Source organism: Pseudomonas sp. Z1-29, assembly GCF_051131995.1.
Classification (GTDB): domain Bacteria; phylum Pseudomonadota; class Gammaproteobacteria; order Pseudomonadales; family Pseudomonadaceae; genus Aquipseudomonas.
Map to the genome: position 1 here is coordinate 1,656,609 of NZ_CP071645.1, position 57,444 is coordinate 1,714,052.

At 62.1% G+C, this 57,444-nt stretch carries 51 protein-coding genes (2 of these 51 running past the window's edge); 19 read left to right on the plus strand and 32 right to left on the minus strand.

Annotated features, from left to right (window positions below; all coding sequences use genetic code 11):
• The 3 genes in view from J3P84_RS07740 to J3P84_RS07750 are tightly spaced (each overlapping or abutting the next) and all read left to right on the plus strand, a layout consistent with a single transcriptional unit that may run on beyond the window.
• Positions 1–76: the 3' portion of a helix-turn-helix domain-containing protein gene (locus J3P84_RS07740; RefSeq protein ID WP_305499486.1), read on the plus strand. Its footprint begins 263 nt before the window's first position; 76 of the gene's 339 nt are visible here — the last part of the coding sequence; its start codon lies beyond the left edge, outside the window; the stop codon is at positions 74–76.
• Entirely contained in the window at positions 73–444 is a 372-nt protein-coding gene (locus J3P84_RS07745) for a hypothetical protein (RefSeq protein WP_003179080.1), read from the plus strand. The genes J3P84_RS07740 and J3P84_RS07745 overlap by 4 nt, the downstream gene beginning before the upstream one ends.
• Positions 445–846, plus strand: a complete 402-nt coding sequence (locus J3P84_RS07750; RefSeq protein WP_434629108.1) for a sel1 repeat family protein — start codon at positions 445–447, stop codon at positions 844–846.
• 198 nt (positions 847–1,044) lie between these two features.
• Here J3P84_RS07750 and J3P84_RS07755 read toward each other — a convergent pair whose 3' ends face one another.
• Positions 1,045–2,832, minus strand: coding sequence for a bifunctional diguanylate cyclase/phosphodiesterase (locus J3P84_RS07755; RefSeq protein ID WP_434629110.1), 1,788 nt, complete (start codon positions 2,830–2,832; stop codon positions 1,045–1,047).
• A 130-nt stretch (positions 2,833–2,962) separates the two neighbouring features.
• Complete coding sequence (locus J3P84_RS07760; protein WP_434605186.1) at positions 2,963–5,041, minus strand: carboxy terminal-processing peptidase; 2,079 nt, start codon at positions 5,039–5,041, stop codon at positions 2,963–2,965.
• A 142-nt stretch (positions 5,042–5,183) separates the two neighbouring features.
• Here J3P84_RS07760 and J3P84_RS07765 point away from each other — a divergent pair, with 142 nt between their 5' ends.
• The gene (locus J3P84_RS07765) at positions 5,184–6,146 is read left to right on the plus strand and encodes a zinc-binding dehydrogenase (RefSeq protein ID WP_434629112.1); all 963 of its coding nucleotides are present in this window, start codon (positions 5,184–5,186) and stop codon (positions 6,144–6,146) included.
• Positions 6,147–6,257: 111 nt separating this feature from the next.
• Here J3P84_RS07765 and J3P84_RS07770 read toward each other — a convergent pair whose 3' ends face one another.
• From J3P84_RS07770 to J3P84_RS07795, 6 genes are all read right to left on the minus strand, one after another.
• The gene (locus J3P84_RS07770) at positions 6,258–6,911 is read right to left on the minus strand and encodes an HAD family hydrolase (protein WP_434572490.1); all 654 of its coding nucleotides are present in this window, start codon (positions 6,909–6,911) and stop codon (positions 6,258–6,260) included.
• Between the two features lie 45 nt (positions 6,912–6,956).
• Entirely contained in the window at positions 6,957–7,946 is a 990-nt protein-coding gene (locus J3P84_RS07775) for an ABC transporter ATP-binding protein (RefSeq protein ID WP_434629114.1), read from the minus strand.
• Positions 7,943–8,743: an ABC transporter permease gene (locus tag J3P84_RS07780; RefSeq protein WP_434572493.1), complete on the minus strand. Its 801-nt coding sequence runs from the start codon at positions 8,741–8,743 to the stop codon at positions 7,943–7,945. The genes J3P84_RS07775 and J3P84_RS07780 overlap by 4 nt, the downstream gene beginning before the upstream one ends.
• A complete protein-coding gene (locus J3P84_RS07785; RefSeq protein WP_434631198.1) occupies positions 8,730–9,566 on the minus strand; it encodes an ABC transporter permease in 837 nt (278 codons plus the stop codon). Before J3P84_RS07785 ends, J3P84_RS07780 begins: the two co-directional genes overlap by 14 nt.
• Before the next feature lie 5 nt (positions 9,567–9,571).
• On the minus strand, positions 9,572–10,378 hold the full coding sequence (locus tag J3P84_RS07790) for an alkaline phosphatase family protein (RefSeq protein WP_434629117.1): 807 nt from the start codon (positions 10,376–10,378) through the stop codon (positions 9,572–9,574).
• Between the two features lie 213 nt (positions 10,379–10,591).
• Complete coding sequence (locus J3P84_RS07795) at positions 10,592–11,659, minus strand: ABC transporter substrate-binding protein (protein WP_434629119.1); 1,068 nt, start codon at positions 11,657–11,659, stop codon at positions 10,592–10,594.
• Positions 11,660–12,009: 350 nt separating this feature from the next.
• Between J3P84_RS07795 and J3P84_RS07800 the strand changes: the two genes are divergently transcribed.
• Complete coding sequence (locus tag J3P84_RS07800) at positions 12,010–12,735, plus strand: UTRA domain-containing protein (protein ID WP_434629121.1); 726 nt, start codon at positions 12,010–12,012, stop codon at positions 12,733–12,735.
• 7 nt (positions 12,736–12,742) lie between these two features.
• Here J3P84_RS07800 and J3P84_RS07805 read toward each other — a convergent pair whose 3' ends face one another.
• The 6 genes from J3P84_RS07805 to minC all read right to left on the minus strand — a co-directional run bounded on the left by J3P84_RS07805 (position 12,743) and on the right by minC (position 17,382).
• Positions 12,743–12,925 (minus strand): hypothetical protein, encoded by a 183-nt coding sequence (locus J3P84_RS07805; protein ID WP_305499501.1) that lies wholly within the window; start codon positions 12,923–12,925, stop codon positions 12,743–12,745.
• Positions 12,926–13,175: 250 nt separating this feature from the next.
• A complete protein-coding gene (locus J3P84_RS07810) occupies positions 13,176–14,465 on the minus strand; it encodes a M18 family aminopeptidase (protein WP_434572499.1) in 1,290 nt (429 codons plus the stop codon).
• Positions 14,466–14,643: 178 nt separating this feature from the next.
• Positions 14,644–15,279 (minus strand): RluA family pseudouridine synthase, encoded by a 636-nt coding sequence (locus tag J3P84_RS07815; RefSeq protein ID WP_018612476.1) that lies wholly within the window; start codon positions 15,277–15,279, stop codon positions 14,644–14,646.
• 100 nt (positions 15,280–15,379) lie between these two features.
• The gene (minE, locus tag J3P84_RS07820; RefSeq protein WP_039594520.1) at positions 15,380–15,634 is read right to left on the minus strand and encodes a cell division topological specificity factor MinE; all 255 of its coding nucleotides are present in this window, start codon (positions 15,632–15,634) and stop codon (positions 15,380–15,382) included.
• Positions 15,634–16,446, minus strand: coding sequence for a septum site-determining protein MinD (gene minD / locus J3P84_RS07825; protein ID WP_042728954.1), 813 nt, complete (start codon positions 16,444–16,446; stop codon positions 15,634–15,636). The genes minE and minD overlap by 1 nt, the downstream gene beginning before the upstream one ends.
• 201 nt (positions 16,447–16,647) lie before the next feature.
• Positions 16,648–17,382 (minus strand): septum site-determining protein MinC, encoded by a 735-nt coding sequence (gene minC, locus J3P84_RS07830; RefSeq protein WP_030142350.1) that lies wholly within the window; start codon positions 17,380–17,382, stop codon positions 16,648–16,650.
• A gap of 118 nt (positions 17,383–17,500) precedes the next feature.
• On the opposite strand from minC, the gene J3P84_RS07835 reads away from it, so the two are divergent.
• Both J3P84_RS07835 and J3P84_RS07840 read left to right on the plus strand, forming a co-directional pair.
• Positions 17,501–18,433, plus strand: coding sequence for a lipid A biosynthesis lauroyl acyltransferase (locus J3P84_RS07835; RefSeq protein ID WP_434629124.1), 933 nt, complete (start codon positions 17,501–17,503; stop codon positions 18,431–18,433).
• 35 nt (positions 18,434–18,468) lie between these two features.
• A complete protein-coding gene (locus tag J3P84_RS07840; protein WP_434629126.1) occupies positions 18,469–19,656 on the plus strand; it encodes a patatin-like phospholipase family protein in 1,188 nt (395 codons plus the stop codon).
• A 53-nt stretch (positions 19,657–19,709) separates the two neighbouring features.
• On the opposite strand, the gene J3P84_RS07845 is transcribed toward J3P84_RS07840, so the two are convergent.
• From J3P84_RS07845 to J3P84_RS07855, 3 genes are all read right to left on the minus strand, one after another.
• A complete protein-coding gene (locus J3P84_RS07845; RefSeq protein ID WP_305499507.1) occupies positions 19,710–19,985 on the minus strand; it encodes a hypothetical protein in 276 nt (91 codons plus the stop codon).
• Positions 19,986–20,187: 202 nt separating this feature from the next.
• Positions 20,188–20,919 carry a DUF899 domain-containing protein gene (locus tag J3P84_RS07850; RefSeq protein ID WP_434629128.1) on the minus strand — a complete coding sequence of 244 codons (732 nt, stop codon included), beginning with the start codon at positions 20,917–20,919 and terminating at the stop codon, positions 20,188–20,190.
• Between the two features lie 19 nt (positions 20,920–20,938).
• Entirely contained in the window at positions 20,939–21,076 is a 138-nt protein-coding gene (locus J3P84_RS07855; RefSeq protein WP_434629130.1) for a hypothetical protein, read from the minus strand.
• 25 nt (positions 21,077–21,101) lie between these two features.
• On the opposite strand from J3P84_RS07855, the gene J3P84_RS07860 reads away from it, so the two are divergent.
• Positions 21,102–21,494, plus strand: a complete 393-nt coding sequence (locus J3P84_RS07860) for a transcriptional regulator (protein WP_434629132.1) — start codon at positions 21,102–21,104, stop codon at positions 21,492–21,494.
• Between the two features lie 126 nt (positions 21,495–21,620).
• Here the strand turns inward: J3P84_RS07860 and J3P84_RS07865 are convergent, their stop codons facing one another.
• The 3 genes from J3P84_RS07865 to J3P84_RS07875 form a co-directional block, all read right to left on the minus strand.
• On the minus strand, positions 21,621–22,487 hold the full coding sequence (locus J3P84_RS07865; RefSeq protein WP_434629134.1) for a DUF6279 family lipoprotein: 867 nt from the start codon (positions 22,485–22,487) through the stop codon (positions 21,621–21,623).
• An 80-nt stretch (positions 22,488–22,567) separates the two neighbouring features.
• Positions 22,568–23,278 (minus strand): TorF family putative porin, encoded by a 711-nt coding sequence (locus J3P84_RS07870; protein ID WP_434572544.1) that lies wholly within the window; start codon positions 23,276–23,278, stop codon positions 22,568–22,570.
• 197 nt (positions 23,279–23,475) lie between these two features.
• Complete coding sequence (locus J3P84_RS07875) at positions 23,476–23,664, minus strand: hypothetical protein (protein ID WP_018607615.1); 189 nt, start codon at positions 23,662–23,664, stop codon at positions 23,476–23,478.
• Between the two features lie 318 nt (positions 23,665–23,982).
• On the opposite strand from J3P84_RS07875, the gene J3P84_RS07880 reads away from it, so the two are divergent.
• The gene (locus J3P84_RS07880; protein WP_434629136.1) at positions 23,983–24,819 is read left to right on the plus strand and encodes a CvfB family protein; all 837 of its coding nucleotides are present in this window, start codon (positions 23,983–23,985) and stop codon (positions 24,817–24,819) included.
• A 419-nt stretch (positions 24,820–25,238) separates the two neighbouring features.
• Positions 25,239–26,693 (plus strand): NCS1 family nucleobase:cation symporter-1, encoded by a 1,455-nt coding sequence (locus J3P84_RS07885; RefSeq protein WP_434629138.1) that lies wholly within the window; start codon positions 25,239–25,241, stop codon positions 26,691–26,693.
• Here the strand turns inward: J3P84_RS07885 and J3P84_RS07890 are convergent, their stop codons facing one another.
• The gene (locus J3P84_RS07890) at positions 26,694–27,866 is read right to left on the minus strand and encodes a YbfB/YjiJ family MFS transporter (RefSeq protein ID WP_434629140.1); all 1,173 of its coding nucleotides are present in this window, start codon (positions 27,864–27,866) and stop codon (positions 26,694–26,696) included.
• A gap of 103 nt (positions 27,867–27,969) precedes the next feature.
• Here J3P84_RS07890 and ptrR point away from each other — a divergent pair, with 103 nt between their 5' ends.
• Together ptrR and J3P84_RS07900 are read left to right on the plus strand one after the other, a co-directional pair.
• Positions 27,970–28,863 (plus strand): putrescine utilization regulator PtrR, encoded by an 894-nt coding sequence (gene ptrR / locus J3P84_RS07895; RefSeq protein ID WP_434629142.1) that lies wholly within the window; start codon positions 27,970–27,972, stop codon positions 28,861–28,863.
• A 139-nt stretch (positions 28,864–29,002) separates the two neighbouring features.
• Positions 29,003–29,131, plus strand: coding sequence for a PA1414 family protein (locus tag J3P84_RS07900; RefSeq protein ID WP_256222727.1), 129 nt, complete (start codon positions 29,003–29,005; stop codon positions 29,129–29,131).
• A gap of 204 nt (positions 29,132–29,335) precedes the next feature.
• Here J3P84_RS07900 and J3P84_RS07905 read toward each other — a convergent pair whose 3' ends face one another.
• The 4 genes from J3P84_RS07905 to speB all read right to left on the minus strand — a co-directional run bounded on the left by J3P84_RS07905 (position 29,336) and on the right by speB (position 33,779).
• On the minus strand, positions 29,336–30,724 hold the full coding sequence (locus tag J3P84_RS07905) for a sodium:solute symporter (protein ID WP_434601499.1): 1,389 nt from the start codon (positions 30,722–30,724) through the stop codon (positions 29,336–29,338).
• A gap of 106 nt (positions 30,725–30,830) precedes the next feature.
• Positions 30,831–32,360, minus strand: a complete 1,530-nt coding sequence (locus J3P84_RS07910; RefSeq protein WP_434631201.1) for a purine-cytosine permease family protein — start codon at positions 32,358–32,360, stop codon at positions 30,831–30,833.
• Positions 32,361–32,411: 51 nt separating this feature from the next.
• Complete coding sequence (locus tag J3P84_RS07915) at positions 32,412–32,819, minus strand: YybH family protein (protein ID WP_434629144.1); 408 nt, start codon at positions 32,817–32,819, stop codon at positions 32,412–32,414.
• A gap of 9 nt (positions 32,820–32,828) precedes the next feature.
• Entirely contained in the window at positions 32,829–33,779 is a 951-nt protein-coding gene (speB, locus tag J3P84_RS07920) for an agmatinase (protein ID WP_045155351.1), read from the minus strand.
• A 331-nt stretch (positions 33,780–34,110) separates the two neighbouring features.
• Here speB and J3P84_RS07925 point away from each other — a divergent pair, with 331 nt between their 5' ends.
• Positions 34,111–35,004: a LysR family transcriptional regulator gene (locus J3P84_RS07925; RefSeq protein ID WP_434572557.1), complete on the plus strand. Its 894-nt coding sequence runs from the start codon at positions 34,111–34,113 to the stop codon at positions 35,002–35,004.
• 2 nt (positions 35,005–35,006) lie between these two features.
• Positions 35,007–35,603, plus strand: coding sequence for a tRNA-uridine aminocarboxypropyltransferase (locus J3P84_RS07930; RefSeq protein WP_434629146.1), 597 nt, complete (start codon positions 35,007–35,009; stop codon positions 35,601–35,603).
• Between the two features lie 134 nt (positions 35,604–35,737).
• Here the strand turns inward: J3P84_RS07930 and J3P84_RS07935 are convergent, their stop codons facing one another.
• From J3P84_RS07935 to J3P84_RS07945, 3 genes are all read right to left on the minus strand, one after another.
• A complete protein-coding gene (locus tag J3P84_RS07935) occupies positions 35,738–37,102 on the minus strand; it encodes an HlyD family type I secretion periplasmic adaptor subunit (RefSeq protein ID WP_434629148.1) in 1,365 nt (454 codons plus the stop codon).
• A 70-nt stretch (positions 37,103–37,172) separates the two neighbouring features.
• Positions 37,173–39,332 carry a type I secretion system permease/ATPase gene (locus J3P84_RS07940; RefSeq protein WP_434629150.1) on the minus strand — a complete coding sequence of 720 codons (2,160 nt, stop codon included), beginning with the start codon at positions 39,330–39,332 and terminating at the stop codon, positions 37,173–37,175.
• 18 nt (positions 39,333–39,350) lie between these two features.
• Complete coding sequence (locus J3P84_RS07945; RefSeq protein ID WP_305499524.1) at positions 39,351–40,709, minus strand: TolC family outer membrane protein; 1,359 nt, start codon at positions 40,707–40,709, stop codon at positions 39,351–39,353.
• A 452-nt stretch (positions 40,710–41,161) separates the two neighbouring features.
• On the opposite strand from J3P84_RS07945, the gene J3P84_RS07950 reads away from it, so the two are divergent.
• Positions 41,162–48,283 carry a retention module-containing protein gene (locus J3P84_RS07950; protein WP_434629152.1) on the plus strand — a complete coding sequence of 2,374 codons (7,122 nt, stop codon included), beginning with the start codon at positions 41,162–41,164 and terminating at the stop codon, positions 48,281–48,283.
• A 241-nt stretch (positions 48,284–48,524) separates the two neighbouring features.
• Here the strand turns inward: J3P84_RS07950 and J3P84_RS07955 are convergent, their stop codons facing one another.
• Entirely contained in the window at positions 48,525–48,923 is a 399-nt protein-coding gene (locus tag J3P84_RS07955) for a YbaN family protein (RefSeq protein WP_434572566.1), read from the minus strand.
• Between the two features lie 8 nt (positions 48,924–48,931).
• Complete coding sequence (locus tag J3P84_RS07960; RefSeq protein ID WP_434629155.1) at positions 48,932–49,519, minus strand: UPF0149 family protein; 588 nt, start codon at positions 49,517–49,519, stop codon at positions 48,932–48,934.
• A gap of 445 nt (positions 49,520–49,964) precedes the next feature.
• Here J3P84_RS07960 and recQ point away from each other — a divergent pair, with 445 nt between their 5' ends.
• The 3 genes from recQ (at position 49,965) to J3P84_RS07975 (ending at position 54,763) form a co-directional block, all read left to right on the plus strand.
• Positions 49,965–52,091: a DNA helicase RecQ gene (recQ, locus tag J3P84_RS07965; RefSeq protein WP_434629157.1), complete on the plus strand. Its 2,127-nt coding sequence runs from the start codon at positions 49,965–49,967 to the stop codon at positions 52,089–52,091.
• Positions 52,092–52,208: 117 nt separating this feature from the next.
• Positions 52,209–52,643, plus strand: a complete 435-nt coding sequence (locus J3P84_RS07970) for a MarR family transcriptional regulator (protein ID WP_305499533.1) — start codon at positions 52,209–52,211, stop codon at positions 52,641–52,643.
• Positions 52,644–52,762: 119 nt separating this feature from the next.
• The gene (locus J3P84_RS07975; protein ID WP_434629160.1) at positions 52,763–54,763 is read left to right on the plus strand and encodes a FimV/HubP family polar landmark protein; all 2,001 of its coding nucleotides are present in this window, start codon (positions 52,763–52,765) and stop codon (positions 54,761–54,763) included.
• Between the two features lie 104 nt (positions 54,764–54,867).
• Here the strand turns inward: J3P84_RS07975 and J3P84_RS07980 are convergent, their stop codons facing one another.
• Positions 54,868–57,057, minus strand: a complete 2,190-nt coding sequence (locus J3P84_RS07980) for a patatin-like phospholipase family protein (RefSeq protein ID WP_434629162.1) — start codon at positions 57,055–57,057, stop codon at positions 54,868–54,870.
• A 71-nt stretch (positions 57,058–57,128) separates the two neighbouring features.
• Between J3P84_RS07980 and J3P84_RS07985 the strand changes: the two genes are divergently transcribed.
• Positions 57,129–57,416, plus strand: a complete 288-nt coding sequence (locus tag J3P84_RS07985; RefSeq protein WP_434572572.1) for a SelT/SelW/SelH family protein — start codon at positions 57,129–57,131, stop codon at positions 57,414–57,416.
• 19 nt (positions 57,417–57,435) lie between these two features.
• Here the strand turns inward: J3P84_RS07985 and J3P84_RS07990 are convergent, their stop codons facing one another.
• Positions 57,436–57,444: the 3' end of a DMT family transporter gene (locus J3P84_RS07990; RefSeq protein WP_434629164.1), read on the minus strand. 882 nt of this gene lie beyond the right edge of the window; 9 of the gene's 891 nt are visible here — the last part of the coding sequence; its start codon lies off the right edge, out of view; its stop codon occupies positions 57,436–57,438.

Sequence of the window (57,444 nt, forward strand, 5' to 3'; positions counted from 1 at the left end):
GCGTCAGCCCGATGCCGCGATCAAGCGCAGTCTGGCCTGGGAACTGACGGTGCCGGGTTGGAGGGATGAATCGTGAGTGTACGCATCAGTCGGCAACATTGGGACGGGTTGTTGGGTGAGTTGGACCAGGCGCGTCGCCAGCGCCATTTATTGACGTACCGCGCCTTGCTGGAGCGCTTGCAGCTGCCCAGCCCGGCCATGCAGACATTGACCGCCGCACTCGAACACCTGGCGGCGCTGGACGCCCGGGCCGAACAGCCATTGCGCAGTTCGTTGGTGATCAGCCAAGGGGCCAGTCGCCTGCCACGCACTGGTTTTTTCGAATGTGTTGAACGCCTCGGGCGCTTTTCCGGCCCCTCCGACGGCGTCGCCGCTGCATCCTGGCATGCGTCGGAAGTGGTCCGGGTGTTCGAATACGAGTACCCCGAATCGGCGGAGGCCTGAGTGCTCTGGCGGATCAAGGCCCGGGCCGGTTATTGGCTGGCGCGCCGATTGTTCCGTTGGTCATGGCTGGTTCGGCAGCCCCGCGGCTGGGCCTGGCTTGAAGGCCAGTTTGCGCGCATGGCGAACCTGGGCGACGTCGGCGCCCAGAGCTTCTACGGGCATATCCTGACGTTTCGCGGCCAAGGGCTCGGCGCACGGGAAGAAGGCATTCGCTTGCTCCGCCTGGCGGCGCTGGCCGGTGACGGCAAGGCCGCCTACCAGGTCGGCGTCATCAGCCTGGCAGGCTCTACCACCAAGGCGCCGGATCCGGACGAAGCGGCGCGTTGGTGGGCCTTGGCCGCGAAGGCCAGGCATCCGCTGGCCGAGATCAAGCTCAAGGCGCTCGAGAGCAAGAAACCCTGAAATCGTTTTTTTTCGTGGCGAGGGAGCTTGCTCCCGCTGGGCGGCGAAGCCGCCCCAAACCAGTCTGCTCGATCAAGCAGGCACACCGAGGCGCTGCCCAGAGGGGCTGCTACGCAGCCCAGCGGGAGCAAGCTCCCTCGCCACGGGATGATCACCACTCACAGCGTGATTATCACCCACAGGGTTTTCACCTGAAGCTCACGCTGAGAAACCCAGCTCCGCCACGGGCGCCTGCTCAACCAGCCCGTTAATCAAATACAAACTCCCCCCGACGATCTCCTTGGCATGGTGCTTGGCCTGCGAAGCCATTTCCGCCAACTGGCTGGCATCCAGCTCTGCACAGGCCTCGGCGCGCAGATGCACCACCCCGATCGACAACGACAGCAAGGCGAAGTCCTGTCGTATGCCCTGTCGGTTCAACGCGGTAAAACATCCGGCTTCCAGATGCTCGGGCCGGTAGAAGCGGCGGCAGTGGTTCTGGAAGTCGCTCAGCAGTTGGGTCAGGCGCTTGCGCCAGTCGTCCGGGCCGAGGACCAGCAGGAAGTCGTCGCCGCCGATGTGGCCGACGAAATCGCGGCTGGGGTCAATGCGTTCGTTCAGGCATTGGGCCAGGCACAGCAGGACTTCGTCACCGCGACCGTAGCCGTAGATGTCGTTGAAGGGTTTGAAACTGTCGATGTCGACGTAGCAGATCACCGACTCCTGGCGCTGCTGCAGCAGGCGCGTAAGGCACTGCTGGATGGGCACGTTGCCCGGCAGCAGAGTCAGCGGGTTGGCGTAGCGCGCCTGTTGGATCTTCAGTTCCGTGATGAGCTTGAGCACGTCGATCACCCGGCCCAGGCCCAGGTAGCCGCCGTTGAGGGTGATGATGAAGTCTTCTTCGATGCGCTGGCGGGCGCGGCTGGTGATGAGGCGGCTGACTTGTTGCAGTGACTGGCTCAGTTCAACCGCGAGGAAATCATCGCTCATCAGGCGGCTGATGGGCTTGCGAGCGAACAGGTCGGTGGCGAAAGGCTTGAGCAGGGCATCCGAGAGCGAATGACGATGGACGATCCCGCACGGTTGGTCGCGATCGTCCAGCACCGCCAGGGAATTGAGGTTGGCCTGGCGCCGGAACGCTTCCAGTACCGCTGCCGTCGGTGTGTCGTGGGCGACTGCCGGTTGTTCGTTGAGCAGCGCAGTGAGGTCGTTGACCTCATCGCCCAGCGGCACCACGCCACTGTCCTGGCGGGGCATCAACGCCTTGGCGTCCTGGGATGGATGCTCCTGGGGCCGGGCGAGCAAGTAGCCCTGGACCAGGTCGACGCCCATTTCGATCAACACGGCGAGCTCTTCCGGCAATTCGATCCCTTCGGCGATCACCTGGGCCCGTGAAGCCTGGGCGATCTTGAGAATGGAACCGACGAATTCACGCTTGAGTGCGTCCTGGTGAATGCCATCGATGAAATGCCGGTCGATCTTCACGTAGTCAGGTCGCAATTCGGACCACAGCCGCAAGCTTGAATACCCGGCACCAAGGTCATCCAGGGCAATGGAAAAACCCATGGCTCGATAGTGATGCAGGGCGGTTTGCAGCAGCTGGAAGTCATCGATAGGCGTTTGTTCGGTCAGTTCGATAACCACCTGGCTGGGCGGAATGCCGAAGTCCTGTAACAGCTGCAGGGTGCGGCCGGTCTGGTGGGCCGATTCGAGCAGCGATTCTGGCGAGACGTTGAGGAACAGTTTTCCCGGCAGCTTCTGTTCATTGAAGCGCTGGCAAGCGCTGCGTCGGCAGGCCAGCTCCAGTTCGCTGAGGCGTCCGGCCTGGCGCGCCACGGACAATAACGCGATGGGGGAGTGCAGCGGGCTGTTCGACGGGCCGCGGGTCAGGGCCTCATAGCCGAGGATGCGTCGTTCGGAAAGACAGATGATCGGCTGGAACAGGCTGTGCAAACCGCTTTGACTCAGGATTGAGCTCAAGGCACTCAGCTGTTCTGTCGTGGTCATGGCGATCTCTGGCGATAAAAAAAGGACTGGGCACAACCCCTGGTGGGGTGCGCCCGGTCCTGTATTTCACGACAGACTGATGTCAGTTTGATGACACTCCGACGAGCACCACCATTAAAAGGCCATCACCTCAATGTTTGGCGACCGCCGTATTGAGCTTGAGGTAATCGAGCAGGATCCGACCGGTTTCGCTCAGATAGGCGTCGTCTTCCGGCTTGGTTTTTTCCGGCTCGGTGATCAGGTCTTCGTCTTCCTTCTTCAGCTCTTTGAGCGGCTCCTCGCCCTTGGCCTTGCGACGCAGGTTTTCCATGGCCAGTTGCTTGGCTTCGATGTCGGCATGCTGCGCGCGGCGCTCGGCTTCGTTGAGGGTGACGGTTTTTTCCATCATCAACTTCTGCGCCAGGGCCAGCTTGTCGCGAATGAACACAAACTCCGCGTCTTGGGCGGTGCGGGCGTCATGCTCGGATTTCAGCTGGGCCAGGTACGGCTTGAACGGGTCCACGGCCGGCTTGATTGCAGGCCGGATGGTGTCCCACGGCATGGCTTCGGGCAGGGCGCTCTCGCCGATCTCCTTGGTGTCGATGATCGACGGGTAATCGATGTCGGGCAGCACGCCCTGATGCTGGGTGCTCTGCCCGGAAACGCGGTAGAACTTCGCCAGGGTCAGTTTCAGTTCGCCGTGGTTCAGTGGCTGGATGGTCTGCACGGTGCCTTTGCCGAACGTCTGGCCGCCGATGATCAGCGCGCGGTGGTAGTCCTGCATGGCGCCCGCGAAAATCTCCGAGGCCGAGGCCGACAGGCGATTGACCAGCAGGGCCATTGGTCCCTTGTAGAACGCGCCGGGGTTTTCGTCCTCGAGCACATCGACCCGACCATCGGCGTTACGCACGAGCACGGTCGGGCCTTTGTCGATGAACAGGCTGGTCAGTTCGGTGGCTTCCTGCAACGAGCCGCCGCCGTTGTTGCGCAAGTCGATGACCACGCCGTCGACCTTTTCCTTCTGCAGTTCGGTGAGCAGTTTCTTGACGTCGCGCGTGGTGCTCTTGTAGTTCGGATCCCCGGCGCGGAAAGCCTTGAAGTCCAGATAGAAAGCCGGGATCTCGATGATGCCGAGCTTGTAGTCCTTGCCGTCCTGCTTGAGCTGGAGGACCGATTTTTTCGCGGCCTGTTCTTCCAGCTTCACTGCTTCACGGGTAATGGATACGACTTTGCTGGTCTGGTCGTTCGGCGCATTGCTGGCCGGGATGACTTCCAGGCGGACCACCGAACCTTTCGGGCCGCGGATCAGCTTGACCACTTCGTCCAGGCGCCAGCCGACCACGTCGACCATTTCCTTGTTGCCCTGGGCCACGCCGATGATCTTGTCCGCCGGGGCGACCTGCTTGGTCTTGTCGGCAGGGCCCGCCGGCACCAGGCGCACGATCTTGACCTGATCGTTATCGCTCTGCAGTACCGCGCCGATGCCTTCCAGGGACAGGCTCATGTTGATGTCGAAGTTTTCCGCGTTATCCGGCGACAGATAATTGGTGTGCGGATCGTAGGACATCGCGAAGGTATTGATATAGGCCTGGAAGACGTCCTCGGCACGGGTCTGGTCCAGGCGCGCGAGTTGATTCTTGTAGCGCTTGGTCAGGGTTTCCTGGATCTGCTTGGGATCCTTGCCGGCGATCTTCATACGCAACACTTCGTCCTTGACGCGTTTGCGCCACAGGTCGTCGAGTTCGGCGGTGCTCTTGAGCCATGCGGCGTCCTTGCGGTCGACCAGCAAGGTTTCCTTGGCATTGAAGTCGATCTTGTCGACGCCCTTGTTCAACTCGGCAAGGGCGTAGTCCAGGCGCGCCTTGACGCGGTCCAGGTAGCGCTTGTAGATAATGAACCCGGCGTTGAGGTCGCCGCTCTTGAGGAAGTCGTCGAACTGGGTCTTCCACTTGTCGAATTCGGCGATGTCGCTAGCCAGGAAATAACTGCGCGACGGATCAAGCAGCTTCAGGTAGCTGTCATAGATGATGACCGAGCGCGCGTCATCGAGTGGCGGCTTGCTGTAGTGATGGCGCTTGAGCAACTCAACCACATTGAGGCTGGCGATCACCTCGTCGCGATCGGGCTGAAGCTTGTCCCAGCTGTTGGCCGCGAACGCAGTGTTCGAGAGCGCTGAAGCGCCAAGGCCAATGAAGAGGGCAAGTGCAGTGCTGGGGAAAAAGTGCTTCATGCTGATTCGACGCAGGGACAATTGATCACGCATATTAGGCCGTCTTTGAAGTCGCCGGTTCCATGTGGCCCGGGCGCATAATGCAAGAAAGCCCGGCGTTGTTACAGCAGCGGGCCCAGTCGAGACTCACTATGGAGGCACCGTGAAAGCATTGCAAGGCGTTGAAGGCCAAGTGGTATGGGCAGATGAGCCAAGTCCGGCGTGTGATGCCGGGCAAGTTCGCATCCGTGTAGCGGCCGCTGGCCTGAATCGGGCCGATTTGTTGCAGAAAGCCGGGCATTATCCACCGCCACCCGGCGCCAGCCAGGTGTTGGGGCTGGAATGTTCCGGGGTGATCAGTGAAGTCGGGCCGGGTTCCTCCTGGCAGGTCGGCGACCGGGTTTGCGCATTGCTGGCAGGCGGCGCAATGGCCGAGGAAGTGGTGGTCGATGGTCGGCATGTGTTGCCTGTGCCGGAAGGCCTGTCACTGGCCGAAGCCGCCGCGCTGCCTGAGGTCTACGCCACCGCGTGGCTGAATCTGTTCCAGCTGGCCGGGCTCAGCCCGGGAGAAAAAGTGCTGCTGCACGCCGGCGCCAGCGGCGTCGGTTCGGCCGCGATCCAGCTGTGCAAGGCGTTCGGCAACCCGTGCTGGGTCAGCGTCGGTTCGGCCGAGCGGCTGGCCTATTGCGAAGCGCTCGGTGCCCAGGGCGGTGTGGTGCGCACCGACGATATCAACAGCCTGAACGACTTCGGGCCGTTCGACGTGATCCTCGATCCGGTCGGCGCGAACTACGCCAGCCTCAACGTGAAACTTTTGTCAGTTGACGGGCGCTGGGTATTGATCGGACTCATGGGCGGGCGCACCACCGAACTCGATCTGGCCCAGGTGTTGGGCAAGCGTATCCAGTTGCTGGGCTCGACTTTGCGCAGTCGCAATGATCAGTCCAAGGCCGACCTGATCGCCGAGTTGGGGCAGCAGGTGTGGCCGTTGTTCGCCGACAAGCGCCTGAGCCCGCAATTGGCCAGGACGTTTGCGATCAGCGATGCCGAGGCGGCGTTTGCCGAGCTGGCGACCAATCAGGTGTCCGGGAAATTGGTGCTGGTGGTCGATGACAGCCTGAGCTGATACAGACCCTGTGGGAGCGAGCCTGCTCGCGAAGGCGGAGGGGCAGTTGGCACAGGTGTTGGCTGTGCCACCGTCTTCGCGAGCAGGCTCGCTCCCACAAGGGGAAACGGGCTATTTCCAGGTATGAATCGGCCAGCCGGCCGATTCGGCGTGGGCCTTTAGCACCGGGTCCGGGTTCACGACGTGCGGGTGATCGACCTTGAGCAGCAACGGCAGGTCATTGCGCGAGTCGGAATAGAAACTCGCGCCTTCCAGGTTTTCTTCCTCGGCGTCCAGCCAATCCAGCAGTCGGGCAATCTTGCCTTCGCGATAGGTCAGGGTGCCCACGGTCTTACCGCTGTACACACCATGGGCGACGTCCAGCTCGATCGCGAGGATCTCATCGATGCCCAGGCGCTCGGCGATCGGCTTGACCAGGTGCGTGCCCGAGGCCGAGATCACCAGGATCCGATCACCGGCCTTGCGGTGCTCGGCGATGGCCTTGGTGGCGTCGCTGAAGATGATCGGTTCGATGAAGTCTTCCACCCACGGCGCCACCAGGTGTTCGATTTCTTCCGGCGTGCGGCCGATCATCGGTTCCAGGCTGAAGTCCATGTACTCTTCCATGCGCAGCTTGCCGTGGCTGTAGGCGTCCATCAGTTCGTTGTTGCGGCGCATGAACGACTCGGGATCGACCCAGCCCAGGCGCCCCATCTGCTCGCTCCAGAGGGTGGCGCAGTCGCCGTGGATCAGGGTTTCGTCCAGATCAAAAATTGCCAGAGCCATCAACGCGCTTCCCTTTTCAAGATATCTTCAAAATCAACCAGACCATCAGGCTACCTCACACAGCGCCGATGGATCGATGGAAAGTGCCAGCCGTGCACCATCGGGATGCAGGTCGGCAGCCGAGCGGTTGAGCACATCCACCACCAGTTCCACGCCGCGGGCCTCGACCCGGTAGCGGATCACGTTACCCAGCAGGCTGTGGCTGCGGATCAGCGCGTCGGGATCGCCGTTGCGACTCAGCTCGATGGCTTCCGGGCGAATGGCGATGCGACCGTTCACCGGGCGTTGCAGCAGCTTGCTCGCGGCGTCGGCGTCGAGCAGGTTGTAGTTGCCGATGAAGCCGGCGGCAAAGACATCGACCGGCGCAGTGTAAAGGGTCTCGGCATCGCCGCTCTGTACGATCTTTCCCTGATTCATCAGGAAGATCCGGTCAGACATGGTCAGGGCTTCCTCCTGGTCGTGTGTGACAAAGATGGTGGTCAGGCCCAGTTCCCGCTGGATCTGACGGATCTGTTCGCGCAAGTGCTTGCGAATCCGCGCGTCCAGCGCCGACAGCGGCTCGTCCAGCAGCAACAGGCGCGGCCGGGTGACCAGGGAGCGGGCCAGGGCCACGCGCTGGCATTGGCCGCCGGACAGTTGATGCGGGTAGCGGGCGGCAAAGTCATGCAGCTCCACCAGTCGCAGAATCTCCAGCACACGCTGGCGACTGTCCGAAGCGTCGACCTTTTGCATGCGCAGGCCGAAGGCGACGTTCTGCTCGACGGTCATGTTGGGGAACAGCGCATAGCTCTGGAAGACCATGCCGATCCCGCGCTTCTGCGGACTCAGCGGCACGATGTCCTGGCCGTCCAGCAGAATCTGGCCCGCATCCACCGCTGTCAGGCCGGCAATGCAGCGCAGCAGCGTGGACTTGCCGCACCCGGAAGGGCCGAGCAGGGTGACGAATTCGCCCTTGTGGATTTCGCAGTTGATGTCGCTGAACACCGGCGTGCCGGCGTAGCCTTTCTGCAAATGTTGGACGCTAACGTAGCTCATTGGCTTTTGTCCTTGTTCAAGATGTTGGCCGCCCAGGTCAGGACCAGTACGAAGAAGAAGTAGGAAATCACCAGCGCACTGGTGAAATGGCCGCTGCTGTTGCGCATGTTGTTCAGGTACACCTGCAGGGTTTCATAGCGGGTGCCGACGAGGATGTTGGCAAACACGAACTCGCCGAACAGGAACGAGAAGGACAGCAGTAGCGCCACCATCAGGCCCTTGCGCAGGTTCGGCAGCACCACCAGCAACGCGGCCTGGAAAGTGCTGGCGCCGAGCAGTTGGGCGGCGTCCATCAGGTCGCGCAGGTTGATCGCTTGCAGGTTGTTGGTGATCGCCCGGTACATGAACGGCAAGGCGACGGTGAAGTAGCAGCCAATCAGGATCCACGGTGTGCCGACCATCGCCAGCGGCCCGGAGCCATAGAGCTGCAACAACCCCACCGAAGACACCACCGGCGGCACCGCGAAGGGCAGCAGGATGAGGATGTTCATCAGCGCGTCGAGTTTCGGGAAGTGGTAATGCACCACGAACAGCAGCGGCAGGATCAGCACCACCGAGAGCACCAGCGCGCCCACGCAGACAATCAGCGATTGGCCGAAGGCGTGTAGAAAGCGCGGGTCGCTCCACAGCTGCAAGTACCACTTGAAGGTGAAGCCGCTGGGCAGCACGGTGGCCGACCAACTGCTGGCGATGGAGTAGATGAGCGTGCCGGCGAGGGGTAGCAGCAGGATGGCGAACAGCAGGTACACCACCGCTCGATGATAGAACCCAGCCGGGCCCGATTCAGCGCGAGACATGGTAGCTCCTCTTGAGCAGCAACTGATGGATGACGGTCACCAGGGTCATCAACGCCACCAGCACCACGGCCAGGGCGCTGGCCATGTTCGGGTCGAGGGAAATATCGCCGGAAACCATCGCCGCGATGCGAATTGGCAGGACGTTGAAATTACCGGTGGTCAGCGCATAGACCGTGGCATAGGCGCCGAGGGCATTGGCCAGCAGGATCACGAACGTGCCGAGCAGCGCCGGGGTCAGCACCGGCAAGCCGATGTGCCGCCAGAACTGCCAGCCGCTGGCGCCCAACAGGGACGCCGACTCACGCCAGTCTTCGCGCAGCGCGTCGAAGGCCGGGTAAAGCAGCAGCACGCCCAGGGGAATCTGGAAATAGGTGTAGAGAATGATCAGCCCGGTTTTCGAATACAGGTTGAAATCCTCGATGATCCCCGCCTGCTTGAGCATGATCGTGATGCTGCCGTTGAACCCCAGCAGGATGATGAACGCGAAGGCCAGGGGCACGCCGGCGAAGTTGCTGGTCATGTTGGCGAAGGCGTTGACGAAATTGCGCAGCCGCGAATCGACGCGGCGCAGGGAGTAGCTGCCGAGCACGGCGATGACGATGCCGAACACGCTGGACCAGAAACTGATTTCCAGGCTGTGCTGGATCGCCTGTCGGTAGAATTTCGAGCTGAAGATCTTGCTGAAGTTGGCCAGGCCCCAGCCGAACTCTTCCGATTCCAGGCTGTTGACCAGCACCCAGAGCAGCGGGGCGACCTGGAACACAATGAAAAAAATTGCGAAGGGCACCAGGCACAACACTGCCAGCCATTTGCCGCGCGTCATGGCATTCACTTGAGCACCTCCTGGCAATAGGGTTTGTCGTGGGCGACCCCGAGCAGCTGGCAAATGGTGCCGCACAGTTCGGTTTGCCGAGGGGCCGCGTTGGCGTCAAGGCTGAAGCCATCGCCGAGGACAAACAGCGGCACTTCCCGTTCTTCCGGTAGCAGGCCGTTGTGGGAGCGGTCGTTGTTCATGCCATGGTCGGAAGTCACCAGCACCTGATAACCGGCGTCGAGCCAGGCTTGCAGATAAACCGCCAGGTTGATGTCCGCCGAGCGGGCGCTGTTGCGGTACTGCGGGGTGTCGAGGCCGTGCTTGTGACCGGCATCGTCGATGTTCATCGGGTGCACCAGCAGGAAATTCGGCAGGTAGCGCTGGCGCAGGTGTTCGGCGTCGGCGAACAGATGTGAGTCCGGGTAGTGGTCATTCCAGTAGAAATGTCCGTATTGAATCGGCAGGTCGGGGTTTTCGGTATGGCGATCACGACCGGCGACGAAGGGTGACACGTTGTACAGCTCGCTGACCCAGTGATAGGCCGCAGCCGCCGTACTCAGGCCGGCGTCGGTGGCGTAATGGAAAATGCTGCGCTGGTTCGACAGGCGCGAGACATTGTTGTGCACGATCCCGCTGGCGATGGGCACGACGCCGGTGAGGATGCATTCGTAGAGTGGGCGGGACAAGGCGGGTAGTTCACATTCCAGTGTGTAGAGCGCCGCGCGTCCTGCGCCGACATACGCTTGCAAATGTCCCATGGTATGCCGGGCGACTTCGTAGTTGAGGCCGTCGAGCACCACCAGGATGACGTTGTGCTTCATGGGACCGGAACTCCGGGCAGATACCAGATAACTCGAATTTTCCACAGGTCGATTGTGGGAGCGGGCCCCTGTGGGAGCGAGCCTGCTCGCGAAGGCGGCGGGTCAATTGGCACAGGTGTTGGCTGTGCCACCGTCTTCGCGAGCAGGCTCGCTCCCACAGGACCTGCCCCCACAATTGGATTTCTGTCGGATCTCCAAGCGGGAGCTAGCGCCTCACTTCATCTCGACGATGACTTCTTCATTCCAGTGCTGCGGCAGCGCCTTGGAGGTCTTCTCCCACGCGTCGGCATCCTTGATCGGCGTCACGCCTTTGTACTGCTCGTTCGGCAGCAGCTTGGCCTGGACTTCTTCCGGCAGTTTCAGGTGCTCGGCGCGGATCGGCCGGGCGTTGCCCTTGGCCAGGTTGATCTGGCCGGCGTCGCTGAAGATGTATTCTCGGGTCAGCTTGGCGGCGTTCGGGTGCTTGGCGTATTTGTTGATGATGGTGGTGTAGCCGGAGATCACCGAGCCGTCGGACGGAATCAGCACGACGTAGTCATCCGGGCTGGCCATCTTGGCCTTGTAGCTCAGGCCGTTGAAGTCCCAGACCACGCCGACTTCGACTTCACCTTTTTCCATCGTGGCGATGGTCGGGTTGGCCATGGACAGGCGGCCTTGCTTGGCGATATCGGCGAACAACAGCAGGGCCGGTTTAATGTTCTTCTCGTCGCCACCATTGGCCAGGGCCGCAGCCAGCACGCCGTTGGCGGCCTGGGCGGCGGTGCTCACGTCACCGATGGAGACTTTGTACTTGCCGGTCTTCAGGTCGGCCCATTTGGTCGGCACTTCGGAGCCGTGCAGCAGTTTCTTGTTGACGATGAACGCAATGGTGCCGGTGTAGGCCAGGGCCCAGTTGCCGTCCTTGTCCTTGGCCCAGTCCGGGATCTGTTCCCAGGTGCTTGGTTTGTAAGGCTGGACCACGCCTTGCTTGACCGCGATCGGGCCGAAGGCGGCACCGACGTCGCCGATGTCGGCGCTGGCGTTGTCCTTCTCGGCGGCGAACTTGGCGATTTCCTGGGCCGAGCTCATGTCGGTGTCGATGTGCTTCAAGCCATAGAGTCTGGCCAGGTCGTCCCAGGTGCCTTTCCAGTTTGCCCAGTCATCGGGCATGCCGACGCTGTTGACGGCGCCTTCCGCTTTCGCAGCGGCTTCCAATGTTTTCAGATCGGTATCAGCGGCCATGGCGGCGGTGCACATGGCAATGGTCGAGCCTAACAGTGATGCCAGGAAAAGCTGTTTCATCCGAAGCTCCTATGGGCGTTTTCAACGCTGCGATTGCGATGGTGTTGGTCTAGGTCAGCAATACCTGAGCCAATGTAGGCGCGTCCCATGACATTTTGATGTCGATGCAAGGTTCGCCAGCAATCGTCGGGCTCATGAAGCGTCGCTGCGTCATAAGCGTAGACCATGAGTAAGCAGCTGATCTGCAAGGCCTTGGCCGTTAATTTGCAAGCCGATGTGTTGACCGTTCAGCGGTTGTGTCATCTATCAGTCATGCGCAGTGCCTAGGCTTGCAGGCATGAGTCGTGGATTGATGTGCGATCGAATCCTGCCCCGAAACAGTGCTGGTCTAGTCCAGATAGGTAACGTTGATGCGCGTTGAGACAACCAAAGCGGTGACAACCATCGGGCAGGTCCTGCAGGAGCAGCTCGATCACGGCTTGCTGGCGCCTGGTAGCAAGTTGCCGGCCGAGCGCAAGCTCAGCGAACTGTTCGGCACCACCCGGATTACCGTGCGCGAGGCGCTGTTGCAGCTCGAAGCCCAGGGCCAGATCTACCGGGAGGAGCGCCGGGGCTGGTTCGTGTCGCCACCACGGCTGGCCTACAACCTGATGCAGCGCAGTCATTTCCACGCGATGGTCAGTGCCCAGGGACGAGTGCCGTCGACCCAGGTGATCTCGGCCCGCCTGCAACCCGCGTCGGCGGCGGTCTGTGCCTGGCTGCAATTGCCGGCGCTGTCCAGCGTCATCCAGATCTGCCGCACCCGGCGCATCGACGAACGCCTGGTGCTGTACGTCGAGCACTACCTGAATCCCGCCTACTTCCCGGACATCCTCGAATTCGATCTCAACCAGTCGATGACCGAGCTTTACGCCCGCCACTACGACCTGCGCTACGGCCGGGTGAAATTCGAAATCGTGCCGACATCGCTACAGCCGGAAGCCGCGGCGGCGCTAAAAGTGTCGGTGGGCAGCCCCGGCCTGCGGATTGCCCGCGTCAACTATGATCAGCATCAGCGGCTGATCGACTGCGACCTGGAGTTCTGGCGCCACGATGCGATCCATGTCGGGGTGGACGTGCCGGAACAGTCGGCCTGAGGCGCGTTCAGGAGACGTCGTTGAGCTTGGCCAGGATCCTGAACAGTACCGTGACGAGAATCAGCAACATGCCGATCCACATGGCAAACACCCCGACGTTCTTGTCGCGGAAATTGAAGCCGATGGCGAGCAGGATCATGCCGGCGATGATGGGCACCAGCATGGCGTTGAACGAGGTCATGGAGATCATGGCGACAGCCTTGTCGGGGGGATAAGGTCAGTCTAGTTGGGGTTTGGCTGGGGTGGGCTGATGTGGGTCACGGCCTCCCCGGAATTTGAGGCGGGCACAGTTGTGGCGAGGGGATTTATCCCCGCTGGGCTGCGAAGCAGCCCCAGAATCCACCAGGCGCCGCGATTATCCGGTAGGACGTAGGGGGTTGCTGCGCAACCCAACGGGGATAAATCCCCTCGCCACAAGGGGCATCATGCCTTCGGGGCGGTTACGGCAATTCGCGAGACGCGTAGAAAGCGCTCAGCACTTTCACCAGGTGCGCCAGGTCGTGGCTGCCGCAGAGCTCGCGGATCGAATGCATGGCGAAGGTTGGCAGGCCGATGTCGACCGTGCGTACGCCCAGCTGGCTGGCGGTGATCGGGCCGATGGTCGAGCCGCAACCCATGTCGCTGCGCACCACGAAGCTCTGCACCGGCACTTCCTCGGCCATGCACAGATGGCGGAAGAACCCGGCGGTTTCGCTGTTGGTGGCGTAGCGCTGGTTGCTGTTGACCTTGATCACCGGGCCGGCGTTGAGCTTGGGGCCGTGGTTGGCGTCGTGCTTGTCGGCATAGTTGGGGTGTACGCCGTGGGCATTGTCCGCTGAAACCAGCAGGGATTTCTGAATCGTGCGTACGAACTCTTCACCTTCAGGCAGCAGGCGGCGCAGGGTCTGTTCGAGCATCGGACCGTCGGCGCCACACGCCGAGGTGGAACCGACTTCTTCGTGGTCGTTGCACACCAGCACGCAGGTTTCTTCGGTGTCGGCTGTCAGCAAGGCTTGCAGGCCGGCGTAACACGACAGCAGGTTGTCCAGGCGCGCGCCGGTGATGAAGTCACCGTGCAAACCGATGACCGCTGCGCTTTGGGTGTCATAGAAGCTCAACTCGTAGTCGAGCACCACGTCGGCGTTCAAGCCATGTTCCCGCGCCAGCTGGTCGGTGAGTACGGCACGGAAATCGACGCGTTCGTCACCGGCGAATTGCGCGAGGATCGGCGGCAGTTCGTTCTGCGGGTTGATCGCCCAGCCCTGGTTGGCTTCACGGTTGAGGTGGATAGCCAGGTTCGGGATCGTGGCGATCGGCGCCTTGAAATCGATCAACTGGCTCTCGACCTTACCGTCACGGCGGAAGGTCACCCGCCCGGCCAGGGACAGGTCGCGGTCGAACCACGGCGCCAGCAGTGCGCCGCCGTAGACTTCCACGCCCAGTTGCCAGAACCCGTGGCGTTGCAGTTCAGGCTGCGGCTTGACCCGCAGGCAGGGGCTGTCGGTGTGGGCGCCAACCAGGCGGATGCCGTCGTGCAGCGGTGAGTTGCGGCCCAGTTTGAAGGCAATGATAGAGGAATCGTTGCGCGTGACGTAATAACGACCATTGGCCTCGGTGGCCCAGGTTTCGCGCTCATCAAGACGCTGGTAACCCGCCGCTTCCAGGCGCTGGGCAAGGCTGGCGGTGGCATGGAACGGGGTGGGGGAGGCCTTGAGGAAATCGATCAGGCCCTGGTTCAACTGTGCACGCATAAAGAACTCCAGACAGCAATGGGCGGGAGTTTACCGTATTAGCAGCGTCGGTGAGCACTCCAGGCGGAACTGTGGCGAGGGAGCTTGCTCCCGCTGGACTGCGCAGCAGGCCCAAAAAAGGGGTCGCTTCGCAACCCAGCGGGAGCAAGCTCCCTCGCCACAGTGTCGGAGGTGTTTTTCAGAACGGTGCAGGGCACTCGAAGCGCAGGCGCTCGCCGCTTTGCGGGTGGGTGAAGCTGAGCATGCTCGCGTGCAGGCACAGCCGTGGCCAGGCGGCCAGGGCTTGCGGGTGGGCATAGAGCCCGTCGCCCAACAGCGGATGGCCGATAGAGAGCATGTGCACGCGCAATTGATGCGAGCGCCCGGTGATCGGCGTCAATTCGACCCGACACCAATCACCGCAACGCTCCAGTACACGCCAGAACGTCAAGGCATGCTTGCCCTGTTCGTGATCGACCACATGGCGGGGCTTGGTCGGCGGGTCGTAGCGCAAGGGCAGGTCGATGCTGCCGCTGTCCAGCTCCGGTTGGCCCCAGCACAATGCCGTGTAGGCTTTTTCGGTTTCTCGATCATGAAATTGCCGGGACAGTTCGCGGTGAGTGTCCGGGTCACGGGCCAGCAGGATAATGCCGGACGTTTCCCAATCCAGCCGGTGCACGATTCGCGCTTCCGGATAACCGTTTTCCTGCAGGCGGGTGATCAGGCAATCTTTGTTGTCGTCCGCCCGGCCAGGCACGGAGAGCAGCAGGGTCGGCTTGTCGACCACCAGTACGGCGGCGTCCTGATGGATTATGCGGATGTTGGACAGGGGCATTGAACAGTCTCGTAACAAACGCCAACGGCGGCTCGAACCCTTCTCCTTGTCCTGTGAGGGGGGAGAAAGGCCCGAGCCGCCGTGGCACCTGCTGGGTCGATCAGCGATCCGGCAGGGTGATATTGAGTTCCAGGATCGAGCAGCTGCCCTGGCTTTCCAGCGCGACATGCACGTCATCGTTGCCGATATTGACGTACTTGCGGATCACTTCCACCAGTTCCTTCTGCAAGGCAGGCAGGTAGTCCGGGGTACTGCGTTGGCCGCGTTCGTGCGCCACGATGATCTGTAGACGCTCTTTCGCGACCGAGGCGGTACTTGGCTTTTTGTTGGCACGAAAGAAGTCAAAAAGGTTCATTACCTACCTCCAAACAGGCGCTCGAAGAAACCTTTCTTCGTGACGTCGAGGAATCGATGCTCGACGGTTTTGCCCAGCAGACGATCGACCGCATCGCTGTACGCCTGGCCGGCGTCGCTCTGGTCGTCAAGGATCACCGGCACGCCGGAGTTCGAAGCCTTGAGTACCGCCTGGGATTCCGGGATCACGCCCAGCAGGGTCACCGCGAGGATTTCCTTGACGTCTTCGACGCCGAGCATTTCGCCGTCGCTGACGCGTTGCGGGTTGTAGCGGGTCAGCAGCAGGTGCTCCTTGATCGGCTCCTCGCCGTTCTCGGCGCGCCGGGATTTGCTTGCCAGCAGGCCGAGCATGCGATCGGAGTCGCGTACCGACGAGACTTCCGGGTTGGTCACGACGATCGCTTCGTCAGCGAAGTACATGGCCAGGTGGGCACCTTTCTCGATACCGGCCGGGGAGTCGCAGACCACGAATTCGAAGTCTTCCTTGAGTTGCATCAGGACTTTTTCCACGCCTTCCTGGGTCAGCGCGTCTTTGTCGCGGGTCTGGCTGGCGGCCAGTACGTAGAGGTTCTCAAGGCGCTTGTCCTTGATCAGGGCCTGCTGCAGGTTCGCTTCGCCATTGACCACGTTGACGAAGTCATAGACCACGCGACGCTCGCAACCCATGATCAGGTCGAGGTTACGCAGGCCGACGTCGAAGTCGACGATGACTGTTTTATGGCCGCGCAAGGCGAGGCCGGTACCGATAGCGGCGCTGGTGGTGGTCTTACCCACACCACCCTTGCCGGATGTAACCACGAGAATCTTGGCCAAGGTGTTTCACCCCTAAGGAAAAAGGACTTTGTCAGCCCCTGAAAAACATCTCTGGAAAAACTGCTGCAACTGGACAGGCTTGGCTGGAATCGGATGCGGGCGGGGTCTACCTTGGGTAAACACTGCCTGGTCCTTTTTCCTACGTCATTCAAGCCGTTTTCGCTAGGTTTTAGAGATGCTTGGAAAATGCGGCAGTATCCGTTAAAGCCGAATGATGTTCAACACGTCGCCCGACAGGCTGACCTGGACCCCGGCGCCCCATAACGGGTCGCGCCGCAAGTCCTCGGAAACCTTGTATTGCCCGGCGATAGAGACCAGTTCAGCGCTCAACTGCTGACAGAAGATCCTTGCCTTGGTGTCACCCTTGACACCGGCCAGCGCACGGCCGCGCATCGGGCCGTATACATGGATGTTGCCATCGGCGAGAAGTTCCGCACCCGGGCTGACCGAGGACACCACCACCAGGTCGCCGCCCTGGGCGTAGATCTGCTGCCCGCCGCGCACCGGCGAGGTGATCACACGGGTCGGCTTGATGGTCGGCTCCGGCGGTTTTTCCGGTTTTTTCGGTTCCGCCGGGCTCAGCTCCAGCACGCGTTCACGGGCGCCGGAGGGTGGCAGCACCGGAATGTCCACGGCGATGGCGGCGGCGATGTCTTCGATGCGGCTGGCGCGGATCGCCAGGGTGCGCAGCCCATGCTGGCGGCAAACGCGCATCAGCCCCGGCAAGTCGACCGAGCCCTCACCGGCCGGCAGCTTGTCCAGCGCCAGTACCAGCGGGGCATTGCTGAAAAAATTCGGCGCCTGGGCGACTTTCGCCGCGAGTTGCCGGTCAAGGCCTTCCAGGTCGTTACGGGCCAGCTCCAGCACCGTAATGGCGAGCATGCTGCCCTTCAGCTGGAACACGGGATCTTGGTCTAGCGGTTCGGTTTGGCTCATGGTCGGCGTACAACGGCTTGTCACTAAAAGTGCCGAGACTTATAACGAGATCGTCCGCGAGCCGCAAGCCGGGTCGAACGATGTAGAATGCGCGGCCCAGGTATTAATGGAAGCTGTAATGGATCGCCCGCGTTTTCGAGCTGCTTTTTTTCATCCGCGTTTCTGGCTGCTGTGGTGCGGCCTGGGGCTGTTGTGGCTGATCATCCAGTTGCCTTATCCGCTGCTGTTGCGGATCGGCCGCGCCTTGGGAACATTGATGTACCGGGCGGCCGGCGACCGACGGCGCATCGCCAGTCGCAATCTCGAGCTGTGTTTTCCCGAGAAATCCGCCGCTGAGCGCAAGCGTCTGCTCAAGGAAAACTTCGCCTCCACCGGCATCGCCTTCTTCGAAATGGCCATGAGCTGGTGGTGGTCGCGTTCGCGGCTGGCGAAGCTGGCCCATGTCGAAGGCCTGGAACATCTCAAGCAGGCCCAGCGCGACGGTAAGGGCGTGATCCTGATGGCGCTGCATTTCACCACGCTGGAAATCGGCGCGGCGCTGCTCGGCCAGCAGCACACCATCGACGGCATGTATCGCGAGCACAAGAACCCGTTGTTCGACTATATCCAGCGCCGTGGCCGCGAACGGCATAACCTCGATTCCCTGGCGGTAGAACGTGATGACGTGCGCGGCATGCTCAAGTTGCTGCGCGCCGGCCGGGCAATCTGGTACGCACCGGATCAGGACTACGGTGCCAAGCAAAGCGTGTTCGTGCCGCTGTTCGGCATCCAGGCGGCGACGGTCACCGCGACCAGCAAGTTCGCGCGCCTGGGCAAGGCACTGGTCGTGCCGTTCGTTCAGGAGCGCCTGGCCGATGGCAGCGGCTATCGTCTGGTGATCCAGGCGCCGCTGGAGGATTTTCCCGGCGAGACCGAAGAGGCTGATTGCCTGCGCATCAACCAATGGGTCGAGCGCTCGGTAAGCCAGTGTCCCGAGCAATACCTCTGGGCCCACCGGCGCTTCAAGACCCGGCCGCCCGGCGAGCCGAAGCTGTACGATAAACGCGGTTGATCATATAGCCCTATGACTGGACACGGAGTATCGCGATGACCCCAGCTGAACCGGTAACAGGTTTGATTCTTTCCGGCGGCGGGGCTCGAGCGGCGTATCAGGTCGGTGTATTGGCAGCGATTGCCGAGTTGCTGCCGGACGGCGGTCGGAACCCGTTTCCGGTGATTGTCGGTACCTCTGCCGGTGCGATCAATGCGGTCAGCCTGGCGAGCGGGGCGATGGACTTCAAGACCGCCATCGAACGCCTGACGGCCTTCTGGCAAACCGTGCGCAGCCACCAGGTGATGCGCAGCGACTGGCGCGGGGTCATGGGCCAAGCGACGCGGTTCATCGGCCATAGCTTGCTCGGCCTGGGAGCCAAGCTGCCGGTGGCGCTGATCGACAGTTCGCCGCTGCGCGAACTGCTCCAGGCGCAATTCCATGGCGCGGGTATCGAGCAGGCGATTGCCGAGCACCAATTGCGCGCTGTGGCGGTCACTGCCTTTGGCTACGAATCTGGCCAGGCGGTGACCTTCTATCAGGGCCGCGGCACCATCGACGCCTGGCTGCGTCATCGGCGTATCGGTGTGCCCACGCAACTGTCGGTGGAACACCTGCTCGCCAGCTCGGCGATTCCCCTGCTGTTCGCGCCGGTGAAGATCGGCCCGCAATATTTCGGCGACGGCGCGGTGCGCCAATCGGCACCCATCAGCCCGGCCCTGCACCTGGGGGCCAACCGCGTGCTGGTCATCGGCGTCAGCGGCAACCCGCGCGGCGTGTCGGCCCAGGATCCGCTGGAGCGCAGCTACACCGGCCTGCAACCGACCCTGGCGCAGATCGGCGGGCACATGCTCAACAGCACGTTCATCGACAGCCTGGAAAGCGACATCGAGCTGCTTGAGCGCCTGAACAGATTCAGCCACATGCTGCCAGACGATGTGCCGGCCCACGCCCTCGGCGCGGCACCGGTGGAGGTGCTGGTGATTTCCCCAAGCCAGCCGATCGACGAAATTGCCGCGCGCCATCGCCAGGAGCTGCCCCGAGCGTTGCGGGTATTTTTGCGTGGGCCGGGTGCGACCAAGACCAGCGGTGCCAGTGTATTGAGTTATCTGTTGTTCGAGAAAGGTTATTGCAGCGAACTGATCGAGCTGGGGCGACAGGATGCCCTGGCGCAACGCGAAGCCTTGATCCGGTTCCTGAGGTTGGCCCAGCCCGAGGTTGCGCTCGGCCTCGCGGCGAATTGACCGGGCGACGCCAGGCCGGCCTGGGCAGTCCTTTCCTATCCGCGCCAGGCCGATTACTCGGCCTTGTTCTGCGCCTCTTCAAGCTCCTTCAGGCGCTTATCGATCAGTTGGCATTTGTCCGGTACGTCCTTGCTGGACGTTTCCAGGTTCATCGCCTGCAATTCTTCATTCATTTCCTTGGCCTTGGCCGGATCCTGTTCGGTGAGCTTGGTCACCTTATCCGCCAGTTGCTCGCGCTTGATGGTCGCTTCTTCGGGCGTGCAAGTCGCCCAGGCGGGCAGGGCGCAGGTGAGGGTGGCGGCGAGGGTGAGTTGGATGAGGTTTTTCATGGCTCGGGCCTCGTATTCCTTTGTTGGGCAGGTAAACGGTTGAGGCCGGGCTGCCAGGGAAAGTTCATTTGGCCGTTTTTCGAGCTTCAAGTAGGGCGTTTCGCCTGGCATCTTTCGGCTTAAAGCAGGCGCCTGCTGCGCAGTCGAGCGGGAGCAAGCTCCCTCGCCACGGGGTTCGCGCTCGACTGGGCGGGTTGGCGCTTCAGCCGTGGCAGCAGCTGTGGGGCTTGGCTTCCTGGTATTTATCGTGGTGGCGCACCCATTCCATGATTTCGACTTCGTTGCGGCCTTTCGGCGTGAGGTCGAGGTAGTTGTAGGTGCCGACCAGGATGTCGAGGCCGCGGGCGTAGGTGGAGTAGGTGTGGAAGATGTCGCCGGCTTCGTTGCGATAGAAAACGCTCAGGCCTGGGAGTTCGCTTTCGGCGCTGTCGGTTTTTTCGTAGTTGTAGGTCGCTGTTTCAGCGGCGCTGTCTCCGGCGTTGAAGCTGACGCCGAAGTCGTGGTTGAAGTCGCAGCCTGCCGATGAGACCCAGTCGAAGGCCCAGCCCATGCGCCGTTTGAACGGCTGGAATTCGGCGAACGGGGCGTGGGAGACGGCCACGACGGCGACGTCGTGGTGGGCCAGGTGTTGGTTGGCGCCGTCGATGTGGTCGGACAGGAACGAGCAGCCCTGGCAGCCCTCGGTCCAGCCGGGGCCGAACATGAAGTGGTAGATGATCAGTTGGCTGCGGCCGCCGAACAGGTCGGCCAGGCTCAGTTCGCCGTGGGGGCCTTGGAAGCGGTAGGGTTTTTCGATTTTTACCCAGGGCAGCGCGCGGCGTTCGGCGCTGAGTTTGTCCCGTTCGCGGGTGAACGCTTTCTCGTGGGCGAGGTGTTCGCGGCGGGCGGCGAGCCAGGCTTCCCGCGAGACGACCTGATGGGACTCGATGTTCATGGGGCTTCTCCTCAGAGACTCATTGATCGGCGATTGCAACGGCTAGTCGTTTGGCGGCCGGCGGATTCGACAAACCGTTGGTCGGCATGGGAAAGACGCCGCCGGTAAACCCGGCTGAACGGCGCCGCACCGCCTCGGTCACAAATTGAGTAGGCATCTCACTCTCTAGAGGATGGACCAGGATGACGACTTATAACTGGGACTTGATCGAACGGTTGCTGCACGAAGTGCAAAATGGCGCCGGCCACAGTTTTACCCCTCGGCCCTATGCGGAGCAGTACGCGGCGGAAAAGGCGGCTCAGGGCGAGGACATCGAGAACCTCGATCATCTGAAAGCGGTTGCCGGAGAGTATGAAAAACTGCTGCTGGAGCGGGGTTACATCGAACCGCGGCCAGAGGAAAAGGGCGGCAATGGCGAGAATTTTGTGCTGACGCCCCGTGGCTCGCGGTTGTTGAGCCTGATCGACAGCAGCATCCCGGGCAATGATCATCCGCGCCAGGTGCTGGATGAGCAGGAAGATGCGCTGGATGAGTTTACTTTTGATGATCTGGCTTCGAAGGCGCAAATTGCCTGATGGATTCACCCATTCTCCTGTGGGAGCGAGCCTGCTCGCGAAAGCCATCTGACAGGCAACTTATGTTTGACCGTCAGGCCGCTTTCGCGAGCAGGCTCGCTCCCACAAGGGGATTTGTGGTGGAAGTTACGGGCGTGCTGCTTTCAGGCACTTCAGATCGCTGAAATCCTTCTTCACCCCGTCAATCTTCTTCAACAGCTGTTCACGCTGCGTCGGGGTGCTCTGTGCCATCAGGTCCACCAACAGGCTGCGGGCCTGGGCTTCGGTTTTGTCGTAGGCCTCGCGGTAGGCGGGCGTCCACAGGCTTTCGCGGTTCACCAGTAATTGCTCGATGCGTTTCGGGAAGTCGGGGCTGTGGCGCTGGGCGACGGCTTCGCTGAACTGGTTCTGCCAGTGGGCGCGGTTAGCGATCCATTGCTGGTTCTGGTCGCCAAGCGCGGTGGACCAGGCTTGTACGCGTTGGCGCTGGGCGTCGTTGAGTGGGCCGATCCAGTCGTTCAGACGTTTCTCCATGCGCTCGGCGCGTTCCTTGATCTGCTGTTGCAAGGTCGGCTTGAGGTAGTCCCGCTGGCGTTTGCGTTGATCCTTGATGAAGGCGGCGTCCATGTCGGCCACCTGGTCATCGCTCAAGCCTTGTAACAGTTCGGTGGCCGATGGGGTGATTTCCCGGGCGGTTTCGGCGATCGCGGCCTTGGCTTCGCGGGTGCGTTGCTGCAGGGCCTCGTCGGTCACCTGGTCGGTCTGCACCATGGTTTTGAGGCGATCGAGCCAATCCAGGTAGCCGGGCAACTGCGTGGTGCAATGCCAGCTCAGGTGCTCCTTGAGGCGGTCGTTGAACCAGTCTTTCTGCTCGCCGTTGATTTCCAGGTAATCGTTGAGGGTCCAGGGGATGATCAGGTCGAGGTTGCGGTAGGCCAGGCCGACGCGGCTGCAAGCGGTGAGTGTCAGCAGCAGGGCGATGAACATGGCGGTGCGTGTTAACCAGCGCGACATGAGCGAGTCCTTGCGAAGGCGGAGGTGCTTTGTTTGAGCATGGCAGGCGCGCGGCAGTTCAGCCGATTAATAAGTAACGCTTAGTAAAAAGGATGGGCCATCTTGAGGGTCAGCAAGCTGTCGCATTCGCTGTTGTGGCCAGAGTAGGCGGAGCAACTGCTGCCGCTGAGGCTTGAGTCGCTGTAGATCAGGTCCAGGTCGATGCCTTTCCATGGGCGGGAGATTTTCAGTGACCAGTCGCTGAAGCTGCTGACGTAGCCGTTATCCACGGAAACAGGCGAATTGAGCTGGTGGGTGGTGTATTTGGCGCTGATGCCAATGCCGAACGGCACGTTGCCGCCCAGGTCGGCGAACAGGGTGCTGTTCTGTTTGTCCGGATCGTTGCTCAAGGCGGCGCCGAAGCGGCTGCCGAGCAGGGTCAGGCCGCCGTAGAATTCCTGGCTGTCGAGAGTATCGACGGTAGGGTAGCTGTAGTGGATCAAGCCGACTTCGTAGCCCAGGGTCTGGTCGAAGGGTTGTTTGAAACCCATGTAGGAATCGATCTCAAGGTCGGCGGATACGCCGGCGCTGGGTGACCACTGGCCGACGTACCAACCGCTGTCATGACTCAGGTCCAGGCCACCGTGGAACGAGCCGGTGCTCGACGGCGTGACCAGGCCTTGGGCCATGCTGCGGCTGGGTGTGGTGCCGAGTTTGAGATCGAAGTCGCCGAGCTCGCGCTGGAACACCTGCCCATAAGATGCGGGGCAAGCGAGCAGGCTGAACGTCAGCAAGACAACAGGAATGCGCATGCTTCACTCCATGAATAGCGAGGAGCAGGGAATCGTAACCAAGCTGAAACGCTTGAGCTAGAGAGGTGCAAGCATACCGGCGAATACCCGGCAGCGATGGCCGTTCGTCGATTTATGCGTGAAGGGGGTCAAGCGGGGGAGGTTCCAGTCCAAGCGCTTCGAGATTCAAAGCGCTTTGGGACCAGGTGAAACGGGGATTACTTCTTGCCCAGGCTGATCTGCTTGGACGGACCGAAGGTCTGGCCGCTGACACCTTTGGCAATCTGCTGGATTTCACCGCCGGACTTGAGGAACGCAGCGATCTGGTCGTTGATCGACTCGCTGGTTTCAACGGCTGGAGCTGGCTTTGCTTTGCTGTTGGATGCTTTTACGCGCATGACGGCCATTAACCTATGGATAATTAATTGGGCCAGGCATCGTACAGGAAATACTTGACAATTGCTTGGTAAATATCCCTCCGGAATATAGCGCAGCGAGGCCGGAAATATTACCGATTTATGTACGTTTATCGCCCTAAGCCACTGTTTTAAATAACAACCTTAGACGTGGTTCGGGCTCGAAATGGGGCGATTCGCCCTAGCCGGCGTCTGACGAATGGCCGCTCCCTCACTGAAAACCCAGGAAAATCAATGGCTGCACCGGCGACCACGAATCACGCGGCAAAACCGGGTAGAATGCCGCCCACGTAATGAGGGTATCTGGAAATGGCTTTAGTCGGGCGTTACAACAGTTTGCAAGTGGTTAAGCACACCAACTTCGGTTTATATCTGGACGGCGGTGCGGACGGCGAAATCCTGCTGCCTAACCGATATATCCCCAAGGATATTCCGAGTGAAGATGAAGACTGGCTCAATGTTTTCATTTATCTGGACAGCGACGACAAACTGATCGCTACCACGGAAAAACCGAAAGTCCAGGTGGGCGAGTTCGCCAGCCTGAAAGTGGTTGAGGTCAACAGCATCGGCGTGTTCCTGGATTGGGGCCTGCCCAAGGATCTGCTGCTGCCGTACTCCGAAGAAAAACGCCAGATGACCGCCGGCGAATACTGCGTGGTACACGTCTACCTCGACAAACACACCCGCCGCATCACCGCAACGGCGCGCCTGGACCGTTATCTGGACAAGACCCCGGCCAACTACACGCCAGGGCAGGAAGTCGATCTGCTGGTTGCCGAAGCCACTGACATGGGTTTCAAGGCAATCATCAACAACAAGCATTGGGGCTTGATCCACAAGAACGAAATCTTCAAGTTCATGCGCGCCGGCATGCAGGAGAAGGGGTTCATCAAGGAAATCCGCCCGGACGGCAAGATCAGCCTGAGCTTGCAGCCAGTCGGCCAGGAAGCGGCGACCAGCCTCAATGCGAAGATCCTCTCCAAGTTGCGCGACAACAACGGCACGCTGCCGGTCAGCGACAAGAGCGACCCGGCGCTGATCAGCAGCCTGTTTGGCGTGAGCAAGGGCAACTTCAAGAAGGCCATTGGCGCGCTGTACAAGAATGGGCAGATCGTCATTCATGCGGATCGTATTGAGTTGAGCTGATCGCACTTAAAGCGATGGAACCTTGGCAGGGTATTACCCTGTGGCGAGGGGATTTATCCCCGCTGGGGCACGAAGTGCCCCTAACTCCTCTCACCGTGATCTGCCAGAAAGATTGAGTCGATTGTCTTGGGGTTGCTTCGCAACCCAGCGGGGATAAATCCCCTCACCACAAAAGCAGTGCTTGCCTGCTATCTGTATACAAAAAAATGCACCCTAAGCATGCACCCGCGCCCCGTTCGTGGGCGTATGCCTGTGCTCGCTCGGCCTTCGCCTGCCCTGTAAACCACGGTTTGTCTCGGATCTTGCGCCTGTGGCACGCATTCTGCGTAGCAACCCGTATACAAACCATGCCGGCTCCCGTGCGCAGTATGGTGGACAATCAACTCGGGGGCACGGCGGTACTCAAAAGGAGCCCCGCAATGTCCGAGCAATTGCCCAACGGCTACAGCCCCCGTCTCTATAACGAAGACCTGGGGCCGCTGCCGCAGAAATGGAATTGGTACAACATCTTCGCGTTCTGGATGAGTGATGTGCACAGCGTCGGCGGCTATGTGTTTGCCGCCAGCCTGTTCGCTCTGGGCCTGGCGAGTTGGCAGGTACTCATTGCGCTGCTCGGCGGGATTTGCATTGTGCAGTTGATCGCCAACCTGGTCGCCAAGCCGAGCCAACAGGCGGCGGTGCCTTATCCGGTGATATGCCGGCTGGCGTTCGGCGTGTTTGGGGCGAATATTCCGGCGGTGATCCGCGGCCTGATCGCCGTGGCCTGGTATGGCATCCAGACCTATCTGGCGTCCAGCGCACTGATCATTGTGGTGCTGCGGTTCTTTCCGTCGATGGAAGCCTACGCAACGCCGCATTTTGCCGGTTTGTCCTACCTGGGCTGGTTCGGTTTCCTCGGGTTGTGGTTTGTCCAGGCGCTGGTGTTCTGGACGGGCATGGAGTCGATCCGGCGTTTTATCGACTGGGCCGGGCCGGTGGTGTATGCGGTGATGTTCCTGTTGGCCGGCTGGATCGTCTGGAAGGCCGGCTGGAGCAACATCAGCTTTACCCTGGCGGAGAAATCCCTGTCTGGCTGGCAGGCGTTCGGCCAAGTGATCGTGGCAACAGCCCTGGTGGTCTCGTATTTTTCCGGCCCGACCCTGAATTTCGGTGATTTCAGCCGGTACTGCCGGAGCATGTCTGACGTGCGTCGGGGCAATTTCTGGGGGCTGCCGGTAAATTTCCTGGCCTTCTCGCTGGTCACCGTGGTGATTGTGTCCGGGACGTTGCCAGTATTCGGCGAAATGCTCCATGACCCGATCGCCACCGTGGCGCGCATCGACAACGACGTAGCGGTGTTGCTGGGGGCTTTTGCCTTCGTGACCGCGACCATCGGCATCAATATTGTCGCCAACTTCGTGTCCCCGGCCTTCGACTTCGCCAACGTGGCACCGAGCAAGATCAGTTGGCGCGCCGGCGGCATGATCGCGGCGGTGGCCTCGATTTTCATCACGCCGTGGAACCTGTTCAACAATCCTGAAGTAATCCACTACACCCTGGACGTCTTGGCGGCGTTTATCGGCCCGTTGTTCGGCATCTTGCTGGTGGATTACTACCTGATCAAAAAGCAGCAGATCGACGTCGACGCGCTGTTCAATGATGGGCCGAGCGGGCGTTATTACTACAGCGGCGGCATCAACTGGACGGCGGTCAAGGCGTTGATTCCGGCGACGCTGATGGGCGTAGCAATCACCTTCACACCGCTGCTGCAATCGATGGCCAACTTTGCCTGGTTCACCGGGTGTTTCCTCGGCGGGGTGCTGTATTTCGCCTTGGCGCGGCGTGAGCCAGCCCTACAACTGAATACCTCGCTCAACCCGGCTGGCCAGGCCTGATCAGCGCAGGGCGGTCTGCGCGCAGGGGCTCGCCGCGCCACGTCTGGCGGGCCGCAGCAACAGTCCGCCGGCCAACAACAGTCCGCTGCCGGCGACAATCAGTGCCGGTTGCAGGCCGCCACTGAAATGGCTGCTCAGCGCCGCCAGCAGGGGGCCGCTGAGCTGGCCGATGGCAAAACACGCGGTCAGCAGGCCGACGTTGCGCTGGGTCGCGTGGGGGGCCAGTTCTCGGGCACGCATCACCATCAGTTGCATGCAGGCGAGAAACGGCGCGCCACAGAGAAACACGCCCAGGGCCAGGCCCGTGCCGCTGCCCAGCAGGCAGGCAAACACGCCAGCGGCTTGCAGCCACAACGTCGCCATCAGCCAGCGACTGGTGGTGTTCGGGTTCGGCCGGCGCAGGCTCACCAGCAGCACACCGGTGGCGGCGGCCAGGCCGAAGCAGGGCCAGAACAGGTCGGCCTGCCATTGCCCGTGAAATTGCGCCGAAGCCATCTGCGACAGAAACGTCGCTGGAATGATGTAGCCCACGCCATACAAGGCGTAGACCACGCAAAGACGGGCGATGCCGCTGCTGCCGGAAGCGACGACTGGCGCTGCGAGGGTGGCCGCCGGCGCGGGTTTCGGCAGGGCCGGCAGGATGACCAGCAGCATCAGCAGCGCCGCGCCAGCGTACACCAGCCACAAGGTGGCGGATGTCTGGCCCAACAGGTTCGAGCCAAGGGCCAGCAAGCCGGTAAGAAAAATCCCCATGCCCGGCCCGGCAAATACCAACGCGCCCAGCCGAGGCCGTCCCGCTGCCGCCGCCAGGGGTTGGCTCAACGCGGTGATCATCACCATCACCCAGGCGCTCGCCACGCCGGTGCCGAAGCGCAGCGCCAGGTGCGGCCAGAAGCCCCAGGCCCAGAACGACGCCAGCGTCAGCAGCACGCATAACCACAGGCCGCCCAACAGCCGTCGCTGCACCTGTTCGGCGCGACGGGCGAACATGGCGTCCAGAGCGCCTAGGAAGTAACCCAGATAGTTGGCGGCGGCAATCAGACCGGCGGCGGTCAAGTCGACCTGACCTTCGCCGATCAAATGAGGTAACTGCGGTGTAAGGGCGAAGCGGCCGATGCCCATGGCCATCATCAAGGCAATGAAGCTGGCGAGCAGGCGAGTCAAGGGCGACATGGTCGATCTCCGGCGTCGAGGTGATTGACCGTCAGGCTAGAACCGATTGACTTTCATTAAAAATGAATAATAGTGAGTAACTTGTTCTTTTTTGGAGAATGTCGTGGAGTTCAGCCAGTTACGGATTTTCCAGGCCGTGGCCGAGGAAGGTTCCATCACCCGGGCGGCCGAGCGCTTGCACCGGGTGCCCTCGAACCTCTCGACCCGGCTCAAGCAGCTCGAAGAGCAGCTGGGCGTGGACCTTTTTCTGCGCGAGCGTCAGCGTTTACAGTTGTCGCCTGCGGGAAAAGTCCTGTTGGACTACGCGACCAAGCTGTTCGCCCTGCATGACGAAGCCCATGCGGCGGTGCAGGGCGGCCAGCCGGCTGGAGATTTTGTGTTGGGCACGATGTACAGCACAGCGGCGACCCACTTGCCGGACTTGCTGGCGGCTTACCACCGGGCCTACCCGGCGGTGAACCTGCAAGTGCAATCGGGGCCGAGTGGAGAATTGCTTGAAGGCCTGCTCACCAATCGCCTCGATGCGGCGCTGGTGGACGGTCCGCTGGAGTTGGCCGGGCTGGATGGCGTGCCGTTGTGCGACGAGCGGCTGGTGCTCATCACCGAGGCCGACCACCCGCCGGTGCGCAGCGCGCTGGACGTGCAAAGCCGTGCGGTGTTCACCTTCCGGCGCGGCTGTTCCTACCGGATGCGCTTGGAAGCCTGGTTCGCCCATGATCATGCGACCATGGGCCGGGCGATGGAAATCGAGTCGTACCAGGGGATGCTGGCCTGTGTGATTGCCGGCTCCGGAGTGGCGCTGATGTCCGAGTCGATGCTCGCCAGCCTGCCGGGGCGGGAACGGGTAAATGTGCATGCGTTGTCCGAGCCGTTTGCCAGCGCGACGACCTGGTTGATGTGGCGCAAAGGCATGGTCGGCGCCAACCTGAATGCCTGGATCGAGTTGCAGCAACAAGCGTGGCCGCGTGCGCCAATGATCACGGCGCAATCGGCTTGAACTCCCGGCGTGGGATTTGGATCAATTCAGTAACAGATCATTGCAATCTGTAACGAGCATTGCGTAGGACTTCGGACTATTATCAGTGCGAAGGGGCCACAGAAATCTGCCGCTCGCACCACCCTGAGGGGGCACCACGATGAAAGAGAAAATCCAGAACTGGCTTCACGACTTGGGTGTCGCGCTCGGCTTGATCGAACCGCCCATGCAGCCGATCCCGATCCGCACCGACGACGAGCAACGCCGCCGCCAGCCGCGCCGCCGGTAAACCCACTTTTTTGGAGAGATCGCAGTCTCGGGCCGTTTCAATTGAAACGGCCCGAGACTGCGATCTTTTTATTTATGGCCTAGGCCCCTGTGGGAGCGAGCTTGCTCGCGATAGCGGTGGATCAGCATGAATCCATGTTGAGCGTACCGCCGTCATCGCGAGCAAGCTCGCTCCCACAGTGATTTCATCGCCAGCAATTACCGATCAAACCGCCTTGGCCACCACTTCCGACCGTGGCGACAGCAGGCTCACCACCACGAAGCTCACCAACGCCACGCTCAGGCTGTAGTAGATCGGCGTGTTCGCATCCAGGCCGTCCTTGAACATGAAGAACAGCGCGGTGACGAAACCCAGCGACATGCTGGTGATCGCGCCGGCGGTGGTTGCGCGTTTCCAGTAGATCGCCCCGATCAGCGGGATCAGCATGCCGCCGACCAGCAGGTTGTAGGCCAATGTCAGGGCGCTGATCACGTCGCTGACGACCAAGGCGATAGCCAATACCACCGCGCCCAGCAGCAGGGTCGCGATACGGTTTTCGTGAACGTCGCCGTCGCCGCTTTCACGGCCCTGGCGCAAGCGGGGCAGCAAGTCCTGGACCACCGTGGTGGATGCCGCAAGCAGGCCTGCTGCGGCGGTGGACATCAATGCCGCCAACGCGGCTGCGATCACCAGGCCACGAATGCCGTTCGGCAGGCTGGTTTGCACCACACTGGCGAAGGCGTTGTTGACGTTTTCCAGGTCCGGCAGCAAGACTTTGGCGGCCATGCCGATCAGCGCACCGGCAAGGCCGTAGAGCACACAATACAGACCTGCCGCGGTGCCGGCGACTTTCGCCACGCCTTCGCTGCGGGCGGTGAACACCCGTTGCCAGATGTCCTGGCCGATGAAGATGCCGAAGAAGTAGATCAGGAAGTAGGTGAGGATAGTGTCCCAGCCGATGGCGGTGAAATCGAAATAACGCGCCGGCAAAGCCGCTACCATCGCGTCCCAGCCACCAGCGTCACTGATGGACATTGGCATCAGCAGAAACACCAGGCCGATGGTCATGATCAGGAACTGGACGATGTCGGTCAGGGTCAGCGACCACATGCCGCCGATTGTGGAATAAAGAACCACCACGCCGCCGCCCACCAGGATCGAAACCCAGAAGGGCAGGCCGAACAGCACCTGCATGACCGTGCCGATGGCGATGGTCGAGGTGGCGCCGATCATCAGCGCATAGACCAGCATGATCACCGCGCTGGCATGGCGCGCGGCCGGGTTGTAGCGGCGCTCCAGCACTTGGGTCACGGTGTAGATCCTCAGCTTGAGCAACGGCTTGGCGAGGAACAGGCTCAGCCCGACGATGCCCAGGCCGATGGCGCCGCACAACCAGAAGCCGGAAATGCCGTGGACATAACCCAGACGCACAGTGCCGATGGTCGACGCGCCACCCAGCACGGTGGCGGCCATGGTGCCCAGGTAAAAACCCGGACCGAGGTTGCGCCCGGCGACGAGGTAGTCGTCGCGGGTCTTGGCGCGGCGCATGCCGTACCAGCCCAGGGCGATCATGCCGGTGGCGTAGATGAGAACGACGATTAAATCCAAGGCCATGATGGCGTGTCTCCGGTTCTATTTTTATCGGAAGTCGGGTGGGTTGCAGTTTGTGGCGAGGGGATTTATCCCCGCTGGGCTGCGAAGCAGCCCCAACACAGGCAACTCAATCTGTCTGGCACACCGAGATGTCAGGGTTTGGGACCGCTTCGCGCTCCAGCGGGGATGAATCCCCTCGCCATACCTGCGGCCCATACACCGCCGCCGGTTCCGGAAACAGCCCGAGCAACAGCAGGTACACCACCGAGGCCAGCCCCAGGGTCACCGGCAGACTGACGTCGATGCCACCGGCCAGCTCTCCCAACGGCCCGACGAATTGCCCCGGCAGGTTGACGAAGCACAGCCCCACCAGTGCGCTGGGAATCCACGCCCCCAGGCCGCGCCAGTTCCAGCCATGGCTGAACCAGTAGCGCCCGCCGGTTTCGCCACGGGTGAAGACTTGCAGGTCGTCCGGGCAGTAGAAGCCGCGGCGCACCAGCAGGCCGATGATCATGATCACCATCCACGGCGTGGTGCAGGTGATGATCAGCACGGCGAAGGTCGAGACGCTCTGTACCAGGTTCGCGGCGAAGCGCCCGATGAAGATGAACGCAATCGACAGCACGCCGATCAGCAGCGTCGCCTTGACCCGCGACAGCAGCCGTGGGAACACGCTGGACATGTCCAGCCCGGTGCCATACAGCGAGGTGGTGCCGGTGGACATGCCGCCGATCACCGCGATCAGGCACACCGGCAGGAAGAACCAGCCCGGCGAGACCGCCAGCAGGCCGCCCACGTAGTTGCTCGCGGCGATGTAGTCCGGCGCCTTGATCGCGACGATGGTGGCGGTGGCAAGGCCGAACAGAAACGGTATCAGCGTGGCCAACTGAGCGGCGATGACCGCCAGCATGATGCGTGGCTTGGGCGTGTTGCGCGGGATGTAGCGCGACCAGTCGCCGAGGAACGCGCCGAAGGAAATCGGGTTGCTCATGGCCACCAGCGCCGCGCCGATGAAGGCGGCGTAGAAGCCCGGCTGGCCGAGGCTGACCGTGCCGGCGAACTGGCTGTCGAAGCTCGGCGCGAAGGCGAAGATGCCCAGCAGGAACAACAGGCTGGCGGCCCACACGGCGATGCGGTTGACCCACAGCATGAAACGAAAGCCGTAGATGCACACCGTCAATACCAGCAGGGCAAACAGGCCGTAGGCCAGGCCCAGGCTCAGGTCGGTTTCCGGTACGCCGACCAGTCGCTTGGCGCCGCCGATCAGCGCGTCGCCCGAGCTCCACACCGACAGCGAGAAGAACGCGATGGCGGTCAGCAGCGAGAGGAACGAGCCGACGATTCGCCCATGGACGCCAAAATGCGCACCCGAGGACACGGCGTTGTTGGTGCCGTTGAGCGGGCCGAACAGGCCCATCGGCGCGAGGATGATCGAACCGACCAGTACCCCCAGCACGATGGCCCAGACTCCGGCCTGGAATGACAGCCCGAACAGCACCGGAAAGCTGCCGAGCACCGCGGTGGCAAAGGTGTTGGCGCCGCCGAAGATCAGTCGAAACAGATCCCCCGGGCCGGCGGTTCGTTGGTGGTCGGGGATCTGTTCGACCCCATTGGTTTCAAATTGCGTAAGGCTTTTATCGTTATTGTTATTCATGATCTGCTCCGATCATCGAGGCGCGTTCATCGGATGTGAACGTCGCCTGTTTGGCTAAGGGGGTGGCAGCCCTTCCGGCATTGCGGACAAATGTTCATGACAGGCCAGCCATAGGCCTTGTTGTTCTTGGCGAAACACGATGGTTTCGCGCTCCTGGCTAAAGTGCAGCTCCCCTTGCATGCGCAGCTCGGTGGCCACGTCATGGATGAAAATCGCCACGTCCCCTTGCAGGCTGACGAAGGCGTTGTTCGAGGTGCAACGCAGCACCTCGAAGCCATCCTCGGCGCGCCAGCGGTCCCACATGGCCTGGTAGGCCTCGCGTGACAGCAGCGGCTGTTCGAGGGTGTAGAACACGAAGCTCGCATCGGCGCTGAATGCGCCGAAGTAAGCCTCGCGGTCATTGCGGGCGAAGGCCGATACCAGTTCGGCGGCGGCCTTGAGAACCTGATCTCGATGGCTCATGGCGGCGCCTCAGCGATGGACCACGCCGGGCAGTACGCAGAGCATCTCGTACAGCAGGTTGGCGCCCAGCAGCGAGGTGTTGCCGGTGGTGTCGTACGGCGGCGAAACTTCTACCAGATCGCAACCGACCAGGTCGAGGCCCTGGCAGCCACGGACGATCTCGATCGCCTGGATGGTGGTCAGGCCGCCGATTTCCGGGGTGCCGGTGCCTGGCGCCCAGGCCGGATCGATGCCGTCGATGTCGAAGCTCAGGTACACCGGGCCGCCACCGACTTTCTCGCGCACTTCGGCCATCAATGGGGCCAGAGACTTGTGCCAGCATTCTTCGGCCTGGACCACACGGAAGCCCTGGTTACGGCTCCAGTTGAAATCCTCGGCGGTATAACCCTGGGCGCGCAGGCCGATCTGCACCACGCGATCGCAGTCGAGCAGGCCTTCTTCCACGGCGCGGCGGAAGGTGGTGCCGTGGGCGATTTTTTCGCCGAACATGTGATCGTTCACATCGGCGTGGGCGTCGATGTGCACGAGGCCGACCTTGCCGTGTTTCTTGTGGATCGCCCGCAGGATCGGCAGGGTGATGGTGTGGTCGCCGCCGAGCGTCAGGGGGATGACGTTGTGTTCGAGGATCTTGTGGTACGACTCTTCGATGATCCGCACCGCGTCCAGCAGGTTGAAGGTATTGATTGCCACGTCGCCAATGTCCGCCACCGACAGCGAGTCGAACGGCGCGGCACCGGTGGCCATGTTGTAGGGACGGATCATCACGGATTCGGCGCGGATCTCGCGGGGCCCGAAGCGGGTACCGGCGCGCAGGGAGGTGCCGATGTCCAGTGGCACGCCAACAAAGGCAGCGTCCAGGCCGGCGGCGGTGGGCAAATGGGGCAGGCGCATCATGGTGGCGATGCCGCCGAAGCGCGGCATTTCGTTGCCGCCCAGTGGTTGGTGAAGAATCTTGTCCACGGGTAGGGCCTCATCGTTTGTTTTATTTATCAGGGGCCGATTCTGCGAAAAGCCTTCGCCGTGAAGAATCGCTGACGGCAAATACTTAGTTCAGATTTTTCTAAACTAATGCGAGACGGGGCGATAGACTCCGCTGCGACGCCTACTCCATCCCGTGGCGAGGGGATTTATCCCCGCTGGGGCGCGAAGCGGCCCTAAACCCAGGCACCTCGGTGTGTCAGGCTGTTTGAGTTGGCTGTCTTGGGACTGCGCAGCCCAGCGGGGCGGTGCGACGTTTCGCTAAATCCCCTCGCCACAGGTTTGCAGTGTCCTGTTTGTATTTGGAGTCCCCATGGCCAACGCTCTACCCGACCTGAAACTGCTGCGCATTTTCGTCAGCGTGGTCCGTCACCAAGGGTTTGCCAATGCCCAGCACGAGCTCAACCTTTCCACGTCGGCGATCAGCACCTATATGAGCCAACTCGAATCGGCCCTGGGCCTGGTGCTCTGTCATCGTGGGCGGGGCGGGTTCAGCCTGACCAGCAAAGGCGAGCTGTTCCATCAGGAGACCCTGCGCCTGTTGGGCGAGCTCGAAGGTTTCGAGCAATACGCCGCGGCGCTCAAGGGTGAGTTGCGCGGTACGCTGAACCTGGGCGTGATCGATTCGACGGTCAGCGACAAGGCGTTGCCGTTCGCCGAAGCCATCGGCGCCTACAGCCAGGAGCACCCGGCGGTGCATTTGCACCTGTCGGTCATGAGCCCCTACGAGTTGCAACTCGGCGTGCAGGACAATCGCCTGGACCTGGCCATCGGCGCGTTTTCCACGCGTATGAGCGGGCTGGTCTATATGCCGCTGTACCGCGAACAGCACTGGTTGTATTGCAGCAACCGGCATCCGTTATTCAACGAACGGCGCATCCCTGAGCAACTCATTACCCAGCAGCGTATGGTCGGGCGCGGTTACTGGAGCCAGGCCGAACTGGCGCGCCACGGCTTCAAGCACAGCGCGGCGACGGTAGAAAGTATGGAAGCGCAACTGATTCTGGTGCTGTCCGGTGCCTACATTGGTTATCTGCCCGAGCACTACGCCCAGGCCTGGGTCGACAAGGGCGATCTGCGCGTGCTGCTGCCGGCAACCTTTGGCTATCAGGCGCCGTTTTCGATGATCGTGCGCCGTGGCCGCAGCCGCGAGCCGCTGATCCAGACCTTCCGTGATCTGCTCAAAGCTCAACTGAACCAGGCCTGACCATGTCCAGAATTCAATGCCCGCGTTGCCACCGTCCGCAAAGCCATTGCCTGTGCCCGTTGATCCCCAGTCTCGACAGCCGCACCCGTGTTCTGCTGTTGCAGCATCCCAGCGAGGTGAACCATGCCTTGAACACGGCGCGGTTGGCGGCATTGGGCCTGAACAACGCCGAATTGATCGTCGGCGAGGTGTTCGACGATTTGCCCAGGTTGCTCGATCAACCGGGTTATCAGGCGCGGTTGTTGTTTCCCGCCGACGATGCGCAGCCGATGCAAGCCTACGGTCCCAGCAATGACCCGTTGTTATTGGTCGTCCCCGACGGCACCTGGCGCAAGGCGCGCAAGCTGCTGCACCTGAACCCGTTGCTGGCGGCGCTGCCGAGGGTCACCCTGGCCAACGGCGGCGTGTCCCGTTACCGCTTGCGCAAGGCGCCCGGGCCGGGCGCGTTGTCGACGGTGGAGGCGATTGTCCAGGCACTGCAAACCCTCGAAGCACCGACAAGTTTCGAGCCGTTGCTGAGGCCGTTCGAGGCGCTGATCGAGGGGCAGATCGCGGCGATGGGGGAGGAAACCTTCAGGCGTAATCATTCCGGGAAGTAGGTGTTGGTGCTGGCCTCTTCGCGAGCAGGCTCGCTCCCACATCAGGTCTGTGGGATAAGAAAATTTCTGGCTGCGCAGAAGATCCACTGTGGGAGCGAGCCTGCTCGCGAAAGCGGCGGAACAATCGCCACATATCAGCGCTCACGCATCGCCTCGGTCCGCGCCTTCAACACCGGCTTGAGCAGGTAATCCAGCACACTTTTCTCCCCGGTGATGATGTCCACCGTCGCCACCATCCCCGGGATGATCAGCAACGGTTTGGCATCGCCGCCCAAATGGTTTTTATCGGTGCGCACCTGGATCAGGTAGAAGCTGTTGCCCTTGTCATCGGTGATGGTGTCGGCGCCGATCAGTTCGAGCTTGGCGCTCAGGCCGCCATAGATCGTGTAGTCGTAGGCGCTGAACTTGACCATGGCTTTCTGGCCCGGGTGGAGAAAGGCCACGTCTTGTGGGCGGACCTTGGCTTCGATCAGCAGGTTGTCCTCCAGTGGCACGATTTCGACCATGTCGCTGCCCGGCTGGACCACGCCGCCGATGGTATTGACCTTGAGCTGCTTGATCACCCCGCGCACCGGCGAGACCACGGTGGTGCGGGTCACCCGGTCATCGATGGCGATGCTCGATGCGGTGATTTTCGACAGTTCAGTGCGTTTCTCGTTGAGCTCCTTGGCCGCGTCGGAGCGGAAGGACTGCTCCGATTCGTCGATCTTGCTCTTGATCTCGTTGATCGCCGACTCGGCCCGAGGGATCGCCAGGGTGGTGGCGTTGAGTGAGCCGCGCACTTCCACCGCGCTGCGCTTGAGCCGGAGGATTTCTACCGGTGAAACCGCCCCGGTACGCACCAGCGGCGCCGACATGTTCATTTCTTCCTGCAGCAAGGACAGGGCCGAGCTGAACTGGCCTTGTTTGGAGCGAAACTCGGCGAGTTCCTGGGTTTTCTGCCGCAGCTGTTCGGTGAGGGTGCGTTGCTCGCTGGCCAGGCGCCGCTGGCGTTGTTGATACAACGAACGTTCGTCTTCGGCCACTTGCGGGGCCTTGGCGGTCACCTCTGCCGACAGCGCAAACGGTCGCCCTTCAGCCTCGGCCGACAGGCGTTCGACCTGGGCCGTGAGGGCATAACGATCGGCCTCGCTCTCGCCCTTGTTTGAGAGGAACCGCGTGTCATCCAGGCGCAGCAGGGTCTCGCCCTTGTTCACCATCTGGCCTTCGCGCACGAAAATCTCGGTGACGATGCCGCCTTCCAGGTTCTGGATCACCTGGACCTTGCTCGATGGAATCGCCTTGCCTTCGCCCGTGGTGACTTCCTGCAGCACGGCCAGTTTGGCCCAGACCAAACCGCTGACAATCAGCCCGGCGGCCAGCCACACCGTCACGCGCGAACGCCGGGGCGAGTCCTGCAATGTCGCGCTGGCGGTTTCCGGCATGAACTCGCTTTCGGCGCTTTTGCTGAAACTGCCGAAGTAGCTTCGGGCGGCTGAATCAGGTGTTTGAGCTGGCATGGGGCAGTACCCGTTGGTTAATTAAGATTTACTGAGTGCTGCTTTTGTGGGGAGGAATAGTTGGTAACTTTTATACTGCAGCAGACCCCACCCGCCCTTTGCGCAGCGCATCGATCACCGCGTCCTTCGGTCCGTCCGCCACGATCCGTCCGTTTTCCAGCACCACCAGGCGATCCACCAGGCTCAGCATCGAGGTACGGTGGGTGACCAGCAGCACGGTCTTGCCCTGCACATGGGCGTGAAGTTTTTGCCGCAAGGTATCTTCGCTGCTGTTGTCCATGGCGCTGGTGGGTTCATCGAGCAAGAGGATCGGCGGGTCGAGCAGCAGGGCCCGCGCCAGCAGCACGGCCTGGCGCTGGCCTCCGGACAGCAGCTGGCCGCGCTCGCCGACCGGGCGATCGAAGCCTTGCGGGTGCTGGCGCGCCAGTTCGGTCACGCCGGTGAGTTCCGCCACCTCCAGCATGCGGCCGTCGCTGATGTAGCGGGCGCCAAGGGTGAGGTTGTCGCGCAGGCTGCCGGCCAGCAGAGGCAGGTCGTGGGCGACGTAGCCGATCTGTTGACGCAGGTCGGCGACGTCCAGTTGCCGCAGGTCCAGGCCATCGAGCAGCAACTGACCTTCCTGCGGGGCATAAAAACCCATCACCAGGCGCGCCAGGGTGCTTTTGCCCGAGCCGCTGCGGCCGATGATCCCGACGCGCTCGCCAGGCTTGAGGCTGAAACTGACGTTCGCCAACGCCGGGGTACTCTGGCCGTCGTAGTGGAAGGTCACGCCGCTGACATCCAGGGCGCCCTGCAATTGGGTGCGCTCCAGCGGACGCTGGCTGGCGTCGCGCTCCTGGGGCAGGGCCATCAAGGCATCGGTGCTGCGCATGGTGAGCTGGGCTTGCTGGTAGCGAGTGATCAGCCCTGCGATCTGGCCCAGCGGCGCGAGGACCCGGCTGCCGAGCATGTAGGTCGCCACCAGTGCGCCGACGCTGAGGTTGCCGGCAATGATGCTGTAGACGCCGGCGACGATGGTTGCCATGCCGGCCAGTTGTTGCAGGAACAGCGTGCCATTGGTTGCCAGCGCCGAAAGGTTGCGGGCGTGGCTGTCGAGGCGGGTGAGGGCGCCATGAGTGCTTTCCCACTGATGCTGGCGTTCGCTTTCGGCGCTGCAGGCCTTGAGGGTTTCCAGGCCGCCGAGGGTTTCGATCAGCAAGGCCTGGCGCTGGGCGCCGAGGGCCAGGCTTTTCTGCACGGTGTCGCGCAGGCGCGCCTGGATGATCATGGCGAAAACCACGGTGATCGGGAACGCCACCACGGGTATCACCACCAGCCAGCCGCCAAGCAGGCCGATCACCACCAGCATCAGCACGGCAAAGGGCAAGTCGATCAGGCTGGTCAGGGTCACGGCGGTGAGAAATTCCCGCAGGCCCTGGAAGTCATGGATGCTCTGGGCGAAGCCGCCAATGGTTACCGGCTTGGCTTTCATCGCCATGCCGGTGATGCGTTCGAACAGCGTGGCGGAGAGAATCACGTCGGTCTTTTTGCCGGCGCTGTCCAGCAGATGAGCCCGCACGACCCGCAACACCAGTTCGAAGCCGGTGCCAATCAGCAGCCCGACAGCCAGCACCCACAATGTCGACGTGGCCTGGTTCGGCACCACGCGGTCGTAGGTCTGCATTACGAACAGCGGCACCATCAATCCCAGCAAGTTGATCAGAAAGCTCGCCAGGATCGCGTCGCTGTACAGCCAGCGCGACAGTTTCAAGGTGTCACGAAACCAGGCCTCGACTCGCGGGACCAGCGGCGCGCGCAAATCTTCCAATTCGTGGCGCGGTCGGGCGAACAAGGCCTGGCCGCTGTAGTTGGCGGCCAGCTCCTGGCGGCTGACCCATTGTTCGCCGCCATCGGCTTCGCTGGGCAGGATCAGCGCCTGGCCGTCGTCACCCCAGCGGCGCAATATTGCGCAGCGACCTCCGGCCAGAATCAGCATCACCGGCAGATTGAGCGCTGAAATGTCCGCCAGGTCGCGACGCAGCAGCCGCGCCTGCAGACTGGCCCGGGCCGCTGCGCGAGGCAGCAGGTCCAGGCTCAGGCGTTGGTGCGCCATTGGCAACCCGGCGCTGAGGCTGGCGCGGCTGACAGTCGCGCCATGGAGTTTGCAGAGGATCAACAAGCCGTCCAGCAACGGGTCATCGAAGTTCAGGCGCGGGTCGGCGCCGGGGATTACCGGTTCCATGCGGGTCATGTCGATCGCTCCCATGGACTACTTCAGTTCCGGCAGCCGTGCCTGGTTCTTGACTTCGGTCTGGGCGACGGCGTCGGCCGGCAGCACGATCCGCTGTTTGCTCAACAACAGGCCCATGTTCGCCAGCACGCGGTACATGGAGTATTCCTCGGTGTAGCGCACCTCGGTGTAGCGACGGTTGGCGTTGTACAGCTCGTTTTCGCTGTCGAGCAAGTCGAGCAGGGTCCGTTGGCCGAGGCCGAACTGGTCTTGATAAGCGGCACGCACGCGGGCGGTGGTGTCGGCGTACTCACGGGCCGTCGGGGTCTGTTTGCGGGCGTTGAGCATCGCGTTCCAGGCCAGGCGCGTGTCTTCGTTGAGTTGGCGCAGGGCGTTGTTGCGGATGTCCATGGCCTGGTTGATCTGGTGGGCGTTGGAGGCCAGCCGGGCCTTGTCGCTACCACCGCGCAACAGGTTGTAGTTCATCACCACGCCCAGCCGCCAGTTGTTGTCGTGGCCTTCTTCGCCGCCGAGGTTGTTGTTGGCGCCCACCGCCGCTTCCGCATCGAAGCGCGGGTAGAACGGCGATTTCGCCACTTCATACTGGCTTTCGGCGGACTGGATGTCGGCCTGGGCCGATTTCAGGTACGGGTTGTTATCCACCATGCTCTGCTGGGCTTCGCGCAGGTCGACCGGGATTTCGCCCTTGGTCGACGGCGGGGCTTCCAGCTCATCGGGCATGCGCCCGACCACGCTGTAGAAGTTCGCCTCGGCATCGGCCAGGTCGACCTGGGCGGTATCGTAGTTGTTTTCCGCCAGGGCCCGACGGGCATTGGACTGGTCGGAGTCGGCCGTGCTGCCCACCCCACGCTCGGTGCGCAGGCCGATCTGGTCGTTGACGCGCAGGTGCGCCTGCAGGTTGTTCTTGGCCAGGGTTACCAGCTCGCGACGCTTGAGCACTTCCAGGTAGACCTCGATGGTCCGCAGGGCCAGGTCCTGCGCGGTGCCCTGGGCGTAATAGGCGCGGGAGTTGACCACACCCTTGGTGCGTTCCACTTCGTTGGCGGTGTTGAACCCGTCAAAGATCATCTGGCGCAGGCGCAGCTCCGACTGGGTGTAGGTGAGGATATTGGTGTGATGGTTGCCCAGCGCCCGGGTGTTGGTGTTGTCGCTGTAGCCCCGACCATAGCCGGCGTTCAAATCCACCGACGGGAAAAAACCGCCCCGGGCGACCTTGACGTCTTCATTGGCCGACAAACGGCTGTCCACCCGCTGTGCGAGTTCCGGGTGGGTCGCGATGGTGCTCTGTATCGCTTCGGTCAAGGACATGGCCTGCGCTTGAGAAGAGCAGGCCATGGCCAGCAAAACCGCGCTGCAGAGAGGGGTAAGAACGCGCATGGGATGCATCTCCTGAGGTCTGTTGTGCTTCGTTGTCGCCAGAATATTGACGTGTAAAAGATCAAAACCGTTTCAACCTTGTAACAACACAGCTAAGAACATTCCAGGAAAAGCCTAAGAAGAATTTCTCATAATACTTATTCCAAAAAAAACTTATGAGCCAGGAAAAAACCGGCACATTGTTCAACGCGAAAGCCTTTGTATTTAAGGCTCTTGACGGATTACAGACGTCAATAAAAAGTTCCAGATAAATTTCGAAACGATGTGAAGAAGGGCAAAAAGATTTAAAAGTGAGGCGGCATGCGTGACGGTTTTTTGTCGTTGTGGCGAAAATCCGCTACCTTCCGATCTCGCGAAAGCTGGCAGATTTTCCAGATTCTGACGGCCAGCCTGAGTCTCGCTTCTTCACCCAGCACAGGTGCCGACTACGGTTGGCAACGGAGGAAATGCACATGGCAGCGCTCATCGGTACCGTCAGTAAGGTCGTAGGGCAGGTTTTCGCAGAGGCCGCCGGTGGGCTGCGGCGCCCGTTGATCGAAGGTGATCGGTTGTACGCCGGTGAGCACCTGATCACCGGCGCTGAGGGGGCGGTAGCCGTGCATTTGCAGAACGGCCAGGAACTGACCTTGGGCCGCGAAAGTGACCTGACCCTGACCCCGCAGCTGCTCGCCAACCAGGCAGCGCCTGTCGACACGCCCGAAGCGCCAGTGCCAAGTAATGCGCAACTGACCGATGTGCAGCAATTGCAGCAAGCCATCGCCGCCGGCGCCGACCCGACCCAGACGGGCGAGGCCACGGCGGCGGGCGCCGAGGGCGGCAACCCGGGCGGAGTGGGCGGTGGGCACAGCTTTGTGCTGCTGGAGGAGGTAGCCGGGGAGGTTGATCCTCTGATTGGCTTCCCAACCGCCGGGTTCAACGGGATTCCCGAGTTTCCACAACTGGAGCTGGCGGCTGATCCGGACGCCAACGATGGCGATGATGGCGATGGAACCGTGCCGCCGGTCATTCCTGAAACGCCGGACAACCCCGTCACCCTTGATGGCGTGACCGTGGACGGCGGCGAGCTGAGCACCAACGAGGCCAATCTTGCCGACGGTACCGCCAGCAATCCTGGCGCGCTGGTGCAAAGCGGCACCTTCAGCGTTTCCGCTCCCGACGGCTTGAACAGCCTGAGCATCGGCGGTATCAGCGTGATCGCTGGCGGCGTGGCTTCAGGTTTCCCGCAGTCCGTCACCTCGGCGCTGGGCAACACGCTGACCATCACCGGCTATGACCCCGCCACTGGCGTGGTGAGCTACACCTATACCCTGACCGACAACGAAACCCATCCAGCGGGCGGTGGTGCCAATACCATCAGCGAGCAATTCCCGGTCGTGGCCGTCGATAACGACGGCGATACGGCCAACGGAACCCTGGACGTCAACATTACCGACGACGTACCCCAGGCAATCGATGACAGCCACGCCAGCAGCGCATCGGAGACCCTCGTCACCCTCACTGGCAACGTGTTGCCCAACGATGACCAGGGCGCTGATCGCATACCCACCGGCCCCGACAGCGGGCCGATCATCGGCGGCACGTTCACCGGTACCTACGGCACGCTGGTGCTCAACCCCAACGGTACGTACACCTACACCCTGAATACCAGCGACCCGCAATTCGTTGCGTTGCACGGCGGCGGCAACGGCACCGAAACCTTCACCTACACCCTGACCGACGCCGACGGCGACACCAGCACTGCCAACCTGGTGCTGCAAGTGCACAACAACGACGACCCGGTGATCATCAACGGCCTCGACACCGAGGGCGGCGAGCTCACGGTGCAGGAGAAAAACCTCGGCGACGGCAGCAACCCGGACGCCTCGGCGCTGACCCAGAGCGGCACTTTCACCATCACCGCGCTGGACGGCGTGCAAACCCTGAGCGTCGGCGGCATCACTGTGGTCAGCGGTGGCGTCGCCGCCGGTTTCCCGCAATCGATCACCACCGCGCTGGGCAACACCTTGACCGTCACCGGCTTCAACGCCGCCACGGGCGTGGTCAGCTACAGCTACACCTTGCTCGACAACGAAGCGCATCCAAATGCCAACGGCGCGAACAGCCTGGGCGAGCAGTTCAGCGTGGGGGTCACTGATGACAACGGCACCACGGCCACCGGCAACCTGGACGTGAACATCGTCGATGACTTGCCTCAGGCCGTGGACGACAGCAACGCCGGTACTGCCTCGGAAAACAACCTGACCCTGACCGGCAGCGTGCTGCCCAACGACAACCAAGGCGCCGATCAGGTGGCGTCCGGGCCGATTACTCCCGGCACTTTCACCGGCACCTACGGCACGCTGGTGCTCAACGCCGACGGCTCCTACACCTACACGCTCAACCCTGGCGACACCGATTTCAAAGGCCTGCACGGCGGCGGCAACGGCAGCGAAACCTTCACCTACACCCTGACCGACGCCGACGGCGATACCAGCACTGCCAACCTGGTGCTGCAAGTGCACAACAACGATGACCCGGTGATCATCAACGGCCTCGACACCGAGGGCGGCGAGCTCACGGTGCAGGAAAAAAACCTCGGCGACGGCAGCAACCCGGACACCTCGGCGCTGACCCAGAGCGGCACTTTCACCATCACCGCGCTGGACGGCGTGCAAACCCTGAGCGTCGGCGGCATCACTGTGGTCAGCGGTGGCGTCGCTGCGGGTTTCCCGCAATCGATCACCACCGCGCTGGGCAACACCTTGACCGTCACCGGCTTCAACGCCGCCACGGGCGTGGTCAGCTACAGCTACACCTTGCTCGACAACGAAGCGCATCCAAATGCCAACGGCGCGAACAGCCTGGGCGAGCAGTTCAGCGTGGTGGTCACTGATGACAACGGCACCACGGCCACCGGCAACCTGGACGTGAACATTGTCGATGACCTGCCTCAGGCCGTGGACGACAGCAACGCCGGTACTGCCTCGGAAAACAACCTGACCCTGACCGGCAGTGTGCTGCCCAACGACAGCCAAGGCGCCGATCAGGTGGCGTCCGGGCCGATTACTCCCGGCACCTTCACCGGCACCTACGGCACGCTGGTGCTCAACGCCGACGGCTCCTACACCTACACGCTCAACTCTGGCGACACCGATTTCAAAGGCCTGCACGGCGGCGGCAATGGCAGCGAAACCTTCACCTACACCCTGACCGACGCCGACGGCGACACCAGCACTGCCAACCTGGTGCTGCAAGTGCACAACAACGACGACCCGGTGATCATCAACGGCCTCGACACCGAGGGCGGCGAGCTGACGGTGCAGGAGAAAAACCTCGGCGACGGCAGCAACCCGGACGCCTCGGCGCTGGCCCAGAGCGGCACGTTCACCATCACCGCGCTGGACGGCGTGCAGACCCTGAGCGTCGGCGGCATCACTGTGGTCAGCGGTGGCGTCGCCGCCGGTTTCCCGCAATCGATCACCACCGCGTTGGGCAACACCTTGACCGTCACCGGCTTCAACGCCGCCACGGGCGTGGTCAGCTACAGCTACACCTTGCTCGACAACGAAGCGCATGCAAATGCCAACGGCGCGAACAACCTGGGCGAGCAGTTCAGCGTGGTAGTCACCGATGACAACGGCACCACGGCCACCGGTAACCTGGACGTGAACATTGTCGATGACTTGCCCAAGGCCCACGCCGACTCCGCCTCGGTGGAAGAGGGCGCGACGGTCAGCGGCAACGTGCTGAACAACGACGAGGGCGGCGCCGACGGGCCTGCCGCCAGCGGCGCAGTGATCGGCGTACGCGCCGGCAGCGATACATCGACCTCCGCCGTAGGCGGCCTCAACAGCCAGATCAATGGCACCTACGGCTACCTTACCCTGGACGCCAACGGCAACGCGGTCTACCACAGCAACCCGAACGCCGTCAGCGCACCGGGCGCCACCGATGTGTTCACCTATACCGTGCGCGACGCCGATGGCGACGAGAGCACCACGACCATCACCATCGACGTTTATAACAGCTGCCTGGCCGCAACCCCTGACCAGGAAATCCGCGTCTATGAAAAAGCCCTGGATCTCAACCAGGATGGCCAGGACCTGGCCCCCGGCACCGTCACCGGCAGTGCGCCGAATGCCAGCAGTGAAACCGCGAGCGGCAGCCTTGTCGGCTCGGTGACCGGTGCCGTCGGCGCCGTCACCTTCGCCCTGATCGGCAATGCCACTGGCGCCCATGGACAACTGTTGCTCAACCCGGACGGTTCGTACACCTACACCCTGACGTCGCCCGCCACGACAACGCCCGCCGCCAATGATGGTCCGAACGTGTTGAGCGAAAGCTTCACGTACCAAGCTACGGACTCACTCGGTAACAGCGTCACCAGCACCATCGTTATCAACATCGTCGACGATGTGCCCAAGGCGCACTGTGATACCGCGGCGGTGGTGGAGGGCGGGACGGTCAGCGGCAACGTGCTGGATAACGACGTGCTCGGCGCCGATGGTGGCGTGGTGATCGGCGTGCGGTCCGGCAACGATACGTCAAGCCCGGCCAGCGGCGGCCTGAACAGCCAGATCAACGGCACCTACGGCTACCTGACCCTGGATGCCAATGGCAACGCGGTCTATCACAGCAATCCGGACTCCGTTGGCGTACCGGGTGCCACCGATGTATTCACCTACACCGTGCGCGATGCCGATGGGGATGAAAGCACCACGACCATCACCATCGACGTGCACAACAGTTGCCTGGTCGCTGAAACCGATCATGACGTCACCGTTTACGAAAAAGCCCTGGACCTGAAACAGGACGGCCAGGACCTGGCACCCGGCAGCGCCACCGGCAGCGAGCCGGGCAGCACCGGCGAAACCGCCACCGGCACCTTGGTCGGTTCGGTCAGCGGTGCAACCGGCGCCGTGACATTTGCCTTGGTGGGAGACGCCAATGGCGCTCACGGCCAGTTGCTGCTCAACGCCGACGGCTCTTACACCTATACGCTGACCTCGCCGGCGAATACCACGCCGCATGCCAACAATGGCCCGAACGTATTGACCGAAAGCTTCACCTATCAGGCCACCGATTCCCTGGGCAACAGCACCACCGGCAACCTGGTGGTGAGCATCGTCGACGATGTGCCCAAGGCTGTCGCGTCCGAGCGTTCGGTCCCGGCGGTGGAGATCGATTCGAACCTGCTGATCGTGCTCGACGTGTCCGGCAGCATGAAAGACGATTCCGGTGTGCCGGGCCTCTCGCGAATGGACCTGGCCAAACAGGCGATCAGCGCCTTGCTCGACAAATACGACGACATGGGCGACGTGAAAGTCCAGCTTGTGACCTTCAGCGGCAGCGCCACCGGCCAGAGTGCCGTGTGGGTGGACGTGGCAACCGCCAAGACACTGATCGCCGCGCTGAAAGCGCACGGTGATACCAATTACGATGCGGCCGTAGAGATGGCCAAGACGGCGTTCGCAACACCGGGGCAACTGACCGGCGCCCAGAACATTGGCTATTTTTTCTCCGACGGCAAGCCGACCAAGGGCGACATCGGCCCGGCGGACGAGGCCGCGTGGAAGGCCTTCCTCGACGCCAACAGCATCAAGAATTACGCCGTCGGCCTGGGCAGCGGCGCCAGAAACGTCAATCTTGACCCGCTGGCCTACGACGGCAGCACCCACACCAACACCAACGCGGTGGTGGTGACTGACTTGAACCAGCTCAATTCGGTGCTTTCCGGCACGGTGCAAGGTGTGCCGGTTACCGGCAGCCTGTTTGGCGAAGGCGGCTCGTTCGGTGCCGACGGCGGGTTTATCAAAAGCCTGGTGGTGGACGGCACGACCTACAGCTACAACCCCGATGCCAACGGTGGCCAGGGGGCGCTGACCGTCAGCGGCGGGGCCAACCACGGCACCTTCAACACCGCGACCAACACCGTCAGCATCGCCACCGGGCATGACGGCATGCTCGTGGTGAATCTTGATACCGGCGCGTTCAGCTACACCTCCCAGACCACCACCAGCACCTTGATCACCGAGAACATCGGCTACACCCTCAGCGATAACGATGGTGACCTGGCGGGCTCCAACCTGGTGATCAAAGTCCAACCCAACAGCGCTCCGGTGGCGGTCGATGACAACGTCATCACCAACGTGCTCTCGGGCAATATCGTGGTTCCGGGTGAACTGCTGCTGGGCAATGACAGCGACGCCAACGGCGACCCGCTCTCCGCATCACCGACCAGTTTTAATACCGGCTGGGTGGCCAGGGGCGCGGATTTCACCGGCAGCGCCGGTACCGCCAGTTTCACTGGCAACAACGCCCAGTCGATCAGCCTCAACCGCAGTGCCTTCGTCGCCAACACCGCGAGCATGACCGCGGTGCTGGTGGTCAGCGGGGCGCTGGGGGCGGTGTCGAACAACAACGCCAACGATGAAGACCGGCTCAACATCAGCCTCAAGCAAGGCGAAACCCTGACCCTGGATCACAATCTCACGGCCGGTCGCATCGCCATGGAATATTCGCTTAACGGCGGCCCCTTCATCGCAATCAACGACGGCGCCTCGTTCACCGCGGCGGCGGATGGCAATTATCAGATCCACGTCACCAACATTCCCAACCCCGGCAATGGCAACGCCAATGCCTCGGAAAATTACCAACTGACCCTGACCGTCAACTACGCCGGTGCCCAGGACACTACTCCCGATTATCACGGCAGCTACACTGCCAGCGACAACCACGGCGGCAGCGATTCCGCCGGGGTGGGCATCAGCTATCAGGCGGGCCACACCCTGACGGGGACCACGGGCAACGATGTACTGCTGGCCGGCAATGGCAACAACGTGCTCAACGCCGGCGACGGCAACGACATCCTCAGCACCGGCGCGGGCAACAACACCTTGCATGGCGGGGCTGGCGATGACTTGCTCTACAGCAGTGCCGGTAACGACCTGCTCGACGGCGGCACTGGCAACGACACCGCCAGTTATGCCCATGCCACCGGCGGCGTCACGGTAAATCTCGGCCTGCTGGCCGGACAGAACACCCTGGGGGCCGGCACCGACACCCTGGCCGGCATCGAGAACCTGGTCGGTTCGAACTTCAACGACCACCTGACCGGCGACAGCCTGAGCAATCGCATCGACGGCGGCCTCGGCCATGACGTGCTCAACGGCGGTAACGGCGATGACCTGCTGATCGGCGGCCTGGGCAACAACACCCTCACCGGTGGCAACGGCGCCGACACGTTCCAATGGCAGGCGGGCAACAGCGGTCACGACGTCATTACGGATTTCACACCGGGCCTCGACAAACTCGACCTGTCGCAACTGCTGCTGGGCGAGAACGGCAGCGCGGCGTCGCTTGATGACTACCTGCACTTCAGCGTGACCGGCAGTGGAGCCTCGTTGATCACCAGCATCGACGTCAGCAGCACCGCCGGCGCCACGCCGAACCAGACCATCGACCTGGCCGGCGTCAACCTCGCCAGTCACTACGGCGTCACGCCGGGCGCAGGCGGAATGATCGGCGGCGCGGATACCGCGACCATCATCAACGGCATGCTGAACGACCATTCGTTGAAGGTCGACACGGTGTGAGATGAGCTGAAACGACAAAACCCGCCATCTCTGCTCTGGAGATGGCGGGTTTTTAATTTTGGCCCGCATAAAATTTTCCCGGACCCAGGCACCGCTGTTCCCGTGGCGAGGGAGCTTGCTCCCGCTCGGCTGCGCAGCAGTCGTAAAATCGGCAGGCGCGATCTGCCTGGGGAATCGCATCAGCTGATTTCAGGGCGGCTTCGCCTCCCAGCGGGAGCAAGCTCCCTCGCCACAAGGGCATTCAATCAGGTTTGCGCAGCGTCTTCTGCCTGAGGATATACACCGTCACCAGCACCGCGCTGGTCAGCATGAACACCCGCGCCCATGGCAGGGGCACCAGGTAGCACGACAGCAGGATGCTCGCCCACATCAACCCGATAGCGTAGACCTTGCCCTTGAGCGGGATGCCGTTGCCGCTGAGGTAGTCGCCGATCCAGGGGCCGAGGCGCGGATGCTCCACCAGCCAGCGGTAGAAGCGTGGCGAACTGCGGGCGAAGCAGGCCGCGGCCAATAACAGGAAGGGGGTGGTGGGAAGGACGGGAATAAAGATGCCGATGACGCCCAGCACCACGCTCAGCCAGCCGATGGCGAGCAGAGCGTAGCGCAGGATCAGCGGGCGATTGCCGAGGGGCGCAGGCACCCGCTGACTCAGTGGTGGCGCGGCTTGAGGATCGCCGGTTTCTCGTCCGGGGCGTTGCACAGCAGGTACAAGGCGGTCAGCGCTTCGGGGATTTGCACGATCATGTCGTCCATCAGGTTCGCGTCGGCGGCAATGTCGGAAAACTCCGGTTGCTCGTCGAACAGACCGGAACCGACCATGATCGGCAACAGCATTTCGCTGACTTCCTCTTCGGCGGTTTCGAACCAGGCCGCTTCGCGCAGGAACACGCCTTCCATGAAGCCGATGCACCAGCCGCGCAGTTCCGAATCGTCCGGATCGTCGCCCAGGTCCAGCTCGCACGGCAGCTCGAATTCTTCATCGGAAGCCAGTTGGCGGGCGATGTGAGCCTTGAGGCCGACCAGCGTCGCTTCGATTTCGGCGCGTTGGGCTTCGTCGCTGTAGTGCGGTTCTTCGGCGAACAGGGCGTCGATCCATTCACGCTCCGGCACCTGCTCGGAGCAGATCGACAGGGCGGTCAGGTAGCCATGAGCGGCCACGTAATCCAGCGCTTCTTCGTGCAGCTCATCGGCGTCGAGGAAGACTTGCAGGCGGGTCAGTTGCTCAGCGAAGGACATTACAGGCTACCTTGGGGAATAAACAATGCGGGAATTCTAGGCTTTCTTGAGCGCTCAGGCCAGCCGCGTGGTGGATTTGCTTTCTTGCCGGGCTGTACTCATACATTGTGGCGAGGGGATTTATCCCCGCTGGGCTGCAACGCAGCCCCAACGCAGCCGACTCATTACTAGGGATTAGCGCGACTCAAGCAACATGAGGGGCTGCTACGCAACCCAGCGGGGATAAATCCCCTCGCCACAACGGCTGCGTCGCATTCATTTGCGCACTCCCTCAAACCTCCCGTCAGCAACCCCCTTCGCAACGAAGCCCTCGGGTATACTGCCGCGTTTTGTGATGCCCTGCGGCATCCCGGCGGTTCGAAACGCGCACTTACGATTCGCCGGTGCAGCGTTTGTGTTTCTGGACCAGCCTTGCAGGGATGTTTCGGTGATTTTTGGAGTTTTTATGCTCGAACAGGCTCAACGCGTCCTCAAGGACATCTTCGGCTACGACAGTTTTCGTGGCCGCCAGGGTGCCATCATTGAGCGCGTGGCCAGCGGTGGCGATGCCTTGGTGCTCATGCCTACCGGCGGCGGCAAGTCCTTGTGCTTCCAGGTGCCCGCGCTGCTGCGCAACGGCCTCGCGGTGGTGGTATCGCCGCTGATCGCCTTGATGGACGACCAGGTCGCGACCCTCGAGGAATTGGGCGTTGCCGCCGCCGCGTTGAACTCCACGCTGAGCGCCGAGCAGCAGCGGGACCTGGCGGAACGCATCAAGCGCGGTGAAGTGAAAATGCTTTACCTGGCGCCTGAACGTCTCGTGCAGCCGCGCATGCTGGCTTTTCTCCAGAGCCTGGAAATCGCCCTGTTTGCCATCGACGAAGCCCACTGCGTATCCCAATGGGGCCATGACTTCCGTCGTGAATATCTGCAACTGGGGCAATTGGCCGAGCTGTTTCCCGACGTGCCGCGCATCGCCCTGACCGCCACCGCCGACAAACGTACCCGCGAAGAAATCGTCGAGCGCCTGCACCTGCAGAACGCCGAGCGGTTCCTCTCCAGCTTCGACCGCCCGAACATTTTTTACCGCATCGTGCCCAAGGAACAGCCGCGCAAGCAACTGCTGGCGTTCCTCGCCGAGCGCCGCAGCGACGCGGGTATCGTCTATTGCCTGTCGCGCAAGAAAGTCGAGGAGGTGGCGGCGTTTCTCAGCGAGCAAGGTTTCCCGGCATTGCCCTACCATGCTGGGCTGCCCAACGATTTGCGGGCCTATCACCAGAAGCGCTTTCTCAACGAGGAAGGCCTGATCATGGTCGCCACCGTGGCGTTCGGCATGGGTATCGACAAGCCCAACGTACGGTTCGTCGCGCATTTGGATCTGCCCAAGTCCCTGGAGGCCTATTACCAGGAAACCGGCCGTGCCGGTCGTGACGGTTTGCCGGCCGATGCCTGGATGGCCTACGGCCTGCAGGACGTGGTGATGCTCAAGCAGATGCTGCAGAACTCCGAGGGCGATGAGCGCCACAAACGCCTGGAACAACACAAGCTCGACGCGATGCTGTCGCTCTGCGAAGAAACCCGTTGCCGCCGCCAGACTTTGCTGGCCTATTTCGATGAGGACATGCCCGAACCTTGCGGGCACTGCGACAACTGCGTCGACGGCGTGGAGACCTGGGACGCCACTGAGCCGGCCCGCCAGGCGCTGTCGGCCATCTATCGGACGGGCCAGCGTTATGGCGTGGGGCATCTGGTGGACGTGCTGCTGGGCAAGGACAACGAAAAGGTCCGCAGCTTTGGCCATCAGCACCTTTCGGTGTTCGGCGTGGGCAAGGCCCGCACCGAGAGCGAATGGCGCTCGCTGTTCCGGCAGCTGGTGGCGCGCGGCCTGGCCGACATCGACCTGGAAGGTTATGGCGGCCTGCGCCTGAGCGCGACCTGCCGGCCCTTGCTCAAAGGCGAGGTCAGCCTGGAACTGCGTCGCGACCTCAAGCCCGCAACAGCAATCAAGAGCAGCAAGAGCCAGGCCAGCCAACTGGTGCGTGGCGAGGAGCGCGATCAGTGGGAGGCCTTGCGCGCCTTGCGGCGCAAGCTGGCGGAGGAGCATGGCGTGCCGCCCTACGTCATTTTCCCCGACTCGACGTTGCTGGAAATGCTCCGCAGCCAACCGACTTCCCTCGCGGAAATGGCCCGGGTCAGTGGCGTTGGCGCGCGCAAGCTGGAGCGTTACGGCGAGGCTTTCCTCCAGGTGCTCGGCGGCGAAGCCGAAGCGCCAAAAGCCGTGGCCGATGTACGCCACGAACTGATCACGCTGGCTCGTGCCGGCATGACCCCGCTACAGATCGCCGGGCAACTGCAGTGTTCGGAAAAGAATGTCTACACGATGCTGGCCGAGGCGATCGGTCAACAGCAGCTATCCCTGGAGCAGGCGCTGGATTTGCCCGAAGAACTGATGGGCGAAATCCAGGACGCGTTTCTCGACGGCGAGGGTGAATTGCCCGCGGTATCTGACGTTGCCGCGCTGTTTGCAGGCCGCGTTCCGGAAGGCGTCCTGTATTGCGTCAGGGCCGCACTGCAATCGGAATTTGAAGTCTGATCAAATGGTTACGTTCCTTTAACGATTCACTACAGTGCCAGCCTTGCTTGAATCGGAAGCTCATGCTTAGCTGACTAATAATTAGTATTTCTCTATTTAGATTCTGATGAGTTTTTTATGCCTCTAACCGATCAACACCGCTTTGGCATGCAGTTGGCGCAAATGTCCCGGGGCTGGCGAGCCGAGCTGGACCGTCGCCTCGCCGGGCTGGGCCTGTCCCAGGCGCGTTGGCTGGTGCTGCTGCACCTGGCCCGCTTTGAACAGGCGCCGACCCAGCGTGAGCTGGCCCAGAGCGTCGCCGTTGAGGGCCCGACCCTGGCCCGCTTGCTCGATAGCCTGGAAACCCAGGGACTGGTGCAGCGCCAGGCCGTGGCCGAGGACCGCCGCGCCAAGAAAATCGTGCTCTGCGCGCCGGCCTTGCCGCTGATTGAACAGATCGAAACCATTGCCACGCAGCTGCGTCGGGAGTTGTTTGAAGGCGTTGACGAAGAGGATATGCGGGTGTGCATGCGGGTTCACGGCAGAATCCTGGCCAACCTGGAAAAATCCTGAGGCACATCCCTGACACCAGGTTTTTGAGATTCGCCGGTTAGCGAACTATAACCAGTAGTAAGCGTTCCTAATGGAAGCGTTTGCGCCGAGGTTGGTTCTGGTAATCGAAAGGGATGCCCATGCTTGAAAGTCTGCAGTCCACGTTGCGCAACTGGGTCAACGTGTTGATAGTCGTGGGTGCCCTGGGCTTTCCGGCCCTGGCGTCGGCGCTGGGGCTGGGAGAGATCACGCTTCATTCCGCGCTGAACCAGCCGTTGCGCGCCGATATTGCTTTGGTCGATGCGGCCGGCCTGGGCGAGGGGGATTTGTCGGCCAGCCTGGCGAGTCCGGACGATTTCAGTCGCGCCGGGGTGGAGCGGGTATTTTTTCTCAACAGCCTGCGTTTCACGCCGGTGTTGCGCGGCGAGCGCAGCTTCATCCGGGTGACTTCCAGCAAGCCGGTGGAAGAACCCTTCCTCAATTTCCTGGTACAGCTCAACCAGCCTAACGGCCGGGTGCTGCGCGAATACACCGTGCTGATCGATCCGCCGGGCACGCCAGGGATTGTGCCGGCTGTGGACGAGCCTTCCGCTGCGGCCGAAGCGACACCCGCGATGAAGCCGCCACCGGCCACACAAGGCAAGCGCTACACCGTCGTGCAGGGCGACAACCCCTGGATCATCGCCAAGCGCCTGCATGACGCCGGCAGCAATGCCTCTGTCAATGAGCTCATGCAGGGCATCCAGGCGCTGAACCCGGGCAGCGAGCGGCTTTCCATCGGTCAGCGCCTGTTGCTGCCCGACTCGGCCATATTGCCGCCTCCCGCCGCAACCCCTTCAACGCCGGCCTCTGTCGCCCCCGACAGCAATGCCGAGCAACTCGCCGCCACGGTGCTGCAAAACCAGCAACAACAGAAAACCATCGACGAACTTCAAGCCCGGCTTCAGGCCCAGGACGCGGAAATTGCCGGCCAGCGCCAGCAGATCAGCGAGTTGCAGGCGCAACTGGCCCAGGAGCCGCCGGTTGCCGTTGCCGCGCCAGCGGCGCCAGCGGTAAACGTCGAGCCCACTCCGGTGGTCGAGGCGGCGCCGGCCGACGAGGCAGAGGGCATCGATTGGGTGTGGGTAGCGGGGCTGGTGGGGCTGCTGGGGTTGCTCGTCGTGTTGTTGGTTCTTCGCCGTCGGCAACAGCAGGAGCTGGCGGATCCGCAGCCGATGTCCGAGCCTCGCGAATTGATCCTGGACGATGACGAACCCGAAACCTACGGGCAATCGGACGCCGAACGCCCTGAAGTCGCCGCGTCGTTCAATAACGGCGATGCGCCCCTCGGCGATGTGCTCGAAGGGGTGGGAATCTACCTGACCTATGGCCGCTTCACCGAAGCGGCGGGCTTGTTGCGCGCCGCGTTGCTGGCGGAGCCGGAGCGTACCGACCTGGGCCTCAAGTTGCTCGACGTGCTGGGCAAGCAGGGCGATGTCATCGGTTTCCAGGCCCAGGAGAACCACCTGCTGGCCCAGGGTATCGATCGCCAGGCGCTGGAAGAAGTCCGCGGGCGCTACCCGAGGATCTCCATGGTTACCGCGCCCGTTGAGACCTCCCTTGATACGCCGCGTGATACGCCACTTGATGCGCCTGCGCCGACAGAACCCCTGGCACGCATTCCAGAGCCCGAACCGCCCAGTCCCCCCAGCGACGAATTCGAGCTGAAGCTCGATAGCTTGTCCATGGAGAACAGCTGGGACCTGACCGACACCCCGCAGGCAGCCGCTGGACCGAAACCCCTGGAAACCTTCGAAACCGGCACCTTGTCGCTCTCGGGATTCGATGAGCCCGACCTGCAATGGGGCGCGCCTCTGGAAACCGAGTCGTTGGACGATGATTTTCTCGACGGGTTTGCCGACGAAGAGCAGTCGCTGGAGTTGGAGCCGCTGACCGCCGAACCGGAATTCGACTCCCTGTCGCTCGAACCGGTGTCCTTTGAGGCGCAACCCTCGCAGCATTCGGAAAAGCTCGAAGAAGCCCAGAATCGTATCGATGAGGGAGACCTCAAGAGCGCCATCACGCTGCTGGAGGAACTGGTGGAAGAGGGCGACGAGCCGCTCAAGGAAACGGCCCGGGTGCTGCTGGCCGGGATTCGTTGATTACCCCTGTGGGAGCGAGCCTGCTCGCGAAATGGCGGTACAGGGGATCTCCATGGCTGAACCATCTCTTCGCGAGCAGGCTCGCTCCCACAGTTTGAACAGCGCTAGAACGTCTGCCCCAGATTCAGATACACCGCCTGCTCATCATCGTCGTTGAAGCCATAACTGAAGTTGAGTGGCCCCAGCGGCGTGTCGAACCCGAGGAAAATACTGGCGGCGTTGATGTAGCCGCTGTCGAATTCATTGTCGTTGTTCCAGGCCCGGCCGCGCTCCAGCGAACCGCCGACATACAACGGGAAATCCAGCGGCAGGTAGGCGCGCGGCGTGAGCCTGCGGTAGTACACGGCGCGCATCAGGCTCATGTTCTGGCCGGATACCCCGTCTTCACGAAAACCCGACAGCTGTCGGGCGCCGCCGAGGACGAAACTCGACGTCACGACCTCGGCGGTGTCCAGGGTCCGGCCATAACGACCGCCGAGGATGAAGGTATCCGGGCCGCTGCTCAGGGCTTTGTCCAACCTGAATTCCCACTGGCGATAACGCTGGTCGGAACCTAATCCGGGTTCGTACTGGCGCCAGGACAAACCGATGTCTTCCCCTTCGTGGGGGAAGTAGACGTTGTCCAGCGAGTCGAATGAATACTTGAGCTCGTAGAAGCCTTCGTTGAAGTTTTCGCTGGGCTGGTCGTGATCGCCGATGCGCACGTCCGCCTTGCCCCAGGCCTGGCCGACACCGAAGCGGATTTCCCCGCTGTTGCCGATCTGTCGGCCCAGGTTCAAGCCGAAGCCATAGCGCTCGACCCGATACTGGGCGACCGGGTCGTTATCGAGGATCGATTCGACGTTGCGCGATTCGAATTGTCCGTAGGGCGCGATGAAGTAGCGCGAGCCGACGTCCAGCGGCTGGTAGAACTCGCTGTACAATTCCTGCTTGTCGCCGATCTGCGCCCGTGTCAGCCATTCGGCGCCGAGGCGATTGATACCGTTGACCCGGTAGCTGGCACCGAGGTTGAAAGCGCTGTCGCCGCGCATGTCGTCCGACAGGCTCAGGCCCAGGCGCAGGTAGTCCGTGCCGGTGCGTCGGCCCCGGGCGCTGATCACCAGGGTGTTGTCCGCGCCCTTGTGTACTACGCGGTATTGCACCTGCTCGAAATAATCCAGGCCGTACAAGGTGCCCATGTCGGTTTGCAGCCGACCCAGGTCCAACGGCTCGCCGATCTGTTGACGAACGTAATAGCGGATCACGTCGTCGCCGACTTTCGAATCGTTTTCCACCCGTATCGCGGTGATGACCGGCGTGCGTTCGCTGGGGGTGCGCGCCGCCATCAGCTCGGCGTCGGCCGGTTCAGGGCGACGCAGGTGTGCCAGGCGGGCCTCGAGTATCCGGGTGGCGCGGTAACCGGCGTCGATCATCTCCGTGGCGCGGCCGAAATCGGTGGAGCCAAAGCTCGCCAGGGCGGGCTGGATCAGCACGTCGTTGTTTTTCAGCGTCGCCAGTTGTTCTTCCGAGTTGCGCCGGGTCATCAGGGTGGTCGACTGATTCAGCACATCCACCACCGTGACCAATTGCTTGCGGTTGCGCAGCGGCGTGCCGATATCAACGACGATGGCCATGTCCACGCCCATTTCCCGGGCCACGTCCAAGGGAATGTTGTCGCTCATGCCGCCGTCCACCAGCAGTCGCCCGTCCAGTTCCACCGGGGCGAACACCGCCGGGATCGACATGCTGGCACGGATCACCTTGGGCAGGTGGCCCTTGCGGAACACGACTTTTTCGCCAGTGGCGATGTCGGTCGCCACGGCGCGGAAGGGGATTGGCAGCTTGTCGAAATCCCGGGTATCGCTGGCGTGGGCCAGCAGGCTTTCCAGGAGCAGGGCCAGGTTCTGTCCCTGGATCACGCCCAATGGCAGGCCGAGGCTGCCGTCGTCGCGAAAGCTCAGCTTCTGCTTGACCAGGAAATCCCGGTCATCCTGCTTGCGCCGGAAGGGCACGTCCTTGCGCGGCGGGGCATCGGACAGCGCCTGCTGCCAGTCGATGCCCAGGGCGAGTTTCTCCAGCTCGTCGATCTTGTACCCGGAGGCGTATAGACCGCCGATCACCGCGCCCATGCTGGTGCCGGCGATCGCGTCGATCCTGATGCCTTGTTCTTCCAGGGCTTTGAGCACGCCAATATGCGCCAGCCCACGGGCCGCGCCGCCGGAAAGTACCAGGCCGATTTTCGGTCGCGGCGCTTCGACCGCGTTGGCGAACAGGGGCAGCAGTAACAGGAGCAGGCATGGCAGCAGGCGGCGCATCGTCAATCTCGGGGCAGGCGGTCAAAGGCGAGTAGTATAACGACGCCTTTGACCGCAGGAGCTCACCCGCAATGACCGCTCACAAACCGGAAGTCGTCATCACTTACTGCACGCAGTGCCAATGGTTGCTGCGCGCCGCCTGGCTGGCCCAGGAGTTGCTCAGCACGTTTGGCGACGACTTGGGCAAGGTGTCCCTGGTGCCGGGCACCGGCGGGGTGTTCCATATCAGCTGTGACGGTACGCAGGTCTGGGAGCGCAAGGCTGACGGCGGTTTTCCCGAGGCCAAGGTCCTCAAGCAGCGGGTCCGCGACCGGATCGACCCGGAGCGCGACCTGGGGCACAACGACCGGGTTCAGTGACTCGTTTCAGTCACCTGGCTCAGTGAGA

Bases quoted from the DNA above. Each gene is read 5' to 3' on its own strand.
- J3P84_RS07755 (WP_434629110.1), bottom strand. From the start codon at position 2,832: ATGACCACGACAGAACAGCTGAGTGCCTTGAGCTCAATCCTGAGTCAA.
- J3P84_RS07760 (WP_434605186.1), bottom strand. From the start codon at position 5,041: ATGAAGCACTTTTTCCCCAGCACTGCACTTGCCCTCTTCATTGGCCTT.
- J3P84_RS07770 (WP_434572490.1), bottom strand. From the start codon at position 6,911: ATGGCTCTGGCAATTTTTGATCTGGACGAAACCCTGATCCACGGCGAC.
- J3P84_RS07775 (WP_434629114.1), bottom strand. From the start codon at position 7,946: ATGAGCTACGTTAGCGTCCAACATTTGCAGAAAGGCTACGCCGGCACG.
- J3P84_RS07780 (WP_434572493.1), bottom strand. From the start codon at position 8,743: ATGTCTCGCGCTGAATCGGGCCCGGCTGGGTTCTATCATCGAGCGGTG.
- J3P84_RS07785 (WP_434631198.1), bottom strand. From the start codon at position 9,566: ATGACGCGCGGCAAATGGCTGGCAGTGTTGTGCCTGGTGCCCTTCGCA.
- J3P84_RS07790 (WP_434629117.1), bottom strand. From the start codon at position 10,378: ATGAAGCACAACGTCATCCTGGTGGTGCTCGACGGCCTCAACTACGAA.
- J3P84_RS07795 (WP_434629119.1), bottom strand. From the start codon at position 11,659: ATGAAACAGCTTTTCCTGGCATCACTGTTAGGCTCGACCATTGCCATG.
- J3P84_RS07800 (WP_434629121.1), top strand. From the start codon at position 12,010: ATGCGCGTTGAGACAACCAAAGCGGTGACAACCATCGGGCAGGTCCTG.
- J3P84_RS07805 (WP_305499501.1), bottom strand. From the start codon at position 12,925: ATGATCTCCATGACCTCGTTCAACGCCATGCTGGTGCCCATCATCGCC.
- J3P84_RS07810 (WP_434572499.1), bottom strand. From the start codon at position 14,465: ATGCGTGCACAGTTGAACCAGGGCCTGATCGATTTCCTCAAGGCCTCC.
- J3P84_RS07815 (WP_018612476.1), bottom strand. From the start codon at position 15,279: ATGCCCCTGTCCAACATCCGCATAATCCATCAGGACGCCGCCGTACTG.
- minE (WP_039594520.1), bottom strand. From the start codon at position 15,634: ATGAACCTTTTTGACTTCTTTCGTGCCAACAAAAAGCCAAGTACCGCC.
- minC (WP_030142350.1), bottom strand. From the start codon at position 17,382: ATGAGCCAAACCGAACCGCTAGACCAAGATCCCGTGTTCCAGCTGAAG.
- J3P84_RS07835 (WP_434629124.1), top strand. From the start codon at position 17,501: ATGGATCGCCCGCGTTTTCGAGCTGCTTTTTTTCATCCGCGTTTCTGG.
- J3P84_RS07840 (WP_434629126.1), top strand. From the start codon at position 18,469: ATGACCCCAGCTGAACCGGTAACAGGTTTGATTCTTTCCGGCGGCGGG.
- J3P84_RS07845 (WP_305499507.1), bottom strand. From the start codon at position 19,985: ATGAAAAACCTCATCCAACTCACCCTCGCCGCCACCCTCACCTGCGCC.
- J3P84_RS07850 (WP_434629128.1), bottom strand. From the start codon at position 20,919: ATGAACATCGAGTCCCATCAGGTCGTCTCGCGGGAAGCCTGGCTCGCC.
- J3P84_RS07855 (WP_434629130.1), bottom strand. From the start codon at position 21,076: ATGCCTACTCAATTTGTGACCGAGGCGGTGCGGCGCCGTTCAGCCGGG.
- J3P84_RS07860 (WP_434629132.1), top strand. From the start codon at position 21,102: ATGACGACTTATAACTGGGACTTGATCGAACGGTTGCTGCACGAAGTG.
- J3P84_RS07865 (WP_434629134.1), bottom strand. From the start codon at position 22,487: ATGTCGCGCTGGTTAACACGCACCGCCATGTTCATCGCCCTGCTGCTG.
- J3P84_RS07870 (WP_434572544.1), bottom strand. From the start codon at position 23,278: ATGCGCATTCCTGTTGTCTTGCTGACGTTCAGCCTGCTCGCTTGCCCC.
- J3P84_RS07875 (WP_018607615.1), bottom strand. From the start codon at position 23,664: ATGGCCGTCATGCGCGTAAAAGCATCCAACAGCAAAGCAAAGCCAGCT.
- J3P84_RS07880 (WP_434629136.1), top strand. From the start codon at position 23,983: ATGGCTTTAGTCGGGCGTTACAACAGTTTGCAAGTGGTTAAGCACACC.
- J3P84_RS07885 (WP_434629138.1), top strand. From the start codon at position 25,239: ATGTCCGAGCAATTGCCCAACGGCTACAGCCCCCGTCTCTATAACGAA.
- J3P84_RS07890 (WP_434629140.1), bottom strand. From the start codon at position 27,866: ATGTCGCCCTTGACTCGCCTGCTCGCCAGCTTCATTGCCTTGATGATG.
- J3P84_RS07900 (WP_256222727.1), top strand. From the start codon at position 29,003: ATGAAAGAGAAAATCCAGAACTGGCTTCACGACTTGGGTGTCGCGCTC.
- J3P84_RS07905 (WP_434601499.1), bottom strand. From the start codon at position 30,724: ATGGCCTTGGATTTAATCGTCGTTCTCATCTACGCCACCGGCATGATC.
- J3P84_RS07915 (WP_434629144.1), bottom strand. From the start codon at position 32,819: ATGAGCCATCGAGATCAGGTTCTCAAGGCCGCCGCCGAACTGGTATCG.
- J3P84_RS07925 (WP_434572557.1), top strand. From the start codon at position 34,111: ATGGCCAACGCTCTACCCGACCTGAAACTGCTGCGCATTTTCGTCAGC.
- J3P84_RS07930 (WP_434629146.1), top strand. From the start codon at position 35,007: ATGTCCAGAATTCAATGCCCGCGTTGCCACCGTCCGCAAAGCCATTGC.
- J3P84_RS07935 (WP_434629148.1), bottom strand. From the start codon at position 37,102: ATGCCAGCTCAAACACCTGATTCAGCCGCCCGAAGCTACTTCGGCAGT.
- J3P84_RS07940 (WP_434629150.1), bottom strand. From the start codon at position 39,332: ATGACCCGCATGGAACCGGTAATCCCCGGCGCCGACCCGCGCCTGAAC.
- J3P84_RS07945 (WP_305499524.1), bottom strand. From the start codon at position 40,709: ATGCGCGTTCTTACCCCTCTCTGCAGCGCGGTTTTGCTGGCCATGGCC.
- J3P84_RS07950 (WP_434629152.1), top strand. From the start codon at position 41,162: ATGGCAGCGCTCATCGGTACCGTCAGTAAGGTCGTAGGGCAGGTTTTC.
- J3P84_RS07960 (WP_434629155.1), bottom strand. From the start codon at position 49,519: ATGTCCTTCGCTGAGCAACTGACCCGCCTGCAAGTCTTCCTCGACGCC.
- recQ (WP_434629157.1), top strand. From the start codon at position 49,965: ATGCTCGAACAGGCTCAACGCGTCCTCAAGGACATCTTCGGCTACGAC.
- J3P84_RS07970 (WP_305499533.1), top strand. From the start codon at position 52,209: ATGCCTCTAACCGATCAACACCGCTTTGGCATGCAGTTGGCGCAAATG.
- J3P84_RS07975 (WP_434629160.1), top strand. From the start codon at position 52,763: ATGCTTGAAAGTCTGCAGTCCACGTTGCGCAACTGGGTCAACGTGTTG.
- J3P84_RS07980 (WP_434629162.1), bottom strand. From the start codon at position 57,057: ATGCGCCGCCTGCTGCCATGCCTGCTCCTGTTACTGCTGCCCCTGTTC.
- J3P84_RS07985 (WP_434572572.1), top strand. From the start codon at position 57,129: ATGACCGCTCACAAACCGGAAGTCGTCATCACTTACTGCACGCAGTGC.